Source organism: Weizmannia sp. CD-2023 (genome assembly GCF_036225245.1).
GTDB classification, from domain to species: domain Bacteria; phylum Bacillota; class Bacilli; order Bacillales; family Bacillaceae_C; genus Weizmannia; species Weizmannia faecalis.
Map to the genome: position 1 here is coordinate 1 of NZ_JARTJQ010000060.1, position 46489 is coordinate 46489.

Genomic DNA, 46489 nt, shown 5'->3' on the forward strand with positions numbered 1-46489 from the left:
ATTTACTCTTCAGAGCTGAGGGCTCTATATATTTTTTGACAACGGCACGCACTTCTGCTTCATTGCCGGCAATCCCTTTTGCATCGGTTAAATCTTTCAACATGGACAATGTCTCATCTAACTTTGCCACTGGCATTCCCTCCTCGTCCCAATATGTACAAAGCCTATTATAATCAAAATCGCAAAAAGTGTAAAAAGTTTCAGCCTTCTATTTTATATCACGTCGGTACTATACCGGGTATTTCTCGATACTCTTTTTGTGGGCTTTTGGCTACCGCGTTTCTGAGAAAAGTCACGACACAGTCCATTAGTGGAATTGAAAGTGACAGCCGTATGGGCATTTATGGTCATCAAGCAGCCGCATCGCATTGGGCTTTACCATTTTGGCCATGTGACATACACTTTCTTTAAAAAATCACTTTCCAATTGTGATCCACCGTTGCCCGAATCACTTTCCGTTCTAAAATGTAGTTGGCGATCAGTTCGGCCGCGTCGATTTGCACATCTTTTACAACAGGCTTACCCTTGAACATCAAATAATCACCGCCACCGCCGGCCCGGTAGTTATTCATCACGACATCATATTCGGCGGCCGGATCAACGGGCTTTCCTTTGTATTCGAGTTTGACAACCCGTTTGCCGACTGGTTTTGACAGATCAATCACATAGTCGATGCCCTCCCACATATCATAATTATAATGCTGTGGTTTTGGGTTCGAAAAAGCGGGGTTGACTTCGATTGTCCCGCCGTTACTAGTCTTAAAATAGCTAGCCGAACGCTCAAGTGCCGCTTTTATATCTGCTCCGGTAATTCGGATAACCTTAAAGGTATTCGGATAAATGTAGTTGGAAACAACATCCCGCATTGTCACGTTTTCAGGAAAGCCTGGCGACTGGTTATCAAATAGTGCTGTGCATGATATGTCTACCCCAGTCGCTTCCATTTGCACGCGATTCATAAATTCAATCAGGGGATGATCTTTCAAGCGGACCTCCATCGGGTTATGCACGAGCATATCCCCTTCAATTTTACCGATTGGCTGGTCAAGCCAGGCCTGTGTCGCCTCTTCATATGGTTTGGCAAGAGAAATAATCGCAGGGTCGGCTTTTACTGTTTCAACAGACAAAAGTTCTGATGTCTTCTGAACACAGCGCCAGTGTCCCTGTTGTTTTTCCAATTGCAATACAACTTTTCCTACCGCCCTGCCGTTATTGCCTGGCTGTACCACCGTCACCCCGTTGATTGCTTTTCCAGCGATCATCCGGTGCTGATGACCGGTCAAAAGCACATCGATTCCGGATACTTTCTGGCACAGCTGGTAACCCTGATTTTCACCTGTCAAGTCTTCTGTCGGTTCGCCGCTGTCCAAGTCCCGTTCAAATCCGCCGTGGTAAGAGAGGATGACGATATCTGCCTGTTCTTTTTCACGCAAAAATTTCACCCACTGTTTTGCCGTTTCAACAGGGTCGGCAAACAACATCCCGCTGATATGCTGCGGCTGCTCCCAGTTTGGGATATAAGGAGTAGTCAATCCCAGTAAGGCCACTTTCAATCCTTCCGCGAATTTTTTTATGATATAGGGGCGCCCAAAATAAGGCATTTTCGTCTGCTCGTTTAAAATATTGGCGGACAGCCACGGGAAATGGGATTCCTTCACCGCCCCCAGGAGCAGCGCTTGCCCATAGTTAAACTCATGATTTCCCGGCACGGCTGCATCGTACTGCAACGAATTGGCAGCAAGCACCATCGGGTTGGGCCCTTCTGAATCAATCCTTGCATAATAGTAGGTTAGCGGCGTCCCTTGAATAAGGTCTCCATTATCAAGAAGCAGCACGTGCTTTTGCCGTGCGCGTTCTGTTTTGACCAAAGTGGAGATTTTTGCCAACCCAACAGCCGCTTCCTCATTTGTTCCATAATTGATCGGCAGAATATTTCCATGAATATCGCTTGTTTCAAGTATCACCAGCTCAAATGTTTTCATCCCTATTTCCTTTCTTTTCGACATCTCATTATCCACATTGTAGCTTTTTTCTTTTACATTTTCCATGTATGTTCAAAAATCCCCATTTTTTCTGCGTTGTTAAAACATTTATAAACAATTAAAATTTCGTTTATTTTGTTTTCCATGTAGTATATGATAGAAACTGAAAGTGAAGGTAAATCCATCATGATAAAATTGGGGGTAAATGTATGCTGAAAAAGTTTCTTGCACTGTTTGTCGTTTTAGGACTGACTTCCTCCTTGGCTGCCGGTTGCGGGAGTAACGGGGAAAAATCAGGGAATAGCAGCCACTCCAGCAGCAGTTCCTATACACCTAAAGAACTGAAAATCGGCTTTGTGCCTTCCCAGAATGCCGAAACATTGGAAGCGAAAGCTAAACCGCTGGGGAAACTATTGTCAAAAGAACTCGGCATTCCGGTCACCGTAACAGTGACAACGGATTACAACAGTATTGTGGAAGCATTGGGTTCGAAGCAGCTGGATATCGGATTCCTGCCGCCAACGGATTATGTGCTTGCCCATAAAAAACACTATGCAGATGTCTTATTACAGGCGCTCCGCTACGGGGTGGATCCGAAAACCGGAAAACCCACTTCGGAAAAAGTGGATTACTATTATTCCGGCATGCTTGTTAAAAATGATTCTAACATTAAAAGCATCAAAGATTTAAAAGGTAAAAAGATTGGCTGGCAGTCACCAACATCTTCTGCGGGGTATGTATGGCCGGCCGTTGAAATGAAAAAAGCCGGTGTCGATGCGCAAAAAGATGTAACCGGCGTCCAACTGCAGGGCCATGACAAAGGCGTGCAGGCGCTGATGTCGGGTGACGTTGATGCTGCTGCCGTCTTTGTCGATGCCCGTAATATTGTTGAAAAAGAGTACCCGAATATTTATAAAACAACGCATTACTTATTCTTGACGGAGAAAATTCCAAATGACACGATTAGTGTACGGCCGGATATGTCTAAAAAGTGGAAAGACAAGGTCACTGACGCTTTTATCAAAATTGGAAATGATCCAAAAGGTCAAAAAATCATCAAAGATATTTACACACATGTCGGCTATAAAAAATCATCCGATGCGAACTTCGATACTGTTCGAGAATACAGCGAAAAAGTCCAGAAAATCGGAAAATAAGCACGAAAACGCATGAAAAGGCTGCCTGCAGGGCGTTAATAAAGCACTGCAGGCAGCCTTTTCTTTTATCTATTATCCTAATTGAACAGTCCATGTTTATCGAAAAAACCGCTTGTTATATCAAACGCTTGCGGATCGATCCGGAAATATAGTCGATTATCGTAACCATTATAATAATACCCCAAAGAATAATCCCAACCCGGTCCCATGAGTGGCCGTTTAAAGCAAAAATCAGCGGTGCACCGATTCCGCCGGCACCGACAATTCCCAAAATTGCCGCCGACCGTACGCTAATTTCAAACCGGTACAGCGTGTATGACATAAAAGCTGGCATGACTTCCGGCAGAATTGCAAACCACAGCACCTGGATCCGGTTTGCACCCGATGCGATCAGCGCCTCTCTGGCAGAAAAATTCATATTTTCAATCGACTCTCCGAACAGTTTTCCAAGCATCCCGATCGAATGGAAACCAAGTGCCAGTATCCCGGCAAAAGCGCCAAGCCCGACCGATTTAATAAACAAAAGTGCCATAATCAGCTCCGGAAATACGCGAATACTGCTTAAAACCACTTTTCCAAGCGTGGAAACGACATAATACTTGCTCATATTCCGCGCTGCCCAAAACGCAAACGGCACGCATAGAACCGCCGAGATAAATGTCCCTAAAACCGCGATTGCTAATGTTTCAAGGAGAGCATGCAACAAATCTTCCCCGTCCGGATCATAAATATAGCCGAAATCGGGGTGGATGAACCCATGAATGATCGCTTTTAATGCCTGTGCCGCCGTATCTTTTAATTCAAGATGGGGTGCACTGCCGAATGCCCATGCATAGATCAGAACGACAATCAACACAATCGCCCATGTTTTGATCCTCTTCAGCAGCGGTTTTTTTACCAAATCCGATTGACCCCTCATATTAATTTCTCCCTTATCCGGTTACTTAAGCCATCAATGATCAGAACAACAACAAACGTGTATAAAATGATCGTGAGCACTTGGTTATATTGGAAAAAACCGAGGGCATTATTTAAATACAGCCCAATTCCGCCAGCGCCGACATACCCCAGAACAGCTGCCGCACGAACATTAATTTCAAAACTATAAAGGAAATACGACATATAGCTTGCCGTCACTTGCGGCACTACTCCGAAAAAGATCCACTGGATTTTATTGGCGCCCACCGCTGTCATGGATTCAAGCGGCCCACTGTCAATCGCTTCAATCGATTCATAGAAAAGCTTGGCGATGACCCCGAATGAAAAAACCGCCAACGCAAATATACCTGGTATTTCACCGATCCCGAAAACCGGAACGAACAATGCGGCAAGCAACAGCTCAGGCAGCGTCCGGATCAAGTTCATCATGACGCGGGCAACTTGGTAGATGACCGGTATTTTCACAACATTGCTTGATGCAAGCAGGGCAACAGGAATCGCTGCTATGCCGCCAAAGGTTGTCCCCAAAATCGCCATGCGGATCGTAGCAAGCATCGGCTTGGTGACGGAACTGAAGTAATGCCAGTCAGGGGGGAACATTTCATTCAGTAACGATCCCATGTTTCTGCGGCCTGCCCACAATGCTGCCAAAGAGACTTGTGTAGTATGCGCGCTCCCCCAAATGATAAGTATCAGGAAAAGGATGGTCAGGCTTGTCTTTATCCTTGCCACTCTTTTCCGCCTGATTACATCCATTACAACGCCCCCCCTAATAGCTCATCATCCTTCAGATTACGGCCGTAAATATCAGCGAAAACATCATCTGTCGCTTCAGATACTGAGCCGTCAAACACGATGTTCCCGGCACGGATGCCAATAATTCTTGTCGCGTAGGCCTTCGCCAAATCAACGAAGTGAAGATTTACGACCGTTGTAATCCCCAGCTCCTGGTTAATCCGTTTGAGGTCATTCATCACCTGCTTTGTGGTGAGCGGATCGAGCGACGCTACCGGTTCATCTGCTAGAATGATTTTTGCCCCCTGTGCGAGCGCCCGCGCAATCGAAACGCGCTGCTGCTGCCCACCAGATAATTCATCTGCACGCGAATACGCTTTTTCTTTTATATTTACACGTTCCAACGCATCCATGGCAAGATCCATATCTTCTTTCGGGAACAGACCCAAGATTGTTCGGAGGGTTGAATGGTAGGCAACACGGCCGGATAACACATTGCGCAGTACCGTAGAACGTTTCACTAAGTTAAAGTTTTGGAAAATCATCCCGATATCACGGCGGATATAACGAAGTTCCTTTCCCTTGGCAGCGGTAATCGACTTGCCATCAATCAGAATTTCACCTTCCGTGATTTCATGCAGTCGGTTAATTGAGCGCAGTAATGTAGACTTTCCCGCGCCGGAAAGACCGACAATTACGACAAACTCACCCTTATGTATCGTCAGGTTCACATTGTTTAACCCTCGTGTCCCATTCGGATAAACTTTAGAAACGCTCTTAAACTCGATCATTTCTACTCCCCTTTAATATTGAAAGTTGTCAAAATTTAATGTGCTGTTTTTACTGTACCATTGAATACCCGCAAACTCAAGGATGATTTTGTTCACGTATATCTCACGTTTTTCTCGGCACTATACCGGGTATTTCCCGACGCTCTTCTTGTACGTTTTTGGCTAATCATCAGATGGTTCGTGATATGCCTGCAGAAAAAATCACGGAGTACCTCTTCATTGCAGCACGGGGCAGCACGGGGCGTCACGTATGACTGGTGCTTGAATGATGGGGGTTATGATTTGGAAAAGGCAATGAGAGCGTATATGGGAAGATTGTTAAAAGTATTTTTGCAATAGACAAAATGGTTCAAATTCATTATAATAAAGAAAAATGAATGACCATTCATTTTAAAGGGGGCCTTACCCATGGCATATACGAAATTCGGGCCGCTTACCGTCATTGCGGGGGAAAACGGCAGCCGCGTCCCGTTCAGTACCTCGCTTCTCGTCGAGGGCGGGCAGGGGGCGGCGCTGGTTGACTGCGGCAGCGGCTTTCAAATTTTAAATGAAATAAAAAAGGAATACGCCATTCGGTCTGTTTATTTGACCCATTACCATCTGGACCATATTTGGGGCGCGTACCTGTTTAAAGACGCCGAAATTCAAATCAATCCATATGATGTAAAAAAACTGAATGATGTTGAAGAGCTGGCAAAAGCGAGCGGTATGCTGAGCCCGGCCGACCCGGAGAGCCGCAAAAAGTGGATGAAGCAGCTGTTTGAAAAGCCGCCTGAAAACTGGAACCGCCCGCACTGGCAGCCGGTGCTGAACCTTACGGAAAAATGGTATCCGTACGGGGAAGAGCTCAATGTATATGGGACGAAAATGTTGATGATCCATGCGCCCGGCCATACGGAAGGATACTGCTGCCCGTATTTTCCGGAACACGGTGTCCTGTTTGCCGGCGATTTTGACCTGGCCTCTTTCGGACCATGGTACAACAACGCCGACTCTGACATTGACGCCTTTATTGCATCCGCGAAAACCACGTTGGAAACAGATGCGCAAATTTTCATCACTTCCCACCATAAAGGGGTGGTGGACAGAAAAACATATGAAGAATTGCTGAAGCGGTATATCAACAAAATTTACGAGCGCGAAGAAAAAACGCGGTCTGCTGTAAAGCGGGGTGTGGCGCCGGACGAAATGATCTACGAAGAAATTTTTTATTTCCGGAAAAATCTAGAACAGAACCCGCAACTTGTGATTTCCGAAATTGTCGGCATCGCCAAGCACCTCGACAGGCTTGTGCGTAATGGGGAACCGTTTGAAGCTTATTTTGAGGCATTTTTGCAGCACTTTCAGTTAACAAGGGAAAATATTTTCTATCACACATCTTCTGTCCCGGCACAACTCCAATAACAGGTAGCGGCGCCCGCTTCGCCGCTATTTTTCCTGTAAAAGCCTCTTTCCGTGCCGAGACCAGTGTATCCCGGACGCTATATAAAATGAACTTAAGTTTTTAAATCAATTCCGAGCAGCAATTTTCATGATGAATATTTTTTACAGCGGGCAACAGAGCTGCGACATTTTGTTCATTTTTATAGAAAGAAAAAAACAACCGCCATTACGGTTGCAAATCGGCAGATTGTTTCCTCAGCTGCGTTTTTAAAATTTTCCCGACCCCGTTGCGCGGCAGGTCATCTAAAAAGACAAATTTTTTTGGCACTTTGTTTTTCGCGAGATGCTTGAGGCAATATGCGGCCAAATCCTGCGCTGACGTTTCGTCTCCCGGCTTCTTCACGATAAAAGCGAGCACTTCTTCCCCCATCCGCTCATCCGGCACACCGATCACCGCTGTCTCCAGCACAGCGGGGTGGCGGGCAAGCAGTTCTTCGATATCACGCGGATAAATATTAAAACCGCCGCGAATGATTAAATCTTTTTTACGGTCGACGATATACAAATAGCCGTCTTCATCCACTTTCGCAAGATCCCCTGTATAAAGCCATCCGTTCTTTAAAACCCGCGCTGTTTCTTCTCTATTTTGGTAATAGCCAGGGGTGATGTTATCGCCGCGGACGACCAGCTCCCCGACCTCGCCAGCCGGCACTTCCAAATCATTCGGGTCCACAATTTTAATCTCAACGCCTGGGATCGGCACACCGACAGACCCTGGTTTATACGGCATGCCCTCCTTATAAGAACTGACAACCGGCGCGGCTTCCGACAGCCCGTAGCCTTCCAGCACCTCCACCCCGAATTTATCCAGAAATCCCCGCCGTAATGCTTCCGGCAGTGGCGCTGAACCGGAGCCAAGTGATTCGAGGCTGGACAGGTCGTACGCTTCTGCCTTCGGGTGATGGTACATCGCATACACCATTGCCGGGACAACCGAGAAAGACCGGACCCGGTATTTTTCAATTGCTGCAAAAATCTGTTCCGGCTCAAATTTTGCAAAAACAACGACAGAATACCCTTTGATATAGCATACATTTGAAACAGTCAGTCCGTACACATGGGCAAGCGGCAGGACACCAATTGTCACTTCGCGCCCTTGCCCCTCTTTCGTGTTTGCTGCAGAATTCACCGCATTCGAATATAAATTCCGGTGCGTTAAGATAACCCCTTTTGGACTGCCGGTTGTGCCGGATGTATATAAAATGACAGCGGGATTGTCTTCCCGGATTCCCGTTACCGGTGTGAAGGCATTTTCCAACGGGTCGGATGTTATACCGTCCGCCGAAAAAACAACCGGTTTTTCCGGCAAACCGGAAATGGCCTGCCTGAGTTTTGGCATTGTAGCGGCGTCTGTGATAACAGCCCTGGCACCGGAATTCCGAAGAATATAGGCGATTTCTTCAGCATGCAGCAAAAACATGACCGGTACGATGATGGCGCCGGTCCTTGCGATGCCCTGATAGGAAAACAGCACTTCCGGGCAGTTGGGCATGCAAACGAGCACCCGGTCCCCTTTCCGGATACCGTTTTTTTGCAGGTTCCCGGCAATCCGGTTGGCGTATTTTTGCGCATCCAGATTGCTGTAAGTCTTCCCACTGTAATAAAACAGTGGGTATTCGCCAAACTGTGCAATGTTTTGTTCCAGCAAATCTTGTAGCAACGGCATTTTTTCACCCCATTTATGTTAAAGTGACGGGAGACGCGCTTTTTCTATCCACCCGGGCATGAGCTGTTAATCCATTAACTCTCCCACTTTCACATGCCCGCGCAGCAGATTCCGGGAGATGATGTAGCGCTGGATTTCGTCCGTGCCTTCGAAAATCCGCCACAACCGCATTTCCCGGTACCACCGCTCAATCGGCAGTTCTTTCGTATATCCCATGCCGCCGTGAATTTGCAGCACCCGGTCCACAACCCGGTTGGCCATATTGCTGCCGTACAGTTTTGCAATCGAGGCATAGTGACGGTTGTCCTTTCCCGTTTCAGAAAGCCATGCCGCATGGAGAACGAGCCACCGTGTTGCTTCAATTTCAACATTAGAATCGGCAATCATCCATTGGATCGCCTGCCGTTCTGCAATAGGCTTGCCAAAAGTAACGCGTGTTTTTGCGTAGTCCATTGCCATTTGCAATAACCGTTCCGAGGCACCGACCGCTCTGGCCGGAATGAGCCAGCGCCCTTGGCCGATCCACTTCATCCCAAGGCTGAACCCCTTGCCCAGTTCGCCGAGAATATTTGCTTCAGGCACCCGGACATCCTCGAACACGAGCGAAGCAGGCCCCCACTCCCCCATCGTCTGGATGTATTCCGACCGCCACCCCATATCACGATCAACAAGGAAGCAGGTTACCCCGCCGTTTGCCCCTTTTTCCTTGTCCGTGACGGCAAATACCATCGCAAAATCGGCTTCATTGCCGTTTGTAATGAACACTTTTTCGCCGTTTAATACCCAATGGTCCCCGTCTTTTACGGCCGTCATTTTAATATTCGCGGCATCAGACCCCGCCCCCGGTTCCGTTAAGGCAAAGCATGACCGCCGCTCTCCATTGATGACCGGGATTAAATATTTTTGCTTTTGTTCCTCATTACAGTCATACAAAATATTATCCGCCGAACCGCCGAAGCTGAACGGGACAAAGGTGCGCCCGAGTTCCATTTGGAGGAGCGCCGTCATCACGGGGCCGAGGTTCGCGCCGCCATATTCTTCCGGCGTATTAATCCCCCAGAAACCGGCTGCCTTCGCTTTCTCTTGCAAATTTTTTATGACGCTATCCGCCAGGCCCGGCCGCCCCTCGCGTTCATTTTTTAAAACCTCCTGCTCGAGTGGCATCAATTCTTTTTTTACAAACTCCCGCACCGTTCGCTGAATCATTTTTTGCTCATCTGACAGCGTGAAATCCATGGGTTGTCCTCCTTTTTAATAATGATTACGCTTTCATTTCATCGTTTATCAATACAATATATGCATCGTCCAGGCGGATATACTTGGAAAATAGGACAGGGCTGTACCGGAAATGCCTGGCACAGCCCTGTTTTTGCGCAGGTTTCGTATGAAACTGCTCGCCTCTTCAGCCATATTTTTTTAAAAAAACTGCACCTATCACCTGCCTTCTTTCAGGGGATAGGTGCAAGGCAATAACACACTATTTTTTCACATAGAACAGCCTTGACACAAGCAACCCGACTGTCCCGAGGGCAATAAACAAAATCGTCCGGATGAAAAGGTTGACGGTATGCATATCGACAAAAATCAATTTACAAAGCGTGATCAAAAGCAGGATCATCCCCGCGAGCCGGATCTTCTTGTTGTCTTTCCAAACCCCGAGCGCCACTCCAGCTGCAGCATATACCATCCAGACAAAAGACTGGAGCATCATCCACAGGCTGACGGACCAGCTTTCTGCAACCGCACCTGCCAGCTGGGTAAGAAAAACAAGATGAAAAAAGGCATTTACGGCGATCATAAAGTTTTTCAGCCCTTCCTGTTTCAACGAAGCTGCAGCCAGCATCCGGTAGAAAAACAGCATCGTCCCGATCACAACAAGCCACACGAAAGTCTCCGCACTGAACACATCCCGGATCCATGCAGTGGAAAATAATTGAAAAGTTGTAAAAATATAAAGCAATAACCCGATAACCTGCTGAATGACTGCTTTAAAATGAAAGCCAAGATAAATGGCGACCGTGGCTACAATAAAATACACGGCAAGATTTAACACATGATCAGGCAAAATTTGGTACAGGAAATAAACAACGCTTACTGTACAAATGGAAATGGAGACAGAGATCTGCTCCCGGTTTTGTTTTTCCCGGCCGTAGTAGGCAAACCAGCCGTAAGCGACTGCAGCGGCCAATAAGTATAGATTAAACAGCGCATGTTGAAGCGATGCTTGCAGCAATATGCCCGGCACTTCCTCCAGCGTACTATAAGCCCATCCGGTTGTCAGCACAAAGCTTGAGAATAAGACCGGCACCGTTGCCTCTCCTATTCCCTTCTTGTAAAAAGCGACCCAGCAAAGCAACGCATGCTGAATGATCGCCCCAAGCACAACAGAATACGAGATCCCTGCACCAACTTGATTGATCAAAAGATTGATATAAAGGATAAAAACGGCGGCATGCCACAGCCCACTTGCCGTATAAAACAGCGCTTTGTAAGATTTCCGGACGGCAAACAAGAGCAAAAGCGCATAAAATGCCGTTTCATACCAAATAACAAAATGGGCGGCATGTTCCTTTCCTTCAACCAAAAACGGCACAAGATACCCGGCACATGCAGTTAAAATCGCAATCGCTTCCGAACGGTGCCGGTCAGAAAGAAACAGCCCAAGCCCGATCCAGATCAGGTTCAGGATAAATGCAATGAAAGGCGGCACGAAGCCGTACAAAACATGCATCGCAAACGTCGTCAAAATGGCAACGGAAACGGCGCCGGACAGCAGCACGGTTCCAAGTGCCACCATTTGTTTCTTAATCTGTCTCTCCCCAAAAAAGTACAGCACAGCGGCCACGCCAAAACCGAGCAAAACCCTGATTAGTTCCGTCCCCGCAATGGCCACAATGGTAAAGGCAAAAATGATGCCTAGAAGCAGCACGAAAATAAAGATTCTCGGCAGCCACACCCTTCCGAGCCGGTATTCCCAATCAACCGGTTCCGGCTTCGCCTGAACCGGTGTTTTCTGCACCGGTGTCTCAGCATCCTCTATGCGTGGTGCGGTTTTCTCAACCCGTTTATCCGGCGTGCCGGTTGTGGTTGGTATGGCGCTTTGACCGGCTTCCCTTTTGGCCGGCTGGTTTCCCTGTTTCGCTGCAAGGTCAGTTTTTAATGTTGCCACTTCCTGTTCCAAAACGGCCACTCTTTGTTCAAGCTGTTCAATCCGGTCCATTTGGTCCCCCCTCAATTTCTCTTCTTCTATAAAGATATTCGAAGCAGGCAGTCTGGTTTCCTTCTCATTTTGTCTTTTTTCGACAGGTTGAGGCGGATTTTGCCGGTTGACCCGCAACCAGCAAGCGTACCGTTTTCCAAATCCGGATAACCCAACTGCAAGTTCCCTTTCCAATGGCAATAATTCCACTGGCTTAAGTTCCGGATTTTCTGAATTCATCTTTTCTATACTTGTACTTTACATTCAAAATGCATTTGCCAAATCTAATAGTATGCCTTCCGGGAATTATCCGCCAAATCCAATCAGCACACCTATGAAATACATCAGGCAGCACCAAAAAAGCTGTCCCCGGCAGGCAGCCGCTTTATTCCCTGTAGATCAGCTCAAACACCGCATCAAACAAATCCGGGTCGAGATTCATGGTGCGCAGTCGGGCCAGTATTTTCAAAGGCGCCTCTTCTTCCCGGGCCAAGGCATAAATCTCCTCTTTCAAACGATAAGCAATCTGTGCCGCGTTCAGCAGCCCGTAAAAATCCTGCAAGCGGCGTGCGCGAACATCGTGCGTGCCGGCCGAAAATGAAACCGCAGCCCCTTTTTCCGGATCGTATGCTGCAATCCGCACAATCGTTGTATCTGTTGCCTCCTCATAGGATGCCGAATACCCGGATATTTCGATGTTTCCGAATCCGCGAAACAGCACCCGGATCTCTCTTGGAACAGGCAAAACACGCAAGTCGCCCTCAACCGGATGCACAATAAATTTCTGCTCCTCCCAGTCGAGTTCAAATCTCGTCAAGGCATACGCCCCATCTTCATATGCCAGCGTTTCCCCGTCATCTTCATACAGTACAAAGGTATTTGTGCTCCCCGGAAAAACCAGTACATCCAGTTGCTTCGGATTTCCGGTTCCATTTTTATGTGGGCAGTGCCCCGCAAGTGGAATGATCGCGCCGGCTTTCGCAAAAACAGGCAAACGGCCAAGCCCTCTGTACACGTTTAACCTCGTGCCGCCTTCATAACGGTGGCCGGTAAAAAAGTCGTACCACGTGCCAAACGGCAGCCATACCTTTACACACGCGAGACCAAGCGCCGGATTTCTTTTTTCCATCACCGGTGCAACGACCAGTTCGCTGCCGAAAAAGTACTGGTGCCGGACATCATACGCTTCTTCATTAAGCGGATACAAATCATACATTGGCATGACAAGCGGCAGTAAGTCATGATGCGTCCGCCAGTTCATCGTGTAAAGATACGGAACCAGCCGGTGCCTTAACCGTAGAAATGCCTTGATTGCATCCGCCGCTTCTTTCCCGTATTTCCACGGCTCTTTCCCCATGAATTCACTCTGCGTACTGTGCAGGCGCAAGATCGGGCTGAAAGTGCCAAACTGCACCCAGCGCACAGCCAGTTCGTCATCACGCGCCCCGCCGAAGTGGCCGCCGATATCATGGCTCCACCATGAGTAGCCAATATTTGAAGCCGTTGCCGTAAAATACGGCTGAAACCGGTAAGAGTCCCAGGATACAACGGTATCGCCGGAAAAACCGATAGGATAGCGGTGGCTGCCGGCGCCGGCGTAACGCGATAATATGAGCGGGCGCTTTCCAGACTTCAACCTGTCCAGCGTGTGGAAATGATTCAAAAGCCACAAAGGATCAAGCCCTTCAATCGAACTGTTTGTCCCCTGCTGCCAGTCAATCCACCAAAAGTCAACGCCGTCTTTTTCCTGCGGATGGTGCAAGTACGCAAAATACGCATCACGGAAAAAGCGGTTGTTGATATCGAATAAAATCGGGTCTCCCGTCTCCGGGTCGATGCCCATTTTTACAGCCATTTCCGGATACATTTCCTCATAGGCACGCACCCCGTCGGCCGGATGCAGATTGAGCGTTACTTTTAAATGCCGCGCATGCAGCCAGTCCAAAAATGCTTTCGGATCCGGAAACAGCTCTTTATTCCACGTATAGCCTGTCCAGCCGCTCCCGTATTTTGCCGGAATATCCACAAGATGCCAGTCCATGTCCAGCACGGCGACAGAAAAAGGAATATCCTCGTTTTCAAACCGCTCCACAAGCGTTTTATATTCCTGCTCTTTATACGGCCAGTACCGGCTCCACCAGTTTCCGAACACAAACCGGGGCAAAAGCGGCGGCGCCCCTGCCAGTTTGTAAAAATCACGCAATGCCTCCAGATAACTGCGGCCGTACGCAAAAAAATAAAGATCCACGCCTTTGTTCTTGCGCGGTTCAATCGTCTCTTCATCAACAAGAATAAAAGATTCCGAATCATCCAGCACCGCGTAGCCTTTTTTAGAAAGAATGCCTTCTTCCAATTCGGTTTCCCCGTCCACCTGGTCCAGCGTTCTGGCTGTGCCTTTCAATGTTTCCACCGGTGTTCCGAAATACCAGCGGTTCTTGTGGTTTGTAAAATTGCTTTTCACATCGATAAAAAGCGCATTCGGCGAAAACGGGCCTTTCTTAAGGTAGTGCAGATGGAAAGCTTCGGTGATGATTTCAAGCGAAACATCGTTTTCCAGCTTCCGGAATGCCGGGACCGGAAACTGCCGGTTCAGCACGGTTTGTGTCGCCCTGTCTTCAAATACGCCGTTTTCCGCGTATTCCAAGCGGATCAGCTTCGGTGTCAGCACGGTAAACCGGTAATGCTCCCCTGTTATAACAGCCTGCGGGCTTAATGGAAAACGCATTTTTTCTTCATTCATCACGGACCACCCTTTTTTCATTTTACTATTCGCTCATGCAACCTTTTCCCTTTTTCCTCCAAACAGCAACTCTTTTCCCATTAAAAATCATGCCTATTCGGCAAAAAAATTTTACAAATGGCACTTTTCAAAAGGAAATCAGCAAGAAAAGAAGAAATTATTCTTTGCATGCTTAAAAATGTAAACGGAATGGTGCCGGGTATGCCGGCAGCCTTCGTTTCAAAAAGGGGAATGAGAAATGGCAAAACCGCTTTACTATGAAAAAACGGAAAGCATGTTAAAAGCAGGTGTCTGGATGTCCCCTTGCCCTTATGTCATCCGGCCAGGGACCGTGTTCCGGGAAGCGGCATGCATCATGCGCGGGCAAAATTTAAGCAGCCTTGTGGTTACGGATGAGACAGACCAGCCAGTCGGGATGCTGACGCTGCATCATGTCCTCGCCGCATTGCTGGATCATATGGAAAACGAACCGGTCTTGCGGGCACTGCCGAAGAGAAATTTTGCTGCAATCTCTGAACAAGACAGCCTGCTTGACGTGCTGTCCCTGCCTTTTTCTGCATTTCCAGTCGTGAACGAAAACCGGAAATGCACCGGCATCCTTACAAGGCAGGATCTATTGGACGGCCTTGCGCACTATATCCGGCAAATGGCGCAAACAAAAAACACAGCAGAGATTTTAAACGCCGTATTGGAGAGCGCTTATGAGGGCATTGCCGTTGTCGATGAAAACGGCATTCTTATCGAATTTAACGAGGCATACAGCCGGTTTACAGGCATCAAACGGGAAGATGCGATCGGGCGGCATGTTACCGAAGTCATTGAAAATACCAATCTGCATGTCACTGTCAAAACGGCCATCCCTGAGCGCGGTGTCATCCAATATATTCAGGGGCAGGCAATGGTCGTCCACCGTATCCCGATTTGGAAAGGGGGCCGGGTAGTCGGCGCGATTGGCATGCTGATTTTCGAAGGCGTCTCGGAATTGTATCAAATTTTTGAGCGGCTGCAGCAGGATTCTTTGTCTGCCCGGAAAGAAAAAACAGGTTCCAAAAAGATGCCGGATCAAGCCGGCTTCACACAAATTTTAGGAACGAGCGAAAGCATCTCCCGCGTAAAACGGCTGGCAAGAAGGGCGGCACGGACTTCGGCAACGGTCTTGATAACAGGGGAAAGCGGAACTGGAAAGGAGCTGTTTGCCAAAAGCATCCACCAATTGAGCCCGTATGCACGGGGACCGTTTATTACTGTCAACTGCGGCGCGATTCCGGAGCCTTTGTTCGAATCCGAGCTGTTTGGTTACGAAGAAGGCGCGTTTACCGGCGCAAAAAAAGGCGGGAAGCCCGGAAAATTTGAATTGGCGGAAAACGGCACGCTGTTTTTGGACGAAATCGGGGAATTATCGCCCGCCATGCAGACGAAACTGCTGCGTGCCATTCAGGAAAAAGAAGCCGAGCGGGTTGGCGGCGTAAAAAAATATAAAACGAATGTGAGGATTGTCGCCGCTACCAATCGCAATCTTGAAGAAATGGTAGAAGCCGGCACGTTCCGGGCGGATTTATATTACCGGCTGAATATTATCCGGATCCATTTGCCCCCGCTCCGCGAACGAAAAGAAGATATACCGGGTTTGGTTTCCCATTTTCTGAAGGCGTTTTGCCGGCGTTACGATTTGCCTGAAAAAAGGATCAGTTCAGAGGCAGTTGCAGCGATGATGGCTTACGGATGGAAAGGAAATGTAAGGGAACTGGCCAATACGGTGGAAAGGCTTGTGACACTCGCCGACGGGCCGGAAATCAGCCGTGGCGATCTGCCGGAAGCGATTCATGAGGCTCAACCGGCAAAAGACATCTACGCTGAATCTTTGATCAGCCGCGCCAGAGAAGCGGGCGAGGCGCAAGAAAAAGCACTCATTATTCGGACGCTGAAAAATGCAGGCGGCAATAAGACGAAAGCGGCGGAACTGCTCGGTATCCACCGCACAACGCTTTACCAGAAAATCAAAAAATATAACCTGTAGCGCCTGTAGTGTAGCCAGTCCGCTACAATTGTCGTGTTTTTCCTACACTTTCCCGGCATGAAACAGGCCCAGTTCTGCGAGACGCTTTTGGCATGCTTTTTGCATTTAAAAAGGCAGCATCACAAAAGGAGTGAAAATAAAATGAGGCAAGCCGTATTCCGGACCCCGCAAACCATTCTTTACGGAAAACAAGCTTTTGAAAAAATCGGTGAAGAGGCGGCCCGAAGAGGAAAAAAAGCTTTAATTGTCACAGATAAAATCATGGCCGGGCTTGGAAACGCGGATGCGTGCCAGCGCATTTTGCAGGAAGCCGGTGTGAAAAGCGCCGTATATACAGGTGTCCATTCAGAACCGGTTGACCACTATGTCTCTGAAGCGCTCGCCCTTTTTCAACAGGAAAGTTGCGACCTGCTGGTTTCTCTCGGGGGCGGCAGTTGCATTGACACAGCCAAGGCCGTTGCCGTTGTCGCAACGAACGGTGGTTATATCGGCGATTACATGGGCGGAAGGAAAATAGCAGAAAAGCCGCCTGTCCCGCATATTGCGGTTCCGACAACGGCCGGAACGGGGTCAGAAGCGACAGACGCCACGATCATTACGAATACTGCCAATGATGTCAAAATGATGATCAAGCAGCCTGCTTTTATGCCGGCTGTCGCGATTGTGGACCCTGTTTTGTCAAAGTCTTCCCCGAAATCGGTTACAGCGGCAACCGGTGTAGATGCCTTAAGCCATGCGATTGAAGCGTATATTTCAAGAAGGGCCCATCCGTTAACCGATACGCTTGCCCTGTCCGCTATGCGGCTTATCATCCCGAACTTAAAAAGTGCCTACGAAGATGGGGAAAATATGGAAGCGCGCGACGCCATGTCGCTCGGTTCTTTGCAAGCGGGGATGGCATTTTCCAACGCTTCTGTCTGCCTTGTGCACGGAATGAGCCGGCCGATCGGCGCACTCTTCCACGTCCCGCACGGCGTATCGAATGCCATGCTGTTGCCTGCCGTGCTCGAATTCAGCAAATCCGCCTGTTTGGAAAGGCTCGCGGATATCGGGAAAATTTTTTCACCGGAAGAGAAAGACCTGTCCGGCAAAGAAGCGGCTGATCTTGCCGTCCGTGCCGTCAAACAGCTGTGCCTTGATTTAAATATCCCGAATTTAAGAGGCTGGGGCATTCCACAGCAACCGTTTGAAAGCGCCATCAACAAAATGGCTTCTGATGCCCTTGCCAGCGGCAGCCCGCAAAACAATCCAAGGGTTCCTTCGCAAAAGGAAATAGAAGATTTATATCTTGTTTGCTATGATTACCAGTTTTCCGGGGAAGTGCAGGCCCGGGGATAGAGCAGCCGGCCTTTTCAAATTCCAATGCTGCATGCCGGGCCATTTTTTAGGCTGGCCGGTTCTGGAAGTTTGCAGCGACTGATTTTTAATCTTCGGCTGGTACCGCGTTAAATGGGCGCCTATCCTGAAAAATTGCGGCCGCTGATTTGCGGACGGCGTGCTTATCCGGAAAATTTACAACGGGAAAAAGCGGCATGAGCGCTCACTCTGAAAATTTTTTCGGTATAAAATGGCCGGATCATTGCTACGCTGTACCCTGTTTTGTCAAAAATCAACCATCGTGCAAACTGGGGCAAAACTTAAATACAAATTTACAGCTGACTTACCTTTGCAGCCTGTGCCCCATCATTGAAAACATATTGCATTTCATTTCTAAAAAGGAGCTGTTGATGTTGGAAACAACGACGAAAAATATTTTAAAAAACTATGTGGGCGGCAAATGGATTGAGCCGCAAACAACCCGTTACCAGGCTGTCCCGAATCCTGCGACAGGGGATCTGCTTGCAGAAGTGCCGCTCTCCGTTGCACTTGATGTCGATGAAGCGGTAGAAGCAGCAAAAGAGGCTTTCAAAACATGGAGTACAACGCCCGTTCCGAAACGTGCGCGTATCTTGTTCAAATTCCAGCAGCTGCTTGTGGACCATTGGGATGAACTCGCCAAAATGATTACCGAGGAAAATGGAAAAAGCTATACGGAAGCTTACGGGGAAGTGCAGCGCGGCATTGAATGTGTGGAGTTTGCCGCAGGTGCCCCTTCACTCATGATGGGAAAACAGCTGCCGGATATTGCAACCAATATGGAATCCGGCATGTACCGCTACCCGGTCGGTGTTGTTGGCGGCATTACACCGTTCAATTTTCCGATGATGGTGCCGTGCTGGATGTTTCCACTGGCCATTGCGATGGGGAATACATTTGTCCTGAAACCGTCGGAACGCACACCGCTCCTTGCCAACCGGCTTGCAGAATTGTTCCGGGAAGCAGGCCTGCCGGATGGCGTGCTCAATATCGTCCATGGTGCACATGATGTTGTCAACCGTCTATTGGAACATGAAGACGTGCCTGCAATCTCCTTTGTCGGGTCAAAACCAGTGGCTGAATATGTGTATAAAACCGCGGCAGCCAACGGAAAACGGGTGCAGGCATTAGCAGGCGCCAAAAACCATACGATCGTAATGCCGGATGCCGATCTGGACGCCGCGGTAAAAGAAGTAATCGGCGCTGCTTTCGGGTCAGCCGGCGAACGGTGCATGGCCTGCTCGGTTGTGGTCGCTGTCGGAAACACAGCCGAGCCGCTTTTGCAAAAACTGAAGCAGAAAGCGGATGAAATCCAAATTGGCAACGGCCTCGATGAAGGCGTGTTCCTCGGACCGGTCATCAGAAAGGACCATAAAGAACGTACGGAAAAATATATCGAAACCGGAATAGCAGAAGGCGCCGTTTTGGTAAGGGACGGCAGAAAAGATGCGGCTGCGCGCGGTGATGGCTATTTCCTCGGGCCGACCATTTTTGACAAAGTTACCCCGGATATGCGCATTTGGAAAGATGAAATTTTTGCGCCGGTCCTCTCCGTTGTGCGCGCGGAAAGCCTGAAAGAAGCGATTGAAGTGGCAAACCGATCTGAGTTTGGCAACGGCGCCTGTCTGTTTACAAAAGACGGCAGCAATGTCCGCTACTTCAGGGAAAATATCCAGGCCGGCATGCTTGGCGTTAATATTGGCGTGCCTGCGCCCATGGCCTTTTTCCCGTTCTCCGGCTGGAAAAATTCCTTCTTCGGCGACCTTCACGCAAACGGCACAGACGGCGTCGAATTCTACACCCGCCGGAAAATGCTGACAGCAAGGTGGTAAATCAAGGAGCTGCCCAGCGTGGCGGCTTCTGCTCTCTTTTTTGCAGTCCGGTTGTCCGAATGAGTTGAAAAACCCGGGCAGATCCTCGGACGCTTTTGCAACAATACTTTGGGGTAATGCTTGCAATTAAAAGCTGATTCAACTGTGGCAGCTGCATTTTATTATGATTATGGAAACAGGTTTGCTGGCAAACCGGATGCGTTCATAAATGTAACCGTTTTCTCAAATTCAAAAATGGGGGATGGAGATGGACTTTTTCGTCATTTTATTATCGCTGGGCCTATTAATATTTGTTGCATACAGGGGATACTCGGTGATCCTGTTTGCCCCTTTGTGCGCGCTGCTCGCAGTACTATTGACGGCGCCGGAGTATGTGCTCCCGTTCTTTTCAAATGTGTTTATGGAAAAGATGGTCAGCTTTATTAAATCTTATTTTGCTGTCTTCCTTTTGGGTGCCATTTTCGGCAAAGTGGTGGAAATGAGCGGGATTGCAGAATCTATTGCCAAAACGATCGTCCAGCTCATCGGCGCAAAACGGGCGATGCTTGCCATCGTGCTGCTTGGGGCGATTCTGACCTACAGCGGTGTAAGCCTGTTTGTAGCCGTGTTTGCGATCTATCCGTTTGCCGCCCAAATGTTTCGGGAAGCGGATATTCCGAAACGGCTCATTCCCGGGACAATCGCTTTAGGAACCTTAACGTTTACGATGGATGCTTTGCCTGGCACGCCGCAAATCCAAAACGTGATCCCCACCACCTTCTTTAAAACAGACATTTATGCAGCACCGGTTCTCGGTCTGCTCGGCGGTGCATTCGTGCTGATATGCGGCCTATTGTACTTGGAATACAGGCGGAAAAAAGCAGAAAAATCCGGCGAGGGCTATTACGGTTTTTCTTCAGAAACGGCCGCGGCGCTTGAAGCCGAACAGGAACCAGCACCGGATCTTTCCGCAAGCCAATCGCTGGCCAGGCAGATTTTTGCTTTCGTCCCGCTCGTTCTTGTCGGTGTCATGAACAAAGTTTTTACCACCTATATCCCGAAATGGTACCCGGACGGATTCGATTTTTCCAAAATCGGCCTTGACGCTTTTGGCACGGTGGACATCAACGCAGTGGCTGCCATTTGGGCGGTGGAAATGGCGCTTGTCATGGGCATTTTGGCAACGGTTGCTTTTGACTGGAAAAGGGTAACGAAAAATATAAAAGAAGGATTGAATGCAAGTATCGGCGGATCTCTGCTCGCAACGATGAATACCGGAGCTGAATACGGGTTTGGCGGCGTTATTGCCTCGCTTCCCGGTTTTACAACAATCAGCCACGGTATTTCCCATACGTTTACAAATCCGCTTGTAAACGGCGCTGTAACAACAACCACGCTTGCCGGGGTGACCGGCTCGGCATCGGGCGGCATGGGGATTGCACTGAGCGCGATGGCGGATCAGTACAACAAAGCCATTGCCGCTGCCCATATTCCGCCTGAAGTCATGCACCGTGTTGTTGCCATGGCATCCGGCGGTATGGATACCCTTCCGCATAACGGTGCGGTCATTACGCTGCTTGCCGTTACAGGTTTGACGCACAAGCAGTCTTATCGTGATATTTTTGCCGTTACCATCATTAAAACCGTTTCTGTTTTCTTTGCCATTGCACTCTACACCATATTTGGCATCATTTGATCCGAATTACAGGGAGGAAAAAGGGATGGAAAAATGCCTTGAAGGAAAAACGGCACTTGTGACAGGGGCAGGAAGCGGCATCGGCCTTGCCATTGCGCGCGCTTTTAAAACAGAAGGCGCCAATGTCGTGATTTCCGATAAAAACGCCGAAGCAAGCCAGAAAGCAGCCGATGAATTGGGTGCTGTCTCTGCACCATGTGATGTCACGATAGAAAAGGACTTGAAGCAAGTGATCGAAACAACGGCAGGCACATTCGGCCGTCTGGATATTCTTGTTAACAACGCAGGGCTCCAGTACGTCTCGCCGATTGAAGCCTTTCCGACAGAGAAGTTTGAGCTGCTGATTAAAGTCATGCTGACAGCCCCTTTTATGGCCATCAAGCATGCTTTTCCCATCATGAAAAAACAGGGCGGCGGTACAATTTTAAACATGGCATCTGTTAACGGCCTGATCGGATTTGCCGGCAAAGCCGCCTACAACAGCGCCAAACACGGGGTGATCGGGTTGACGAAAGTAGCCGCTTTGGAAGGAGCGGAGCATGGCATTCGTGTCAACGCCATTTGCCCGGGCTATGTCGACACGCCGCTTGTCCGCAACCAGCTGAAAGACCTGGCAAAAACGCGGAAAGTGCCTTTTGAAAAAGTACTTGAGGAAGTGATTTATCCCCTTGTCCCGCAAAAACGGCTGCTTTCTGTCACAGAAATTGCTGATTATGCCGTTTTTTTGGCTAGCAATAAAGCAAAAGGCATTACCGGCCAGGCAGCCGTGCTGGACGGAGGGTATACGGCACAATAACCGGCGGAGCGGCAGAAACCGTGCCGTTTTCATCTGCAACAACTCGGAAACGACACGGCCGCAATTAGACGCCCATACCGGAGTAAGCAGCACCAGCAAAAAGACGAAAATCAGCTGATGTATATTTTCAGGATAGAAGACGGGATTTGATGAAAAAGCAAAATTATAAAATTTTATCTTGAAATTTCAAATGATTAATCCTATAATGAATTCAAAGTTCATTCCAAAAACGAGGAAAAGGAAAAGTACGGTTCACGAATTTTCACAGAGAGCTTCGGTTGCTGAAAAGAAGCAAAAGGACGAACCGGAAAAATGGCCTTGGAGTTCCGTGCTGAAAGCTTAACCGTAAGTAGGTTCCGGCGGGAAGAGCGCCCGTTAAAGCGCCGCAGTATAAGGAGATTGCAGGCTCCCGTACTGGCTAAGGCTGTTTATGTGAGTAAACAGTGAACCAGTGAACGAAGGTGGTACCGCGTGAATTCAAACCACGCCCTTATCGTATAGGGGCGTGGTTTTTTATTTTTCAAAATTCAAGGAGGAAATGATATGACAAAACCATTGGTACTTCAAACAGACTTCGGATTATGCGACGGTGCCGTAGCCGCGATGAACGGGGTAGCAGTCTCGGTTGACCCAGCGCTCCGAATCTTTAACTTGACCCATGAAATTCCACCCTACCATATTTGGGAAGCTTCTTACCGGCTGTACCAGACGATTTCCTACTGGCCGGCGGATACCGTGTTTGTGAGCGTGGTCGACCCCGGTGTCGGATCCGATCGGCGCAGCATTGCCGCCAAAACGGCAAACGGCCAGTACATCATCACACCGGATAACGGCACCCTGACCCACATTAAAGACACAATTGTGGCCGCCAGAGAAATTGACGAAACCACCAACCGGCTCCCGCATTCAGAAGAATCGTATACGTTTCACGGCCGTGATGTGTATGCCTACACCGGCGCGAAACTGGCTGCCGGGGTAATCCGTTTTGAAGAAATCGGGCCGGAAATTCCGGCTGACTCCATTATTGAACTGCCGAGAAAAGCACCGGAGCTTCAGGATGGCGTGATTACAGGCACGATCGATACGCTGGATGTCCGTTTCGGCAATTTATGGACCAATATTGATTCTTCCTTGTTCAGGCAATTGGACGTCAACTACGGCGATTCGTTCGAAGTCACGATTTTTAACGAATCCCGCCAGCATTATAAAAACATTATGACATTCGGCCATTCTTTTGCCGACAGCCATATTGGCGAACCGCTTTTGTACATCAATTCCCTGTACAAACTCGGCATCGCCATCAACCAGGGCTCTTTCGCAAAAGCCTACCATATCGATACCGGTATCAAATGGAACATTACCATCCGCAAAGCACCGAAAATTGTATATCAAAAATAGGGGGAACACGACATGCAATCAAACAGAAGATCGATCGTCACAATTGTTGCAATCGGGATTGGCGCTGCCGTTTTCATTATTTTGGGCAGGTTTGTTTCCATCCCGACCGGTATCCCGAATACAACCATTGAAACGTCTTATGCTTTTCTTGCCCTTATGTCGATTGTATACGGCCCGGTTGCAGGCGCCCTGATCGGTCTGATCGGACACGCCTTAAAGGATGCCATTTCCTACGGGTCTATCTGGTGGAGCTGGGTGATCGTTTCTACCCTTGTCGGCTTCTTATTCGGCCTTGTTTCGAAAAAAATAGACATCGAATCCGGCATTCTAGACGGCAAAAAGATTTTTCTGTTTAATATCGTACAAGTCATTGCCCAAGCAATCGGATGGTTTCTTGTTGCCCCTTTGCTCGACATCCTTATCTATGCGGAACCTGCCAATAAAGTATTTTTACAAGGCATTGTCGCGGGTGTGTCCAACATGGTGACAGTCGGGATTATCGGAACATTGCTGATTACTGCTTACTCGAAAACGAGAAGCAAAAGCGGTAGTCTCCGAAAAGAATGATAGAATACCGGGAGGAAAAGATGAAAAAGCCCGTCATTGAATTCCAGAATTATACGTTTCAATACAGAAGTCAGGCCACCCCTACCCTGCACGATATCAATTTAACAATTTATGAAGGAGAAAGCGTACTAATCCTCGGCCAGTCCGGTTCTGGGAAAAGCACACTCGGCCACTGCATCAACGGCCTCATTCCTTTTTCATATAAAGGCGAAGTATCCGGAAGTTTAAAGATAAACGGAAAAGAAACAAAAGTTATGGACATTTTCTCCATATCCAAATTAGTCGGGACAGTGCTACAGGATCCGGACGGACAGTTCATTGGCTTAACCGTCGGCGAGGACATCGCTTTTGCCCTGGAAAATGAGGGCCTTGCGCTTCGTGATATGCATGATGCCGTTGATAAAGCAGCACGGACAGTCGGTATTGAAAACAAGCTTTCAGCACGTGTACATGAATTATCAGGAGGCCAAAAGCAGAAAGTGTCTCTTGCTGGTGTAATGGTGGACAATACAGGAATTCTTTTGTTTGATGAACCGCTCGCAAATCTCGACCCGAGAACCGGAAAGCAAGCCATTCAGCTTATTTCGGACATCCGACAAAAAGCAAACGTGACCGTCATAATCATTGAACACCGGCTTGAGGATGTGCTAGCTGAAAAAATAGACCGAGTCATTGTGATGGATGAAGGCAACATGATCAGCGATTGTACGCCGGATGAATTGCTTTCTTCTTCCGTGCTGGAAACGTGTCATATCCGGGAGCCGCTTTATGTCAAAGCTGCAAAATATGCCGGCTGCCACATCACACCTGAGATGCATCCGGCCCACCTGGATACATTTCAACTCGGCCGGTGCAAAGACGCCCTTTTAAACTGGTATAAACATGCTAAAAAGCCGGTTGCCCGCATCGAAACAGAGCCGGTGCTTGAAATCCATCATTTGTCTTTTTCGTATAAACCCGGGCAGCCTGTGCTCAAAAACCTTTCTTTCACCATCCAAAAAGGGGAAATGGTAAGCATTGTCGGGAAAAATGGTGCAGGAAAATCAACATTGTCACGTCTGATCTGCGGCTTTGAACAACCTTCTTCCGGAAAAATTTTTTACAAAGGGAAGGACATCACAAACGACACCATTAAAGAACGGTCGCTTCGGATTGGCATGGTCATGCAAAACCCGAACCAGATGATCTCAAAACATATGATTTTCGATGAAATTGCGCTTGGTCTGGCCAACCGGGGAATTGCCCCGGAAGAGATCAAAAAACGCACAGAAAATGCCATGCGGCTTTGCGGTCTTTACCCTTTTCGGAATTGGCCTGTTTCCGCGCTCAGCTTCGGACAGAAAAAAAGGGTGACCATTGCTTCTATTCTCGTACTGGAACCGGATATTTTGATTCTCGATGAACCAACTGCCGGCCAGGATTATATGCATTACCATGAAATCATGGAGTTTTTGGTGGAACTGAACAAAAAAGGCATCACAATTCTCTTCATCACCCATGACATGCACCTCATGCTGGAGTATACGCCGCGCGCCATTGTACTTGCAGACGGAGAAAAAATTGCCGACGGTTCGGCTGCCGGAATTTTAACTCATCCTGATATAATCCGACGTGCCAATTTAAAAGAGACATCCCTCTATGCGCTTGCAAACCGGCTACATTTGAACCCGGAAAGTTTCACGGAACGCTTTATCACGTACGAAAGGGGGCTACAGACAAATGGCAACCGAAATGCTGTCTTATATCGAGCGGAAATCCCCCGTCCATGAATTGACTGGTGCGACAAAATTGATTCTCTTTTTGATGTGGTCTTTTGCTGCCATGCTTACCTATGATACACGTGTGCTTCTTTTCCTTTTTCTTTTAAGCCTTGTTATTTTTTACATTTCACGCATCAAGATCCGGGAAGTATTATTTATTTTGCTTTTTATCTTGGCTTTTCTGCTTTTGAATAACATTGCGATTTATATTTTTTCGCCAGGACAGGGTGTAAAAATTTACGGGACAAGCCATGTGCTGTTCTCGATTGCCGGCCGGTACAATATCACGTGGGAACAGCTTTTTTACCAGTTTAACATTACACTCAAATATTTCACGGTCATTCCAGCCGCACTTCTGTTTATTGTAACGACGCATCCAAGCGAGTTTGCTGCATCGCTCAATAAAATCGGGATCAGCTACCGGATTTCATTTGCGGTTGCCCTAGCGCTCCGCTATATTCCCGATATTCAGCGGGACTTTCACAATATCGCCCTTTCCCAGCAGGCAAGAGGCTTAGATATGTCGCGCAAAGAAAAGCTGCCGAAACGGATAAAAAACGCGGCAACCATCCTGATTCCGCTCATCTTGTCGAGCCTTGATAAAATCGAAACCATCAGCAACGCGATGGAACTACGCGGCTTCGGAAAAAATAAAAAACGCACCTGGTACAGTGCACGCCCTTTTCAGTTAAAGGACTATGCAACAATGGCTGTCTTTTTGGCCATCTTGGTTGCTTCACTGCTTGTCACCTTTCACAACGGCAGCCGCTTTTATAACCCGTTTCTTAAGTTATCTTAATTAAGGCTTGGTTTAGGGTTCTTTTTAGGAGGAACACCCATACCGCAATGAATGCATCCGTAAAAAATGAAAATCACTCCCCCTATTTTCAGAATGGGCGTCCACGTCGCGCTTGCGAAATGGGCGTCCCCTTTTTAAAAAATGTCTTTTCCATCCCGAAATCTTTTCACAATGCGGTTAAGATGCTTGGCTTCCGATGCCAGCTGTGTTGCATTCTGAGCGATCGAATTTACGCCTTCCACCTGAATTTCCATGCTGGCGTTCGTTTCAGCCACTGTTTTGGTGAAATCTTCCGTAATCGTTTTTATTTCTTTTATCATTTCCTGAAGCTTTTCCCCCTCCTCCGTGATGTTTTGAACAGACTTGCGATTATGGATGACCATGTCTTGTGTCCGGACGGCGCTCTTTGTTAATTGCATAATGGTCTCACCGGTTTGCGAAACAATCTCCATTCCCTTATCGATCGCCTTTACATTATGTTCAACCTGCGCAACAGCTGCTTCTAAATCTTCCCTTGTTTTTTTCATAGAGGACATGATATGTTCGAATACATTTGTCCCTTCCGCCAGTTTTCTCACCTCATTGGCGACAATCGCAAAACCGTTTCCGACCTCGCCAGCCCGTGCCGCTTCAATCGAGGCATTAAGTGCCAGCATATTCGTTTGCTTGGAAATTTCCGTAATGGCCGACACCTTTTCCATGACCGTTTTCGCTTCTTCGGCTACCAAACGGATATTAGACGCTGTATTTGAAGCCTCATCCTGAATCGCCTTCATTTGGTTTTTCGCCAATTGTACAGCCTGTTCTCCCTTACTTGCATCCCTCAGTGCTTCATCCGCCCCGGCAACAGCATTCTCCGCTTCTTCCTGCATTTCCCATACCTTTTCCATCATCTTTTCCACCATCTCATTCGCATTTCCAACCGAGTTGCCCTGAATCTCAGCGCCGCTCCGAAAAGTTTGGACGGCTGCAGAGATTTGTTCAAAAGCTGCGGAAATGTGCTGCAATTCCATTTCTTGTTCCTTGCTTATCTGTTCCACTGTTTCGCTTCCATTTTTAAAGTCACGGATCATTGCCCGGATCCCTAAAATGATTTTATTTATTTCATAGCCGATTTGATGGAACTCATTGCGCAGCCCTACTGTCTTCACCATTGCGCTCAAGTCCCCCGATGAAATTTTTCTTGTAACCGCATACCAATGTCGCAGCTGATGAGTGATGATCAAATAGGCGACCAAACTAAGCACAAGACTGACGAAAAGGGTAATGCTGAACACACTGCCTGTTTCCACCAGGTCTTGATGAAAAAAATAGGCGGCCAATGATGCTGCTACACTCGACACCACCGCTATCCCCCCAAAAAGGAGACCGATAAACGGCTGATGAACAAGCCTGCCCATCCGCAAATTAAAGCGCTTTCCATTTGGGCCAGTCAAAAGCGGGCACGAGGCATCAATGAGCACTTCCCCCGTATCTCTTGGGTACATCTGTAATAGGCCAGTATTGGTACTGGCAGCAGCCAGCCCCACTTTGTCATTAAAAATGGTTCCTTCCCAGAGGCGGTTCGTATGGATATAACCCACACCGTTTTCATCCACAATCACAAAGTATTCATCCCGCGCAAGTTCCTGATCAAGCAGGGAACGAATGGAATCGGCCTGTTCTTCAATGGACTTTTGCGAATCCCAAACCTGCCTTACCTTTTCAGCCACCCTTTCAACTTTAGCCAGTGCTTTTTTTGCTGCAGTCGTATGTAGTAGTTTGCTCATCCTCTTCCCCCTGGTTCCACCGCGATAGATTTGTTTTTTAAAATGGGTATCCCCTTGCAAACCGGAATCCGTAAAGATATCCATAGGACAATGTACCCATCATCAATCTGCAATTTATGAACAGGTTGTTTTTCCAAAAAACGATGTCCCATAAGTAACAGATCCAATGTCTGAGACTATATATCTATTATATCAATCCTTTGCGGAAATTTGTAGAATCATGCAAAATTTGTGTGAATAGGGAGCGGAAGCAAGTGGAGCTTTGCTCGGGAAGCACTGTGATACCCATTATTACGAAGGGCTTGGTAATGGCTCTTTCTCCGTTAGAACCAGGCGGGGTACAAAGTTTTTGCTGCTTTTTCTATCAGATATTTGCATTCTTGCTGACTCACTCCCATTCTGCGTAGCCTATTCAAATTTGCATCCTTTTCTGCAATGGCTGAAAAAGCGATTCTGTTTTTACCGAAAGCCAAAAAAGGAAGGCTTCCCATTTTGTGAGAAGCCTTCCCTTTCAAAGTGCAGTGTCTGTCTTTTGCACCCCTTCTTTTTTATATGCGATAAAGTAGAGCATGCTGACAAACACAACTGCGCCTGCCGCATTCCCGAGGAAAACGGCAATGATATTTTTCAAAAATAACATCCATGAAAGATGCCCCGCAAAAATAGCGGCCGGAATAATGAACATATTGGCAACGACGTGCTGGAACCCAATCAGCACAAAAGCCATGATCGGAAACCAGATGCCGAGGATTTTGCCTGCAAACGTTTTGGCGCCGTAGCAAAGCCAGACTGCCATGCTGACAAGCCAGTTACAACCGATCCCGGAGACAAATGCCTGCCAAAAAGGTGCGCTTGTCTTCATTTCTGCCGTGTGAACTGTTTTCGCCAAAAAATCCCCCTCTGTCAGGCCGATAAAATGCCCGAAAAAGTAGGCCACAAACAGCGCACCGATCAGGTTAAAAATGGTGATCCACAACCAGTTCCAGATAAGCTGCAAGATGTTAATCTTTTTGTCAAAACAGGCCATGCTGACGGCCATCATATTGCCGGTGACAAGCTCGCCGCCCCCAACCAAAATCAAGATCAGGCCGGTCGGGAACACTGCGGCACCCATAAATGTGTCAAAACTGCCCCAGCTCGCTGGCATCGTGCCGGTCACCCGGATATAAGCCAAATAACCGATTGCAATAAAAGCCCCGCCCAAAAAACCAAGCACCACCATCGACAAAAACGAGCTGTTCGCTTTCGCTATTCCTTTTTCAATTGCTACATCCGCAATTTCTTTCGGACTTAAGTCCATCATACCCACCTCTCATTTCTTATATGATAGAGAATAAAAACATTCCTGCTGCTGCTCACCGTACCAGCATCAACGCAAATTCGCAAAATAGATCATTCGAAATCAGGCTATATTTAAGTGCCAGCGTGTTTCTTCCCGCTACACCCGTATTTTTCCCGGGATGTCCGGCGGGTATTGCTATCTTTTAGGATGTATAAGCAAAATTTTTTTATCCAGTTTTCTTTGCATGATATTTTTTGAAGCTTCCATGATGGAAAAATTTCTAATTTATAATATATCCAAACTTTCAATGAAGTCAAATGCACTTTGGCGCTTCTGTACATTTTGCAAAATACCTTTCCCCACTTCGGCGCATGCTTAAACAGACAAGCAGGAAACTTTTTGTTTCCTTTTAAAAAATTCAGATATTATGTATATTAAAAGTTGTGCCCTTTAGGAAGCTATTCCTCTTATGGCGGAAACCACGCGTATTTTAATCCATAAAGCGATTCCCACACGGATGGCATGGCAGACAGGTTTTTTCATTCTTTCAAATGGGAATAAAAATGTCGAAAGAAAATGGGTATGAACCCGTGTTGTCCGTTCATACTCATGATTAGAAGGCTGTACAGATTCGAACTATACAGCCAAGCGCATCATTGGCTGCCTTGAGGCTCGGACTCCGGGCAGCTTTACTTTTTCATTAACGCATGCACTGATTAAAGTCTTCTTTTTTTAAAGTAATATACTCATCACAAAGATCCTTCATATAACCCGCTTTTTGTTGATCTACGACACCGGCAACCACATTTTTCCCCAAACTTCTGGCCATTTTAATGGCTGCTTCGTAATCCGTATCAGCACTGAATAAAATTGCCTCATCATAACCGTTATTAAAAGCAAGTGACACCAAATCTACCGCTATATTTACATCTGTTCCTTTTTCTGTAAAAATTGGCTTGCCTAGCGCATTTATTCCCACAACACTTAAATAACCCAGTTTCGCGATACATTTTGGAACCTTTTTGTTTAAATGATCAATAAATAATTTCGTTGCTGCCGCTTTTTCTTTATCCAAACTTCCGACTGCTGTGTAATAATAAATGCGCTGAAGGATCCCATCTCTCCGGGCAGCCACGTATTCTGCCAACTTTAAATAGTCCAGCCTCTGCTGAGACCCGTACAAGGCAGTAAGAGCCGCTTCGAAATTATTGCCATCAATAAAGACCATCACTCTCTTCACATTTGGTTTCCCCCTTTGACATACTAAAGGCGCCAGCTTCGATGCTGACGCCTTTTCTGATTCTCTTGTACTTAGCTCCGATTGCTAAGCACCTCACAACACTGAAAGACACCGTCTCCGACTGACGGTCTTATTATATCCCTTTTTGGTTAAGTTCCCGAGCTTCTTAACCTTTTCGAGGTAAATATATCACCATCCTGGGGAAGCTGTCAACAGCAAAATATTCTTCCATATACGCTGGTTCCGAAAATCTACATAAATCTATATAATCATACAGATGATCTAGATATTCGGATGATTCGCTCTTGAAAACAGGTCTTAGTTGAGCCAGTGAAACAGCTGTACACACAACTGCTCTATGCCATCACCGTTTCTTCCCACAACCGTAATTTTGGAAAACAGTTAGGCCCTCGCCTACCCTAGAGTAAAATGTAACCAGTGGTGACATTTGTAATAGGAGAAGGCCTGTTTTTTGATTAGAATTTTATTTTCTAAAACCCGTGGTGCTAGATAAACTTGATCAAGCATAAAAATAGCCCTTGCCTGGCGGATCTCCTGTAGAATGAAAGTGCAACCTACCATTCGAAAGGAGAATCCCCATGCAAGAGCACTTTCATTTTACTACAGATCGGACCAAGATTCAAAAGCAATATGCCGCCATTTTCTTTTTTGTCTCTGCCCAACTGTCATCGATTCAGATGTACCTGCAGCGCCGCAACCGCCATTTGGTCAAACAGGAAGACGCCGTGGTCATCGCGATTCATATTTTAGGAAAGTTGCTCGGTTTTACATCCGAACGGGCATGGCATCGCTTTGTCACTGGAAATTTGTTCACAAACGGCTCGTTTCTCGAACGTTCCCGGTACAACCGCCGTTGTCGAGCGCTGCGCTTCGCCATCAAATGGATCCGCCATAAGCTGGCGAAACGCGGCCAACATCATGCCTATGCCGTCGTCGATAGCTTGCCGTTAGAGTTGTGCCATGCTGCGAGAATGCATCGCGTCAAACGGTTTCAAGAGATCGCAGACATCGGGTATTGCGCTTCAAAAAAGCAATGGTACTATGGGTTGAAGCTGCACCTTCAAGTGACCGATCAAGGGTTGCCCATGGGCTATGTGGTGACGGAAGCATCCTGCCATGATCGTATCGCCGCTGAAAGCGTGATGACTCAAATTCCTCATCCCTATAACTTCGGGGACAAAGGATTCATTAGCCGTGAGTTGCAAAAAAGGCTGTACGAAGAATACCAAATGGCGCTTTGGACTCCGTCTCGAAAAAACCAGAAACATTGCTCGTCCGAGGCATGGGAGAAATGGATCCAACAAAAACGCAAAGTGATCGAGACGGTGTTCTCGGTTCTGGTTGACCAATACCGGATCACAGAGATTCGAGCGAATTCCATGATCGGATTTGAAGTAGCGCTCGACGGCATATTGTTAGCCTATTCGCTGGTCACACTAGGGCTAGTTGAGTTCTAACGCTCAACTAGCACCACGGGTTTTCTAAATTATAATAACAATCTATTGATTTTGTCAATCATTTTCATTGCAATTTTATATATTTTTCTTAGCTGTTTCATCCTCTTTCCGTCTTGCCAACTGCTTGAAACACAAGCCACTCCCAAATCCATCTTTATATATAATCCCCGCCGGATTCAACGGGCAAACAGGTCTTGCATAGCGGTTCCGGCACTGTGCGCAGCCGCAATCTTTTTTAATGTTTCTCCGAGTGACAGGATCTCCTCTTTTGTTGTATGGCGCCCAAAGGAAATTCTGAAAAACTGATCCATTGCTTCCTCCGCGTATCCCATTGCTTCAACTGCTTTGCTCCCGCCTTCATGATGTTCCTGGCAGGCGCTCCCGGTTGAAATCGCGAATCCCGCTTTGTTACACTCCAATAAAACAAGCTGCCCCTGAACGCCTGTAATCATACAGCCGACGATGGAAGGAAGCTGCATCGCCCGTTCCCCTTCTATAAAAACAACCGCCCCGCCGGTTGCCTCTTTTAATGCAGTCCGGTATTCCCAGTCCCGCTCACTTTCTATCAAAATTTCCTCGACAGCGGCAGCAAATCCGGCAATGCCGGGCACATTCACCGTCCCGCCGCGGAACCCCTTTTCATGGGATAAATGCGGAAAAACAGGCGCCATGACACAAGAGGGGTGAATGTACACTGCTCCGACCCCTTTTGGCCCGTGAATTTTGTGTGAAGAGAGGGTGATGCTGTCGACGTAAGGGATCATGCGCGCTACATCGGCCTTGCCAAATGACTGCACACAATCGGAATGAAGCAGGATCCCCCGCCTTCTTACCATCCGGGAAATTTCCTCAATAGGCTGGATGGTGCCGATTTCCTGGTTAATATGCTGAACCGAAACGAGCACCGTGTCCGGCCGGATCGCCGCTTCAAGCTTCTTAACATCCACCGTCCCTTTTTCTGTAAACGGGAGCCTTGTCACTTCAAATCCCAGCCTTTCCAAAAACCCGAGCGCCGAATGGACGGACGCATGCTCCGCCATCGACGAAATGATATGTTTTCCCCTTCCGGAAGCTCCCATTGCAAGCGAAACAATCGCCAATAAATTCCCCTCCGTCCCGCCTGAAGTAAAATACAGCCCTTCAGCCGGTATGCCGAGATAGCTGCTGATCAAGTCCCGCGATTTTTCAAGAACCGCCCGCGCATCCGTCCCGATGTCATGCAGGCTTTCACTGTTTCCGTAAAAAGATTCGGCCGCTTCCATAAACGTCTCCCGTGCCCGTTCACTCATTTTTGTCGTTGCCGCATAATCAAAATAAAACATAGCTAGCCTCCTAAAAAGTACTTGTATTCAGTTTAATTTTGTGCAAAGATAGGTGTCAAGACAGATGTAAAGTAGGGAGACCGATGACAGAAAAAATATGTATCTTGGGAAGCGGGATTGCCGCCTTACAGTTGGCCGTGCACTTGGACAGCCGCTACGAAGTGACGATCATCACAAAGGCGCAGGTAAAAACGAGCAATTCCTACAAAGCACAAGGCGGGATCGCAGCCGTCCTCTCGCCGGAAGACCGTTTTGAATTGCATGTGAAAGACACGATCCGGGCGGGCTGCCGGCACCATGATGAAAAAGAAGTGGAAAAATTGGTGAAAGAGGGTGCGGCTGTAGCGGAAGCACTCATAAAAAGCGGGCTTCCCGTAGACAGGCGGCCGGACGGCGGGCTTGATTTAGGGCTTGAAGGCGCCCATACAGTGCACCGTATTCTCCATTGCGGCGGCGATGCAACCGGCAAATTTGTCATTCAACATCTTCTCGGGCAACTTGGAAAAAACGTCCGGATGATCGAACATGAGCTGGCGTTTGAACTAATCGTATCCGCAGAAACAGGACGCGTAACCGGTGTAAAAACAAAAACGGCCGCCGGTAAAATCCGCCGTTATTTTTCCGATCATACCGTAATCGCAACCGGCGGGCTAGGGAGCTTGTATCCTTTTACCTCGAACCACCCGGAAATCATCGGCGACGGGATTCAAATGGCATACCGGGCCGGCGCGGAACTTGCAGATATGGAGTTCGTCCAGTTTCACCCGACATTATTGTATGCGGAAGGCTGCGCGAAAGGCCTTGTGTCCGAAGCCGTCCGCGGAGAAGGTGCAGTACTCGTGGACGAAAACGGATCGCCTGTCATGGCGGGTGTCCACCCGTTAAAAGACCTGGCACCCAGGCATGTGGTCGCCCACCAAATTCATCAAACGATTCATAGCGGAAAGAAAGTTTTTCTGGACATCCGTAAAATCAAACACTTTGAAAAAAGGTTCCCGACCATTTCCCGGATTTGCCGGGAAAGCGGCATTGATATCCATTCCGGCCTGTTGCCTGTTGTCCCGGGCAGCCATTTCTTTATGGGCGGCATCGTAGTGGATACATATGGCAGAACAACGGTAAACGGGCTGTATGCCATCGGGGAAGCCGCGGCAAGCGGCGTACACGGTGCAAATCGGCTCGCCAGCAATTCGCTTTTGGAAGGGCTCGTATTTGGCAAACGGCTCGCAGCGTTTTTAAATGCATTGGAACCTGAAGCATCGGGCGGCGAAACAGCAGAAATCGCCCGCCCTCCTTTAAATCCGGAAATTGCCCGCCGGCTAGACACCGCAGCATTGAAGGAAAAAATGATGGAAAATGCCGGTGTGATCCGTACGGAAACCGGGTTGCGGCATCTTTTGCGGTGGCTCGAAGCACGCGGGGCTGATACGTTTTCCGCTTTTTCACTCGACCATCTTACAAAGGAAGAAATAGAAAAAGTCTTTATGTTTACCAACAGCTTTTTCATCACACAATCGGCGCTTTTCCGGAAAGAATCGCGTGGTGCCCATATCCGCGCCGATTACCCGGATGAAAGCAGCGACTGGCAGGGTATCCATCTCATTCATGCAAAAAACAAAGGCTTGATCGCAAGGAGGGGACTTTATGAACAAGCTCAAACTTCAATCCATGCTTAAAGATTTTTTCATGGAAGACATTGGGGAAGGCGATATCAATACGGAATATATTTTTTCGCCGGATCAGCCGGGCAAATTAACGTTCATTGCAAAGCAAAACGGGATTTTCTGTGGGAAAGATGTGATAGAAGAAGGTTTCCGTATCCTGGACAGTACGGTGAGACCCCGCATTTTCCCCCGGGACGGTGCCTGGATTGAAAAAGGTACGGTCATTGCAGAAATCCACGGGCCCATTGTAAGCCTCCTTTCCGGAGAGCGGGTAATCCTGAATCTCGTCCAGCGCATGTCGGGCATTGCAACAACAACAAACGCTGCAGTCCGTGAGACGAAAGGCACCCATGCAAAGATTTGCGATACAAGAAAGACAACCCCTGGCCTCCGGATGCTTGAAAAATCCGCCGTTAAAGCAGGCGGCGGATTCAACCACCGGCGCGGGCTGTACGACTGTGTCATGCTGAAAGACAACCATATCGCATTTGCCGGCAGCATCACAAAAGCCGTGGAAACAGTGAAAGCATCCATCGGGCATACCGTAAAAATTGAAGTCGAAATTGAAACAAAGGACCATCTGCTTGAGGCTGTCCGTGCCGGTGCCGACATCATCATGTTTGACAACCGCACACCGGAAGAAGTCTGCGAATGGCTGCCGCTCGTGCCGCCCCATATTGCGACGGAAGCATCAGGCGGCATCACAATGGAAAATATCCGGAGCTATGCTGAAACCGGCGTCGATTGGATCTCGCTCGGATTTTTGACCCATTCCTATCAAATACTTGATATCAGTGCAATCGTGGAAAATACGAAGGAGGTTGCTTTATGAGCCTGCTGAAAACGTTACAACTTACGGCTTTGCCGGAAAAATATCAGTCCCTTGCGCAAGAAGAAATGGAAAACCGGGTTTGGGACATCAAAAAAGAAATGGGCGCGAAACTTTTCCTCCCGTGCCACCACTACCAGCGTGAAGAAGTATACCAGTTTGCTGATGCAGCCGGTGATTCGCTGCAGCTCGCGCAAATTTCGGCAAAAAACCGCAATGCCAAATATATTGTGTTTTGCGGTGTACATTTTATGGCAGAAACGGCGGATATTTTAACATCAGCGGAACAAACTGTCATTCTCCCCGACATGCGCGCAGGCTGCTCGATGGCAGACATGGCCGACATCCACCAGACGGAACGGGCATGGGATATGTTGCAATCTTTGTTCGGGGATACGATGCTGCCCCTTACCTATGTCAACTCCACAGCAGCGATAAAAGCATTTGTCGGGCGCAACGGCGGGGCAACCGTTACCTCTTCAAATGCGAAAAAAATGGTCAAGTGGGCCTTCACCCAGAAAAAACGGGTTTTCTTTTTACCAGACCAGCATCTCGGCCGGAACACTGCATTTGATTTGGGCGTGGAACTCGCAGATATGGCAGTCTGGGACCCGATCCGGAACGAACTTATCTACGAAGGCGCGCTGGAAAATGTGAAAGTCATTTTATGGAAAGGGCACTGCTCCGTGCACGAGCACTTTACCATCAAAAATATCGAATTCGTGCGCGCGAAATATCCGGATATGCAAATCATTGTCCATCCGGAATGTGCGCATGAAGTGGTTGCCCTGTCAGATTTCAGCGGCTCCACAAAATACATCATTGATACGATTGAAAACGCGCCGGCCGGGAGCGCCTGGGCAATCGGCACTGAAATGAACCTGGTGCAGCGCCTGATCAAAAATCATCCGGATAAAAAGATTATTTCGTTAAATCCGGTCATGTGCCCGTGCCTGACCATGAACCGGATCGACCTGCCCCATCTTTTATGGTCACTGGAAAATATCATCGAGGGCAAAGAAACAAACGTGATCAAAGTAGAGGAAAACACAGCGCGGGATGCGGTTTTGGCGTTAGAGCGGATGTTAAAACTTTGATGATGCTGGTTTCGGATTGATGCATGCTTAGACTCAGGGGTCCAGAGAGCCCCTTTTTGTCTTTTTGGTGGTTTGCACGTGGGCGCTCCGCATCTTTTTCTTTTATGGCCTAGCTTTAACATGAACACCAGGTTACCTGCAGCATCCTTAATTCCCGTAAAGCTCTTCCGACTCCATCAAAAAATGATGGACAATAAAAGCCGCAGCCCCAACTGCTGTCGCATTCCGATGCAACTGCGACAAATAAATTCGATGGTTCTGCCGGACATATTTTGACACTCTGGATGCAATCGTACTTTGTATAGAATTTAAAATGGTCGGGTTTTCCTGAATTAAATTACTGCGAAGCACAATCGCCTCGGGGTTAAAGGTATTGATAATATTCGTAAGGCCGATTCCTAAAAAGTACCCCAGCTTATCCAATTCCCGTAGTGTTTCACCATCATTTTCCTTTACCCAATTCGTCACTTCTTCCAAAGTAATCCGGCGTTTGTTTTTTACTAAGCACAGTTGATCATAAAAAGCTTTTTCGGATGCATAAAGTTCCCAGCAACCTTTATTGCCGCAGCCGCACTGCCTGCCGTTAAAGTCAATCGACATATGCCCCATTTCACCGGAAAAGCCTTCTTTTCCGCGATACAGTTCATCATTAACAATGATACCAAGCCCAATACCAATGCCAATACTGACATATATGCCATTTTTGCATCCTTTCAAGATGCCAAACAATTTTTCGCCGTATGCCCCGGCATTTGCCTCATTGTCCACCAAAACAGGACAATCAAAATGGGTTTGCAGCAAGCCTTTTAAATCCACATCCCGCCAGCCGGAATTCGGTGTAAACAGCACATTCTGTTGCATATCGACAAATCCGTGAACGCCCGCGCCAATGCCAATAATACCGTACGGGGAAGACGACACTTTACTTGCAACAAGCCGGATTCTTTCAATAATTACCGGCTTTATCATCTCAAAAGAAGGATCTTCAATTTCACAGTAATCACTGTAAATCATGTTTCCGTCCAAATCAGTAAGCACTGTTAAAATATATGTCACACCAATATCCACGCCAATAGCATAACCGGCTTTTTCATTAAATACTAGCATAACCGGCTTTCTTCCACCGCTCGACAAGCCAGTGCCCACTTCTTTCACAAGCTTCTTTTCTATCAAAAACGATACCTGGGAAGAAATCGTTGCTTTATTTAATTTCGTAATTTTTGCTAATTTGGCACGGGAAATTTGCTCATGTTTCATCAACTCGTTCAAAATCACCCGCTGGTTTTGATTTTTAATAAAACTTTGGTCCGCTATGTGCATGTTGTAATATCTCTCCATTCGTAAAGGCACTAAACAAACATTATCGGTTTTTATCATTATATCAAAAATTTTTCTTAAAAATTGGTTGTTTTTTTTAAAAGACCGTGCTACTATGAACATGTACTTAGTTTAACCGTTAAACAAACAAAGTGCTATTTTTCTAGGGCCCTATGTATACGCTTGCAATGAATGATAGGAGGGGACAATGATGGCATATTTTCCAAATGTCAGCAAAATCACTTATTCTGGCAAACAATTGAAAAGCGGTCTTTCATTTAATCATTACAATCCGAAAGAACTCGTTGGTGGAAAAACGATGGAAGAACAGCTTCGATTCTCAGTCGCATTCTGGCACACCTTTACTGAAAGCGGTACCGATCCGTTTGGCGCAGGCTCCAAGATCCGCCCGTGGGATCGCTTCACAGGCATGGATCTTGCCAAAGCAAGAGTAGAAGCAGCATTTGAATTTTTTGAAAAACTAGGTAACCCTTATTTCTGCTTTCATGACCGCGATATTGCTCCTGAAGGCGATACATTAAGGGAAACAAATAAAAATCTGGACGTCATCGTTGCCATGATTAAAGATTATATGAAAACAAGCAAAGTAAAACTCTTATGGAATACAGCCAATATGTTCACAAATCCACGTTTTGTCCACGGTGCAGCTAGCTCGTGCAACGCAGATGTTTTCGCGTACGCAGCCGCCCAAGTGAAAAAAGGGCTTGAAGTCGGGAAAGAGCTGGGCGCTGAAAACTATGTATTTTGGGGCGGCCGGGAAGGCTATGAAACTTTGTTGAATACAGATTTGAAGCTAGAACAGGACAACCTAGCACGGTTCTTCCATATGGCCGTTGATTACGCGAAAGAAATCGGATTTGATGCCCAGTTCTTGCTTGAACCGAAACCGAAAGAACCGACAAAACATCAATATGATTTTGATGCTGCTACGACTATTGCATTCTTAAAAACTTACGATTTGGATCAACACTTCAAGCTGAATCTTGAAGCAAATCATGCCACTTTGGCCGGCCATACGTTTGAACATGAAATTCGGGTTGCACGTACCCACGGCTTGCTTGGCTCTTTGGATGCGAACCAGGGTGATCCGCTGCTCGGTTGGGACACAGATGAATTCCCGACAGATCTCTATTCCACCACACTTGCGATGTATGAAGTATTGAAAAACGGCGGCCTTGGCAGGGGCGGATTGAACTTTGATGCGAAAACACGCCGCGCCTCGTTCACAGATGAAGATCTGTTTTATGCCCATATTGCCGGTATGGACAGCTTTGCCCTTGGATTAAAAGTGGCGAACCGGCTGATTGAAGACCGGGTATTTGATGCCTTTATCGAAGAACGGTACAGCAGTTATAAAGAAGGCATCGGCGCCGATATCGTTTCCGGCAAAGCTGATTTTAAATCACTTGAAAACTATATTCTTGATAAAAAAGAAATTACAAATCAATCTGGCCGCCTGGAACAACTGAAAAACACGCTGAACCATTATATTGTGCAAGAAGCCTATCAAAGTGTAAATGCATAAAATTCCGAACCGGTCTGCCTGGATGAAGGTCGGCCGGTTTATTCAATGGGGAGATTAAGATGAAATATGCAATCGGTGTCGACCTTGGGACAAGTTCTGTTAAAGTATTGCTTGTTGACCAAAATGGACAGGTGGTTTCATCTGTTTCCAAATCCTATCCGTTAATGCAGCCGCACCCGGGTTACAGCGAACAGGATCCGGAACAATGGGTCGAAAAAACAGTTCAGGCTTTGAAAGAACTAACGGAAAAATCCGAAGTATCCCGCGATGAGATTGAAGGACTCAGTTTTTCTGGCCAAATGCACGGGCTTGTGCTGCTGGACGAAAATCTGCAAGTCATCCGCAATGCCATTCTTTGGAATGACACAAGAACAACGGAACAATGCAAAAAAATCGATCAAGTACTGGGTGGCAAGCTGCTGGAAATTACAAAAAACCCGGCTTTGGAAGGATTTACACTTCCGAAGATGCTTTGGATCCAGCAGTACGAACCGGAAAATTTCCGGAAAACGCGTGTCTTTCTCCTGCCAAAAGATTATCTCCGTTACCGGTTAACCGGAACGATTGGCATCGATTACTCGGATGCAGCGGGCACCCTGTTGCTAGATATCGTTAATCAATCGTGGAGCACGGATATTTTGCGCACATTTGACATCCCGGCCGGCATTTGCCCGCCGCTTGTTGAGACGGAAGCAGAAGTCGGCACATTATTGCCGGACATCGCTGCGACGTGCGGTCTTTCTCCTGCGACCAAAGTGTTTGCCGGTGGGGCGGACAATGCCTGCGGTGCAATTGGCGCCGGCATTTTAGAAGAAGGCAAAGCACTTTGCAGCATTGGCACATCCGGTGTATTCCTTTCATATGAATCAGACAGCAATAAAAACTTTGGCGGCAAAGTGCATCTTTTTAATCATGGACAGAAAGATGCTTACTATACAATGGGCGTTACACTTGCCGCCGGATACAGTCTGTCCTGGTTTAAGGATACATTCGCAAAAGGCGAAGATTTTGCAACATTGCTGGAAGAAGCCGCGCATTCTTCGATCGGGGCAAACGGCCTGCTTTTCACGCCGTTTATTGCCGGGGAAAGAACGCCCTATGCCGATGCAAAAATCCGCGGCACTTTTACAGGCATTGACAGTTCACACACCAGGCGGGATTTTACCCGTGCAGTGATGGAAGGTATTGCCTTCTCTATCAATGAAAGTGTTGAAATTTTTCGGAACTATGGCAAGAACATCGATACCGTGGTATCCATCGGCGGCGGTGCGAAAAGTGACCTGTGGCTGCAAATTCAGGCTGATATTTTTCAAGCAAAAGTTATCAAACTTCAGAATGAACAAGGTCCCGGGATGGGCGCCGCCATGATTGCAGCAAGCGGATTGGGATGGTTCTCTTCTCTCAAAGATTGCGCAGCCGCCTTTATCCGGACGGACCGGACATTTGAGCCAGTACCGAAAAACGTGAAGCGTTACCGGGATTTTTACCAGGTTTATAAAGATGTTTATCCGCACACCGTCGCGATCAATCACCAGTTGTTTGATTTAAGAAGAGTAAACGAATCGCGGTTTGGAGGGAAAACAGATGAAATTTAAAATCAATAATGGCTTGATTTACTTTTTTGGCGCTTTGGGCGGATTATTATTTGGATATGATACCGGTGTAATTTCCGGCGCCCTTCTTTTTATCAAAAATGATTTACACCTGACTTCCTGGACAGAAGGAATTGTCGTCAGCTCCATTCTGTTTGGCTGTATGATCGGTGCCGCAATTAGCGGAGCAATGTCTGACAGATGGGGAAGAAAAAAAGTCGTTCTCATCGCAGCATCTGTTTTCTGTATTGGAGCATTAGGTACCGCGTTGGCACCAAATACTGGTGTTTTAATTCTTTTCCGGGTCATATTGGGCCTGGCAGTCGGAAGTGCCTCTACCCTTGTTCCAATGTATTTATCAGAAATGGCACCAACTTCAATCCGCGGTGCATTGTCCAGTTTGAATCAACTGATGATCATGACAGGTATTTTATTGGCTTATATCATTAACTATGTTTTTGCTGCTACAGGAAGCTGGCGCTGGATGCTCGGTTTTGCGCTGATCCCGGGTTTGCTGATGTTAATCGGTATGCTTTTTTTACCAGAAAGCCCACGTTGGCTTTTGAAACAGGGAAAAGAACCTGAAGCAAGAACGATTCTCAATTATATGAGAAAAGGGCACGGCGTTGAAGAAGAAATACGTGAGATCAAGCAAGCAAACGAACTTGAAAAAAATCAGGGCGGTTTTAGTGAAGTAAAACAAGCGTGGGTGCGGCCAGCATTAATTGCCGGCATAGGATTGGCAGTCTTTCAACAGATCATTGGCTGCAATACCGTTCTATATTACGCACCTACCACTTTTACAAACGTCGGGCTAGGAGCATCTGCAGCTATTCTGGGTACAGTAGGCATCGGGATTGTTAACGTGATCATTACAGCTATTGCAGTTCTTATCATCGATAAAGTTGGTAGAAAACCACTTTTATTAATCGGTAATGCCGGTATGTCTCTTGCCTTATTTGTACTGGGGATTGTAAACGCTTTACTTGGCCCGTCAACTGCTGCCAGTTGGACAACGGTGATTTGCCTGGCTGTTTACATTGCATTTTTCTCCCTCAGCTGGGGACCGGTCGTATGGGTGATGCTCTCTGAAATCTTTCCGCTTAAAATTCGCGGCATAGGCATGGGGATTGGCAGTGTTACAAACTGGCTTGCAAACTTAATTGTCTCCTTAACTTTTCCTAAATTGATTGAACAATTTGGCATTTCAACCATGTTTATTATATATGGCATTATGGGTGTTCTGGCGTTCATCTTTGTAACCCGAAAAGTATCCGAGACAAAAGGAAAAAGCCTTGAGCAAATTGAGATTGATCTCAGACAACAAGCTGAGCATAAAAAATTTAACTTTTCTCAATCCATACAAAAATAATTTATTAAACAACGGCTGCATTAGTCAGTCGTTGTTTTGTTGATTAAGCACATCTGTCTTATATGTATAAAGTAATCTCAATCACGTACTCCGTTATCCAAACTTGACTAATCAATGGAGCTGCAATACTTAGTTAAGTTTCTATACCAAAAGATTTCTTGATAACCAGTATCTGTAAAAAATAGAGTTTGTACTTATGACATTTATAAAAAAATTATTGAAATATAATTTATTTAGGCGTAAGCTGGACATACATCAAATTTTTTACATCACGGAGGTTCTGTAAGATGCGTCTCAGCCAAGTCATAAGAAGCGGCCCAAACCAATACATATGTGAAGAAGAAGCAGCCAAATATTTGGAAGAAAAGCTGGAAGAATTCAGGCATCCGGTTGTCATTACTGGGGTAAAATCATTCGAAGCATTTCAGGAATTTGCGTCAGTACCGCAAAACTGGCCGGTGCTCCAGTACGATCATACCGCAAGTGAGAAAAACATGGCAGAACTGGCGGAACAGGCAGGCCGTGCAGATGTCATCGTCGGGATTGGCGGCGGCAAAGTGCTCGATACGGCAAAGGGAACAGCAGAACTGCTCAACTGTGAAGTCGTGCTCGTTCCAACGCTAGCCGGAACGTGTGCCGGTTATACGCCTTTATCCGCTGTTTATCATGAAGACGGCTCATTCAGTCATGTCGCTTATTACAAACGTTCCGCCTTTTTAACCCTGATCGATTTGCGTATTCTCCTGAACGCACCGGCCGAATATTTGCTGGGCGGAATTGGCGATTCTTTAGCCAAATGGTATGAAGCAGAAGGCATCACCCGTTCCATGAAACATTTGCCGGTGATGGTCGAACTCGGCCTCCGCTCCGCAAAAGCGATTTATGAAGGGATCTTGCGCGACAGTGAGCAGGCATTACACGACCGAAACGAAGGGAAGATAACCGACGCTTTCCGCAATATAGTTGAAATTATAATTGGCGCGGCCGGGACAGTCGGCGGCTTTGCCGGCGAATACGGAAGAATGGCTGGGGCCCACGCCATCCATAACGGGCTGTCCTTCCTGCCGGAAACGCATTCCATTCTGCACGGTTCCAAAGTGGCTTACGGCATCCTTGTCCAATTAGCGGCAACAGGCGATATCAATGAAGTGAAAAAACTGCTTCCGTTGTATCAAAAACTCGGTTTTCCTTATAATCTGGATACACTGCATGTGACGGAAAATCATGGCGCGGCCATTGAAAAAGTCGCAGCATATGCCGCAAAACCCGAAGAATCCTTTCGCCTGCTTGGCAGCTTTACGAAGGCGCAAATTGCAAAAGCAATGGAAACAATCGAACAGCTCACGGCTGAAAAGGCTGATATCAAATGATTGGCACGGGCGGCCCCGGAACAAGGCCGCCTTCACCCTGCTTAAATGCAATCCGTTTGTTGCACCATTTTTTCAAAGTTTCCGCCTTTTCTGTTTGCATCACTTGCAATAGAAATGGCCGCCATAGCGGACTTTCATACGGGATCGCCATTTAAAATGCGGTTATGGAGGCAATTAGGCCTGCCAAAAAATTCGATGCCATATTAATCTTCACCCTTACTTGGATCTGCTTCATCCAGAGACAATCTGACCACTTTCGTATATTCACCTTTTGCTATTTCTTCCGGCGTTGCTTTTTGGTCGAGCTCTTCCTGGTCGTCAAGGCCAGTCGCAAGTGTCGGCTCAACACGTCCGTTCTCTTTTTCCACTCTCTCCACATCCTTATTGAAGTGATGCGGCTAGTTTTCCACGGATGCTCACAATTTATGCGATTGCAGCCGATTGCTCGGTTCTATTTTAAAATTTTGAATTTCTTCTTCCGGCAACCCAGTGTATTTATTGATCACACCTAAGTCTGGTTGCTCCGCTCTGTTTCAGCTTTTTCAATTCTTCCTCTGCCAGCCCGGTGTATTTTGCGATTGATGCCAGATCCTGGTTCTCTTCCAGCATTCTTTTGGCAATCCTTAATGCCGCTCTCCTTTCCCCTTCTTTCAACCCCTCTTTCAATCCTTCTTCCTTTCCTTCTTCTTTTCCTTCTTCTTTTCCTTCTTCCTTCCCTTTTTTGTACCCTTTGTCGTAAAAGGAATTTGGCAGGCGCAGGATTTGGTCGGCTTCTTGCGGATCCAGATTTTTAATGCTTGACATCACAAGTTCATCCTCCTTATCCGTTAATTTAAAATAAGAATCAAAAAATCCATAGATTAGTGCCATTCTTGCCGGGTCGAGTTCCATGCGGGCCATCATTCTTAAGAACTCTACTTTTACCTGTACTTTTTCTTTTTTTGTATACCCCATTTTGCTGAGCAGTGCAGCCGCAACGGGATTGTTGCTTCGAATATATTCTTTCCAGTTTTTCCTGATTAAGTGTATGGACATATAACGAAAACGGATGGACTCAAAGTTGCGGATTCTTACGGTGAAAAGAGAAGGAGTTTCCCTGCGTTTATTATAACTGAAAACAGCAATTGGCAAAACCGGCAAGCGATATTTTTCATAAATGCGGGAATAGTAAATAAACATCCGTTCCGGAAATTCCATTTGATAATAAGACTGCGGTTCCACATGGATGAGGACAACCGTGTCTTCCCCTTTTAATTTCAATTTTGCCAAAATATCAATTCTGCGTTGTTCACCAGCTGTGATGTCTGTAAACAGATCCTGCTGGAGGAATTCCACATCAGAAAAGTCCATCCACCGCGCTACTTCCGGGAAAAAGGCTTCCATGAAATCTGCAAAAAAAGTTTGGATAAGTTCTTTAAACAAGCGGTCGTGCGGCAAATACTCCGCTTTTTCTTCCATTATAAGTTGCATATGCATCCACCTTTCTTTTTCCAAAAAGATGATTTCTTTTCATTTGCAATGCCTGCCAGAGCGCGTCTTCTGACAGCTCCCGGCTGCCTTGCAAATCTGAAATCGTCCTTGCCAGCCTGAGAATTTTCATTTGTGCCCGGCTGCTGAAGTTGTCCTTGCTTGCCCACTGCCTGAGCATTAAACTGCTGCTGTTTGCGAGCGGATTTTTTTGTAGAAAGATTTCGTTTGGCACTGTACCGTTACAAACTTCCGCCCCGTACCTTTCGTACTGCCTTTTCCTTGCTTCCGT

At 47.2% G+C, this 46489-nt stretch carries 34 protein-coding genes, 2 pseudogenes and 1 other annotated feature; of the genes and pseudogenes, 19 read left to right on the top strand and 17 right to left on the bottom strand.

The genetic code is table 11. The features are described 5' to 3' along the window. Window positions 1–130, bottom strand: a pseudogene (locus tag P9687_RS08280) (peptidase M28); the annotation flags it as partial. A gap of 277 nt (window positions 131–407) precedes the next feature. Further along, window positions 408–2048 (bottom strand): bifunctional metallophosphatase/5'-nucleotidase, encoded by a 1641-nt coding sequence (locus tag P9687_RS08285; RefSeq protein ID WP_168985897.1) that lies wholly within the window; start codon window positions 2046–2048, stop codon window positions 408–410. Between the two features lie 143 nt (window positions 2049–2191). On the opposite strand from P9687_RS08285, the gene P9687_RS08290 reads away from it, so the two are divergent. After that, complete coding sequence (locus P9687_RS08290; protein ID WP_013858425.1) at window positions 2192–3139, top strand: phosphate/phosphite/phosphonate ABC transporter substrate-binding protein; 948 nt, start codon at window positions 2192–2194, stop codon at window positions 3137–3139. 115 nt (window positions 3140–3254) lie between these two features. Here the strand turns inward: P9687_RS08290 and phnE (P9687_RS08295) are convergent, their stop codons facing one another. The 3 genes from phnE (P9687_RS08295) to phnC are packed head-to-tail and all read right to left on the bottom strand — an operon-like array spanning window position 3255 to window position 5604. Then, on the bottom strand, window positions 3255–4058 hold the full coding sequence (gene phnE / locus P9687_RS08295; protein WP_013858424.1) for a phosphonate ABC transporter, permease protein PhnE: 804 nt from the start codon (window positions 4056–4058) through the stop codon (window positions 3255–3257). Then, complete coding sequence (phnE, locus tag P9687_RS08300) at window positions 4055–4834, bottom strand: phosphonate ABC transporter, permease protein PhnE (protein ID WP_035190210.1); 780 nt, start codon at window positions 4832–4834, stop codon at window positions 4055–4057. The genes phnE (P9687_RS08295) and phnE (P9687_RS08300) overlap by 4 nt, the downstream gene beginning before the upstream one ends. After that, entirely contained in the window at window positions 4834–5604 is a 771-nt protein-coding gene (phnC, locus tag P9687_RS08305) for a phosphonate ABC transporter ATP-binding protein (RefSeq protein WP_013858422.1), read from the bottom strand. Before phnC ends, phnE (P9687_RS08300) begins: the two co-directional genes overlap by 1 nt. 408 nt (window positions 5605–6012) lie before the next feature. On the opposite strand from phnC, the gene P9687_RS08310 reads away from it, so the two are divergent. Further along, window positions 6013–7008, top strand: a complete 996-nt coding sequence (locus P9687_RS08310; RefSeq protein ID WP_035190214.1) for an MBL fold metallo-hydrolase — start codon at window positions 6013–6015, stop codon at window positions 7006–7008. A 205-nt stretch (window positions 7009–7213) separates the two neighbouring features. Here P9687_RS08310 and P9687_RS08315 read toward each other — a convergent pair whose 3' ends face one another. From P9687_RS08315 to P9687_RS08330, 4 genes are all read right to left on the bottom strand, one after another. Then, window positions 7214–8713: a class I adenylate-forming enzyme family protein gene (locus P9687_RS08315; RefSeq protein WP_168985896.1), complete on the bottom strand. Its 1500-nt coding sequence runs from the start codon at window positions 8711–8713 to the stop codon at window positions 7214–7216. A gap of 66 nt (window positions 8714–8779) precedes the next feature. Further along, the gene (locus P9687_RS08320) at window positions 8780–9949 is read right to left on the bottom strand and encodes an acyl-CoA dehydrogenase family protein (protein ID WP_014096095.1); all 1170 of its coding nucleotides are present in this window, start codon (window positions 9947–9949) and stop codon (window positions 8780–8782) included. A 241-nt stretch (window positions 9950–10190) separates the two neighbouring features. Beyond that, a complete protein-coding gene (locus tag P9687_RS08325) occupies window positions 10191–12122 on the bottom strand; it encodes a DUF2339 domain-containing protein (RefSeq protein WP_326241352.1) in 1932 nt (643 codons plus the stop codon). A gap of 175 nt (window positions 12123–12297) precedes the next feature. After that, the gene (locus tag P9687_RS08330) at window positions 12298–14652 is read right to left on the bottom strand and encodes a glycoside hydrolase family 31 protein (RefSeq protein ID WP_035190238.1); all 2355 of its coding nucleotides are present in this window, start codon (window positions 14650–14652) and stop codon (window positions 12298–12300) included. Between the two features lie 238 nt (window positions 14653–14890). Between P9687_RS08330 and P9687_RS08335 the strand changes: the two genes are divergently transcribed. The 9 genes from P9687_RS08335 (at window position 14891) to P9687_RS08375 (ending at window position 26852) form a co-directional block, all read left to right on the top strand. Then, window positions 14891–16669 (top strand): sigma 54-interacting transcriptional regulator, encoded by a 1779-nt coding sequence (locus tag P9687_RS08335; protein ID WP_328228513.1) that lies wholly within the window; start codon window positions 14891–14893, stop codon window positions 16667–16669. A gap of 141 nt (window positions 16670–16810) precedes the next feature. Continuing rightward, window positions 16811–18007, top strand: a complete 1197-nt coding sequence (locus tag P9687_RS08340) for an iron-containing alcohol dehydrogenase (RefSeq protein WP_017551924.1) — start codon at window positions 16811–16813, stop codon at window positions 18005–18007. 389 nt (window positions 18008–18396) lie between these two features. Then, complete coding sequence (locus P9687_RS08345; protein ID WP_429906497.1) at window positions 18397–19857, top strand: CoA-acylating methylmalonate-semialdehyde dehydrogenase; 1461 nt, start codon at window positions 18397–18399, stop codon at window positions 19855–19857. Window positions 19858–20104: 247 nt separating this feature from the next. Then, on the top strand, window positions 20105–21532 hold the full coding sequence (locus P9687_RS08350) for a GntP family permease (RefSeq protein WP_328228511.1): 1428 nt from the start codon (window positions 20105–20107) through the stop codon (window positions 21530–21532). A gap of 25 nt (window positions 21533–21557) precedes the next feature. Beyond that, window positions 21558–22328, top strand: coding sequence for a 3-hydroxybutyrate dehydrogenase (locus P9687_RS08355; RefSeq protein ID WP_328228510.1), 771 nt, complete (start codon window positions 21558–21560; stop codon window positions 22326–22328). A 223-nt stretch (window positions 22329–22551) separates the two neighbouring features. Further along, window positions 22552–22823, top strand: a binding site (T-box leader). 48 nt (window positions 22824–22871) lie between these two features. Beyond that, on the top strand, window positions 22872–23726 hold the full coding sequence (locus P9687_RS08360; protein ID WP_014096103.1) for an SAM hydrolase/SAM-dependent halogenase family protein: 855 nt from the start codon (window positions 22872–22874) through the stop codon (window positions 23724–23726). Between the two features lie 12 nt (window positions 23727–23738). Beyond that, window positions 23739–24293: an ECF-type riboflavin transporter substrate-binding protein gene (locus tag P9687_RS08365; protein WP_328228509.1), complete on the top strand. Its 555-nt coding sequence runs from the start codon at window positions 23739–23741 to the stop codon at window positions 24291–24293. 20 nt (window positions 24294–24313) lie between these two features. Then, window positions 24314–26062 carry an ABC transporter ATP-binding protein gene (locus P9687_RS08370; RefSeq protein WP_328228508.1) on the top strand — a complete coding sequence of 583 codons (1749 nt, stop codon included), beginning with the start codon at window positions 24314–24316 and terminating at the stop codon, window positions 26060–26062. Beyond that, window positions 26013–26852, top strand: a complete 840-nt coding sequence (locus P9687_RS08375) for an energy-coupling factor transporter transmembrane component T family protein (RefSeq protein ID WP_017551918.1) — start codon at window positions 26013–26015, stop codon at window positions 26850–26852. The genes P9687_RS08370 and P9687_RS08375 overlap by 50 nt, the downstream gene beginning before the upstream one ends. Window positions 26853–26986: 134 nt before the next feature. Here P9687_RS08375 and P9687_RS08380 read toward each other — a convergent pair whose 3' ends face one another. The 3 genes from P9687_RS08380 to P9687_RS08390 all read right to left on the bottom strand — a co-directional run bounded on the left by P9687_RS08380 (window position 26987) and on the right by P9687_RS08390 (window position 31143). Next, window positions 26987–28621, bottom strand: coding sequence for a methyl-accepting chemotaxis protein (locus P9687_RS08380; RefSeq protein ID WP_328220625.1), 1635 nt, complete (start codon window positions 28619–28621; stop codon window positions 26987–26989). Between the two features lie 511 nt (window positions 28622–29132). After that, on the bottom strand, window positions 29133–29921 hold the full coding sequence (locus tag P9687_RS08385; protein ID WP_014096109.1) for a formate/nitrite transporter family protein: 789 nt from the start codon (window positions 29919–29921) through the stop codon (window positions 29133–29135). Window positions 29922–30603: 682 nt separating this feature from the next. Beyond that, window positions 30604–31143 (bottom strand): NYN domain-containing protein, encoded by a 540-nt coding sequence (locus tag P9687_RS08390; protein WP_014096110.1) that lies wholly within the window; start codon window positions 31141–31143, stop codon window positions 30604–30606. 599 nt (window positions 31144–31742) lie between these two features. On the opposite strand from P9687_RS08390, the gene P9687_RS08395 reads away from it, so the two are divergent. After that, entirely contained in the window at window positions 31743–32621 is an 879-nt protein-coding gene (locus tag P9687_RS08395) for an IS982 family transposase (RefSeq protein ID WP_035190233.1), read from the top strand. 176 nt (window positions 32622–32797) lie between these two features. On the opposite strand, the gene P9687_RS08400 is transcribed toward P9687_RS08395, so the two are convergent. Next, the gene (locus tag P9687_RS08400; protein WP_061577401.1) at window positions 32798–33943 is read right to left on the bottom strand and encodes an IscS subfamily cysteine desulfurase; all 1146 of its coding nucleotides are present in this window, start codon (window positions 33941–33943) and stop codon (window positions 32798–32800) included. Window positions 33944–34026: 83 nt separating this feature from the next. Between P9687_RS08400 and nadB the strand changes: the two genes are divergently transcribed. The 3 genes from nadB to nadA are packed head-to-tail and all read left to right on the top strand — an operon-like array spanning window position 34027 to window position 37533. Continuing rightward, on the top strand, window positions 34027–35619 hold the full coding sequence (gene nadB, locus P9687_RS08405; protein ID WP_061577400.1) for an L-aspartate oxidase: 1593 nt from the start codon (window positions 34027–34029) through the stop codon (window positions 35617–35619). Further along, window positions 35588–36439, top strand: coding sequence for a carboxylating nicotinate-nucleotide diphosphorylase (gene nadC, locus P9687_RS08410; RefSeq protein WP_014096113.1), 852 nt, complete (start codon window positions 35588–35590; stop codon window positions 36437–36439). The genes nadB and nadC overlap by 32 nt, the downstream gene beginning before the upstream one ends. After that, entirely contained in the window at window positions 36436–37533 is a 1098-nt protein-coding gene (gene nadA, locus P9687_RS08415) for a quinolinate synthase NadA (protein WP_061565688.1), read from the top strand. Before nadC ends, nadA begins: the two co-directional genes overlap by 4 nt. A gap of 147 nt (window positions 37534–37680) precedes the next feature. Here the strand turns inward: nadA and P9687_RS08420 are convergent, their stop codons facing one another. Next, window positions 37681–38853 (bottom strand): ROK family transcriptional regulator, encoded by a 1173-nt coding sequence (locus tag P9687_RS08420; RefSeq protein ID WP_014096115.1) that lies wholly within the window; start codon window positions 38851–38853, stop codon window positions 37681–37683. A gap of 208 nt (window positions 38854–39061) precedes the next feature. On the opposite strand from P9687_RS08420, the gene xylA reads away from it, so the two are divergent. From xylA to P9687_RS08440, 4 genes are all read left to right on the top strand, one after another. Beyond that, window positions 39062–40396, top strand: coding sequence for a xylose isomerase (gene xylA, locus P9687_RS08425; protein ID WP_061565689.1), 1335 nt, complete (start codon window positions 39062–39064; stop codon window positions 40394–40396). A 59-nt stretch (window positions 40397–40455) separates the two neighbouring features. Next, the gene (gene xylB, locus P9687_RS08430; RefSeq protein WP_061565690.1) at window positions 40456–41991 is read left to right on the top strand and encodes a xylulokinase; all 1536 of its coding nucleotides are present in this window, start codon (window positions 40456–40458) and stop codon (window positions 41989–41991) included. Next, window positions 41981–43360, top strand: coding sequence for a sugar porter family MFS transporter (locus P9687_RS08435; protein WP_014096118.1), 1380 nt, complete (start codon window positions 41981–41983; stop codon window positions 43358–43360). The genes xylB and P9687_RS08435 overlap by 11 nt, the downstream gene beginning before the upstream one ends. A gap of 287 nt (window positions 43361–43647) precedes the next feature. Then, window positions 43648–44730, top strand: coding sequence for an iron-containing alcohol dehydrogenase family protein (locus tag P9687_RS08440; RefSeq protein ID WP_014096119.1), 1083 nt, complete (start codon window positions 43648–43650; stop codon window positions 44728–44730). A 203-nt stretch (window positions 44731–44933) separates the two neighbouring features. Here P9687_RS08440 and P9687_RS08445 read toward each other — a convergent pair whose 3' ends face one another. The 3 genes and pseudogenes from P9687_RS08445 to P9687_RS08455 all read right to left on the bottom strand — a co-directional run. Continuing rightward, the gene (locus tag P9687_RS08445) at window positions 44934–45098 is read right to left on the bottom strand and encodes a hypothetical protein (RefSeq protein ID WP_013858399.1); all 165 of its coding nucleotides are present in this window, start codon (window positions 45096–45098) and stop codon (window positions 44934–44936) included. A gap of 127 nt (window positions 45099–45225) precedes the next feature. After that, on the bottom strand, window positions 45226–46200 hold the full coding sequence (locus tag P9687_RS08450) for an Rpn family recombination-promoting nuclease/putative transposase (RefSeq protein WP_014096120.1): 975 nt from the start codon (window positions 46198–46200) through the stop codon (window positions 45226–45228). Then, window positions 46145–46489 (bottom strand): annotated as a pseudogene (locus P9687_RS08455) (YifB family Mg chelatase-like AAA ATPase); the annotation flags it as partial. The pseudogene P9687_RS08455 and the gene P9687_RS08450, both read right to left, overlap by 56 nt.

What these genes read in the sequence shown, in the direction of transcription:
- P9687_RS08285 (WP_168985897.1), bottom strand. Translation starts at nt 2,048, where the DNA reads ATGGAAAATGTAAAAGAAAAAAGCTACAATGTGGATAATGAGATGTCG.
- P9687_RS08290 (WP_013858425.1), top strand. Translation starts at nt 2,192, where the DNA reads ATGCTGAAAAAGTTTCTTGCACTGTTTGTCGTTTTAGGACTGACTTCC.
- phnE (WP_013858424.1), bottom strand. Translation starts at nt 4,058, where the DNA reads ATGAGGGGTCAATCGGATTTGGTAAAAAAACCGCTGCTGAAGAGGATC.
- phnE (WP_035190210.1), bottom strand. Translation starts at nt 4,834, where the DNA reads ATGGATGTAATCAGGCGGAAAAGAGTGGCAAGGATAAAGACAAGCCTG.
- phnC (WP_013858422.1), bottom strand. Translation starts at nt 5,604, where the DNA reads ATGATCGAGTTTAAGAGCGTTTCTAAAGTTTATCCGAATGGGACACGA.
- P9687_RS08310 (WP_035190214.1), top strand. Translation starts at nt 6,013, where the DNA reads ATGGCATATACGAAATTCGGGCCGCTTACCGTCATTGCGGGGGAAAAC.
- P9687_RS08315 (WP_168985896.1), bottom strand. Translation starts at nt 8,713, where the DNA reads ATGCCGTTGCTACAAGATTTGCTGGAACAAAACATTGCACAGTTTGGC.
- P9687_RS08320 (WP_014096095.1), bottom strand. Translation starts at nt 9,949, where the DNA reads ATGGATTTCACGCTGTCAGATGAGCAAAAAATGATTCAGCGAACGGTG.
- P9687_RS08330 (WP_035190238.1), bottom strand. Translation starts at nt 14,652, where the DNA reads ATGAATGAAGAAAAAATGCGTTTTCCATTAAGCCCGCAGGCTGTTATA.
- P9687_RS08335 (WP_328228513.1), top strand. Translation starts at nt 14,891, where the DNA reads ATGGCAAAACCGCTTTACTATGAAAAAACGGAAAGCATGTTAAAAGCA.
- P9687_RS08340 (WP_017551924.1), top strand. Translation starts at nt 16,811, where the DNA reads ATGAGGCAAGCCGTATTCCGGACCCCGCAAACCATTCTTTACGGAAAA.
- P9687_RS08345 (WP_429906497.1), top strand. Translation starts at nt 18,397, where the DNA reads ATGTTGGAAACAACGACGAAAAATATTTTAAAAAACTATGTGGGCGGC.
- P9687_RS08350 (WP_328228511.1), top strand. Translation starts at nt 20,105, where the DNA reads ATGGACTTTTTCGTCATTTTATTATCGCTGGGCCTATTAATATTTGTT.
- P9687_RS08355 (WP_328228510.1), top strand. Translation starts at nt 21,558, where the DNA reads ATGGAAAAATGCCTTGAAGGAAAAACGGCACTTGTGACAGGGGCAGGA.
- P9687_RS08360 (WP_014096103.1), top strand. Translation starts at nt 22,872, where the DNA reads ATGACAAAACCATTGGTACTTCAAACAGACTTCGGATTATGCGACGGT.
- P9687_RS08365 (WP_328228509.1), top strand. Translation starts at nt 23,739, where the DNA reads ATGCAATCAAACAGAAGATCGATCGTCACAATTGTTGCAATCGGGATT.
- P9687_RS08370 (WP_328228508.1), top strand. Translation starts at nt 24,314, where the DNA reads ATGAAAAAGCCCGTCATTGAATTCCAGAATTATACGTTTCAATACAGA.
- P9687_RS08375 (WP_017551918.1), top strand. Translation starts at nt 26,013, where the DNA reads ATGGCAACCGAAATGCTGTCTTATATCGAGCGGAAATCCCCCGTCCAT.
- P9687_RS08380 (WP_328220625.1), bottom strand. Translation starts at nt 28,621, where the DNA reads ATGAGCAAACTACTACATACGACTGCAGCAAAAAAAGCACTGGCTAAA.
- P9687_RS08385 (WP_014096109.1), bottom strand. Translation starts at nt 29,921, where the DNA reads ATGGACTTAAGTCCGAAAGAAATTGCGGATGTAGCAATTGAAAAAGGA.
- P9687_RS08395 (WP_035190233.1), top strand. Translation starts at nt 31,743, where the DNA reads ATGCAAGAGCACTTTCATTTTACTACAGATCGGACCAAGATTCAAAAG.
- P9687_RS08400 (WP_061577401.1), bottom strand. Translation starts at nt 33,943, where the DNA reads ATGTTTTATTTTGATTATGCGGCAACGACAAAAATGAGTGAACGGGCA.
- nadB (WP_061577400.1), top strand. Translation starts at nt 34,027, where the DNA reads ATGACAGAAAAAATATGTATCTTGGGAAGCGGGATTGCCGCCTTACAG.
- nadC (WP_014096113.1), top strand. Translation starts at nt 35,588, where the DNA reads ATGAACAAGCTCAAACTTCAATCCATGCTTAAAGATTTTTTCATGGAA.
- nadA (WP_061565688.1), top strand. Translation starts at nt 36,436, where the DNA reads ATGAGCCTGCTGAAAACGTTACAACTTACGGCTTTGCCGGAAAAATAT.
- P9687_RS08420 (WP_014096115.1), bottom strand. Translation starts at nt 38,853, where the DNA reads ATGCACATAGCGGACCAAAGTTTTATTAAAAATCAAAACCAGCGGGTG.
- xylA (WP_061565689.1), top strand. Translation starts at nt 39,062, where the DNA reads ATGGCATATTTTCCAAATGTCAGCAAAATCACTTATTCTGGCAAACAA.
- xylB (WP_061565690.1), top strand. Translation starts at nt 40,456, where the DNA reads ATGAAATATGCAATCGGTGTCGACCTTGGGACAAGTTCTGTTAAAGTA.
- P9687_RS08435 (WP_014096118.1), top strand. Translation starts at nt 41,981, where the DNA reads ATGAAATTTAAAATCAATAATGGCTTGATTTACTTTTTTGGCGCTTTG.
- P9687_RS08440 (WP_014096119.1), top strand. Translation starts at nt 43,648, where the DNA reads ATGCGTCTCAGCCAAGTCATAAGAAGCGGCCCAAACCAATACATATGT.
- P9687_RS08450 (WP_014096120.1), bottom strand. Translation starts at nt 46,200, where the DNA reads ATGCAACTTATAATGGAAGAAAAAGCGGAGTATTTGCCGCACGACCGC.